This window comes from Bradyrhizobium barranii subsp. barranii (assembly GCF_017565645.3).
GTDB lineage: Bacteria > Pseudomonadota > Alphaproteobacteria > Rhizobiales > Xanthobacteraceae > Bradyrhizobium > Bradyrhizobium barranii.
Genome location: NZ_CP086136.1, coordinates 3097759 through 3155429 on the forward strand (window position 1 = coordinate 3097759; position 57671 = coordinate 3155429).

Annotated in this window: 43 protein-coding genes, 12 pseudogenes and 1 riboswitch; of the genes and pseudogenes, 38 read left to right on the plus strand and 17 right to left on the minus strand. The window is 61.8% G+C overall.

Annotated features, from left to right (window positions below; genetic code table 11):
* Positions 1 to 878: 878 nt before the first annotated feature.
* Positions 879 to 1130: pseudogene (locus J4G43_RS14955) on the minus strand (PLP-dependent transferase); the annotation flags it as partial.
* 580 nt (positions 1131 to 1710) lie between these two features.
* Between J4G43_RS14955 and J4G43_RS14960 the strand changes: the two are divergent.
* The 4 genes and pseudogenes from J4G43_RS14960 (at position 1711) to J4G43_RS14975 (ending at position 4333) form a co-directional block, all read left to right on the plus strand.
* Complete coding sequence (locus tag J4G43_RS14960; RefSeq protein WP_208084232.1) at positions 1711 to 3054, plus strand: IS1380-like element ISBdi2 family transposase; 1344 nt, start codon at positions 1711 to 1713, stop codon at positions 3052 to 3054.
* 184 nt (positions 3055 to 3238) lie between these two features.
* A complete protein-coding gene (gene tnpA / locus J4G43_RS14965; protein ID WP_166354078.1) occupies positions 3239 to 3712 on the plus strand; it encodes an IS66-like element accessory protein TnpA in 474 nt (157 codons plus the stop codon).
* Positions 3693 to 4044: pseudogene (tnpB, locus tag J4G43_RS14970) on the plus strand (IS66 family insertion sequence element accessory protein TnpB). The gene tnpA (J4G43_RS14965) and the pseudogene tnpB (J4G43_RS14970) overlap by 20 nt, the downstream one beginning before the upstream one ends.
* Before the next feature lie 52 nt (positions 4045 to 4096).
* On the plus strand, positions 4097 to 4333 hold the full coding sequence (locus J4G43_RS14975) for a hypothetical protein (protein WP_208089612.1): 237 nt from the start codon (positions 4097 to 4099) through the stop codon (positions 4331 to 4333).
* Between the two features lie 35 nt (positions 4334 to 4368).
* Here J4G43_RS14975 and J4G43_RS14980 read toward each other — a convergent pair.
* Positions 4369 to 5498, minus strand: a protein-coding gene (locus J4G43_RS14980) for an IS3-like element ISRj2 family transposase (protein ID WP_208089323.1) whose coding sequence is annotated in 2 segments (ribosomal slippage) — positions 4369 to 5246 and positions 5246 to 5498 — 1131 coding nt in all. Because the reading frame shifts where the segments join, the coding sequence is not laid out codon by codon here.
* Between the two features lie 422 nt (positions 5499 to 5920).
* Between J4G43_RS14980 and J4G43_RS14985 the strand changes: the two genes are divergently transcribed.
* Positions 5921 to 6985, plus strand: coding sequence for an IS630-like element ISRj1 family transposase (locus tag J4G43_RS14985; protein ID WP_026192128.1), 1065 nt, complete (start codon positions 5921 to 5923; stop codon positions 6983 to 6985).
* 563 nt (positions 6986 to 7548) lie between these two features.
* Here J4G43_RS14985 and istB read toward each other — a convergent pair.
* Together istB and istA are read right to left on the minus strand one after the other, a co-directional pair.
* Entirely contained in the window at positions 7549 to 8391 is an 843-nt protein-coding gene (gene istB / locus J4G43_RS14990) for an IS21-like element helper ATPase IstB (RefSeq protein ID WP_208085241.1), read from the minus strand.
* The gene (gene istA, locus J4G43_RS14995) at positions 8388 to 9920 is read right to left on the minus strand and encodes an IS21 family transposase (protein WP_429798384.1); all 1533 of its coding nucleotides are present in this window, start codon (positions 9918 to 9920) and stop codon (positions 8388 to 8390) included. The genes istB and istA overlap by 4 nt, the downstream gene beginning before the upstream one ends.
* A gap of 707 nt (positions 9921 to 10627) precedes the next feature.
* Here istA and J4G43_RS15000 point away from each other — a divergent pair.
* The 5 genes from J4G43_RS15000 to J4G43_RS15020 all read left to right on the plus strand — a co-directional run bounded on the left by J4G43_RS15000 (position 10628) and on the right by J4G43_RS15020 (position 14650).
* Positions 10628 to 10795, plus strand: coding sequence for a short-chain fatty acyl-CoA regulator family protein (locus J4G43_RS15000; RefSeq protein ID WP_225005699.1), 168 nt, complete (start codon positions 10628 to 10630; stop codon positions 10793 to 10795).
* A 145-nt stretch (positions 10796 to 10940) separates the two neighbouring features.
* On the plus strand, positions 10941 to 11519 hold the full coding sequence (locus J4G43_RS15005) for a hypothetical protein (RefSeq protein WP_208085242.1): 579 nt from the start codon (positions 10941 to 10943) through the stop codon (positions 11517 to 11519).
* A riboswitch (cobalamin riboswitch) is annotated at positions 11480 to 11691 on the plus strand. (Overlaps the previous gene by 40 nt.)
* Before the next feature lie 107 nt (positions 11692 to 11798).
* Entirely contained in the window at positions 11799 to 13835 is a 2037-nt protein-coding gene (locus tag J4G43_RS15010; RefSeq protein ID WP_208085243.1) for a ribonucleoside triphosphate reductase, read from the plus strand.
* 13 nt (positions 13836 to 13848) lie between these two features.
* The gene (nrdD, locus tag J4G43_RS15015; RefSeq protein WP_060913217.1) at positions 13849 to 14040 is read left to right on the plus strand and encodes an anaerobic ribonucleoside-triphosphate reductase; all 192 of its coding nucleotides are present in this window, start codon (positions 13849 to 13851) and stop codon (positions 14038 to 14040) included.
* Entirely contained in the window at positions 13997 to 14650 is a 654-nt protein-coding gene (locus tag J4G43_RS15020; RefSeq protein WP_208085244.1) for an anaerobic ribonucleoside-triphosphate reductase activating protein, read from the plus strand. The genes nrdD and J4G43_RS15020 overlap by 44 nt, the downstream gene beginning before the upstream one ends.
* 155 nt (positions 14651 to 14805) lie before the next feature.
* Here the strand turns inward: J4G43_RS15020 and J4G43_RS15025 are convergent, their stop codons facing one another.
* Entirely contained in the window at positions 14806 to 14943 is a 138-nt protein-coding gene (locus J4G43_RS15025) for a hypothetical protein (protein WP_171901125.1), read from the minus strand.
* A gap of 387 nt (positions 14944 to 15330) precedes the next feature.
* Here J4G43_RS15025 and ltrA point away from each other — a divergent pair, with 387 nt between their 5' ends.
* Entirely contained in the window at positions 15331 to 16653 is a 1323-nt protein-coding gene (gene ltrA, locus J4G43_RS15030; RefSeq protein WP_456298913.1) for a group II intron reverse transcriptase/maturase, read from the plus strand.
* Positions 16654 to 16735: 82 nt separating this feature from the next.
* Here ltrA and J4G43_RS15035 read toward each other — a convergent pair.
* Positions 16736 to 17181 (minus strand): annotated as a pseudogene (locus tag J4G43_RS15035) (transposase); the annotation flags it as partial.
* 74 nt (positions 17182 to 17255) lie between these two features.
* Between J4G43_RS15035 and J4G43_RS15040 the strand changes: the two are divergent.
* Both J4G43_RS15040 and J4G43_RS15045 read left to right on the plus strand, forming a co-directional pair.
* Positions 17256 to 17546 carry a transposase gene (locus J4G43_RS15040; RefSeq protein ID WP_208085245.1) on the plus strand — a complete coding sequence of 97 codons (291 nt, stop codon included), beginning with the start codon at positions 17256 to 17258 and terminating at the stop codon, positions 17544 to 17546.
* Between the two features lie 208 nt (positions 17547 to 17754).
* Positions 17755 to 18429: pseudogene (locus J4G43_RS15045) on the plus strand (IS256 family transposase); the annotation flags it as partial.
* Positions 18430 to 18502: 73 nt separating this feature from the next.
* On the opposite strand, the gene tnpA (J4G43_RS15050) reads toward J4G43_RS15045, so the two are convergent.
* On the minus strand, positions 18503 to 18886 hold the full coding sequence (gene tnpA / locus J4G43_RS15050; protein WP_100213570.1) for an IS66-like element accessory protein TnpA: 384 nt from the start codon (positions 18884 to 18886) through the stop codon (positions 18503 to 18505).
* Positions 18887 to 19856: 970 nt separating this feature from the next.
* Positions 19857 to 22676, minus strand: a pseudogene (locus J4G43_RS15055) (Ulp1 family isopeptidase); the annotation flags it as partial.
* An 85-nt stretch (positions 22677 to 22761) separates the two neighbouring features.
* Here J4G43_RS15055 and J4G43_RS15060 point away from each other — a divergent pair.
* A protein-coding gene (locus tag J4G43_RS15060; RefSeq protein ID WP_129557670.1) for an IS3-like element ISRj2 family transposase occupies positions 22762 to 23891 on the plus strand; the annotation gives its coding sequence in 2 pieces (ribosomal slippage) (positions 22762 to 23014 and positions 23014 to 23891; 1131 coding nt in all).
* 78 nt (positions 23892 to 23969) lie between these two features.
* On the opposite strand, the gene J4G43_RS15065 is transcribed toward J4G43_RS15060, so the two are convergent.
* Positions 23970 to 24566: a hypothetical protein gene (locus J4G43_RS15065; protein WP_225004912.1), complete on the minus strand. Its 597-nt coding sequence runs from the start codon at positions 24564 to 24566 to the stop codon at positions 23970 to 23972.
* 1 nt (position 24567) lies between these two features.
* On the opposite strand from J4G43_RS15065, the gene J4G43_RS15070 reads away from it, so the two are divergent.
* A protein-coding gene (locus J4G43_RS15070) for an IS3 family transposase (RefSeq protein WP_225004914.1) occupies positions 24568 to 25781 on the plus strand; the annotation gives its coding sequence in 2 pieces (ribosomal slippage) (positions 24568 to 24844 and positions 24844 to 25781; 1215 coding nt in all).
* Positions 25782 to 25833: 52 nt separating this feature from the next.
* Here the strand turns inward: J4G43_RS15070 and J4G43_RS55940 are convergent.
* The 3 genes and pseudogenes from J4G43_RS55940 to J4G43_RS15080 all read right to left on the minus strand — a co-directional run.
* Positions 25834 to 26025, minus strand: a pseudogene (locus J4G43_RS55940) (hypothetical protein); the annotation flags it as partial.
* Positions 26026 to 26256: 231 nt separating this feature from the next.
* Positions 26257 to 26601 (minus strand): annotated as a pseudogene (locus J4G43_RS15075) (transposase); the annotation flags it as partial.
* Positions 26602 to 26663: 62 nt separating this feature from the next.
* Positions 26664 to 26888 carry a UPF0149 family protein gene (locus tag J4G43_RS15080; RefSeq protein ID WP_208085246.1) on the minus strand — a complete coding sequence of 75 codons (225 nt, stop codon included), beginning with the start codon at positions 26886 to 26888 and terminating at the stop codon, positions 26664 to 26666.
* A gap of 491 nt (positions 26889 to 27379) precedes the next feature.
* Between J4G43_RS15080 and J4G43_RS15085 the strand changes: the two genes are divergently transcribed.
* Positions 27380 to 29419, plus strand: a complete 2040-nt coding sequence (locus tag J4G43_RS15085; protein ID WP_228411353.1) for a prolyl oligopeptidase family serine peptidase — start codon at positions 27380 to 27382, stop codon at positions 29417 to 29419.
* Between the two features lie 324 nt (positions 29420 to 29743).
* Here the strand turns inward: J4G43_RS15085 and J4G43_RS15090 are convergent, their stop codons facing one another.
* The 3 genes and pseudogenes from J4G43_RS15090 to J4G43_RS15100 all read right to left on the minus strand — a co-directional run.
* The gene (locus J4G43_RS15090; protein ID WP_208085248.1) at positions 29744 to 30256 is read right to left on the minus strand and encodes a hypothetical protein; all 513 of its coding nucleotides are present in this window, start codon (positions 30254 to 30256) and stop codon (positions 29744 to 29746) included.
* Entirely contained in the window at positions 30256 to 31188 is a 933-nt protein-coding gene (locus J4G43_RS15095) for a M35 family metallo-endopeptidase (RefSeq protein WP_208085249.1), read from the minus strand. Before J4G43_RS15095 ends, J4G43_RS15090 begins: the two co-directional genes overlap by 1 nt.
* Before the next feature lie 1623 nt (positions 31189 to 32811).
* Positions 32812 to 33338 (minus strand): annotated as a pseudogene (locus J4G43_RS15100) (IS6 family transposase); the annotation flags it as partial.
* Positions 33339 to 33358: 20 nt separating this feature from the next.
* Here J4G43_RS15100 and J4G43_RS15105 point away from each other — a divergent pair.
* From J4G43_RS15105 to J4G43_RS15130, 6 genes and pseudogenes are all read left to right on the plus strand, one after another.
* Positions 33359 to 33535, plus strand: a pseudogene (locus J4G43_RS15105) (nickel-dependent hydrogenase large subunit); the annotation flags it as partial.
* 225 nt (positions 33536 to 33760) lie between these two features.
* On the plus strand, positions 33761 to 34852 hold the full coding sequence (locus tag J4G43_RS15110; RefSeq protein WP_208085250.1) for a hydrogenase small subunit: 1092 nt from the start codon (positions 33761 to 33763) through the stop codon (positions 34850 to 34852).
* A gap of 21 nt (positions 34853 to 34873) precedes the next feature.
* A complete protein-coding gene (locus J4G43_RS15115) occupies positions 34874 to 36664 on the plus strand; it encodes a nickel-dependent hydrogenase large subunit (protein ID WP_208085251.1) in 1791 nt (596 codons plus the stop codon).
* Between the two features lie 15 nt (positions 36665 to 36679).
* Positions 36680 to 37423 (plus strand): Ni/Fe-hydrogenase, b-type cytochrome subunit, encoded by a 744-nt coding sequence (cybH, locus tag J4G43_RS15120; protein ID WP_208085252.1) that lies wholly within the window; start codon positions 36680 to 36682, stop codon positions 37421 to 37423.
* A gap of 16 nt (positions 37424 to 37439) precedes the next feature.
* The gene (locus tag J4G43_RS15125; protein ID WP_208085253.1) at positions 37440 to 38024 is read left to right on the plus strand and encodes a HyaD/HybD family hydrogenase maturation endopeptidase; all 585 of its coding nucleotides are present in this window, start codon (positions 37440 to 37442) and stop codon (positions 38022 to 38024) included.
* 28 nt (positions 38025 to 38052) lie between these two features.
* Positions 38053 to 38349 carry a HypC/HybG/HupF family hydrogenase formation chaperone gene (locus J4G43_RS15130; protein WP_208085254.1) on the plus strand — a complete coding sequence of 99 codons (297 nt, stop codon included), beginning with the start codon at positions 38053 to 38055 and terminating at the stop codon, positions 38347 to 38349.
* Between the two features lie 87 nt (positions 38350 to 38436).
* Here J4G43_RS15130 and J4G43_RS15135 read toward each other — a convergent pair whose 3' ends face one another.
* Positions 38437 to 38613 (minus strand): LexA family protein, encoded by a 177-nt coding sequence (locus J4G43_RS15135; RefSeq protein ID WP_249814786.1) that lies wholly within the window; start codon positions 38611 to 38613, stop codon positions 38437 to 38439.
* 278 nt (positions 38614 to 38891) lie between these two features.
* Between J4G43_RS15135 and J4G43_RS15140 the strand changes: the two genes are divergently transcribed.
* The 13 genes and pseudogenes from J4G43_RS15140 to tnpB (J4G43_RS15200) all read left to right on the plus strand — a co-directional run bounded on the left by J4G43_RS15140 (position 38892) and on the right by tnpB (J4G43_RS15200) (position 51761).
* Positions 38892 to 39752 (plus strand): tyrosine-type recombinase/integrase, encoded by an 861-nt coding sequence (locus tag J4G43_RS15140; protein WP_028153988.1) that lies wholly within the window; start codon positions 38892 to 38894, stop codon positions 39750 to 39752.
* Between the two features lie 20 nt (positions 39753 to 39772).
* Positions 39773 to 39994 (plus strand): annotated as a pseudogene (locus J4G43_RS15145) (transposase zinc-binding domain-containing protein); the annotation flags it as partial.
* 143 nt (positions 39995 to 40137) lie between these two features.
* The gene (locus J4G43_RS15150) at positions 40138 to 41367 is read left to right on the plus strand and encodes a tyrosine-type recombinase/integrase (protein WP_225004627.1); all 1230 of its coding nucleotides are present in this window, start codon (positions 40138 to 40140) and stop codon (positions 41365 to 41367) included.
* On the plus strand, positions 41367 to 42272 hold the full coding sequence (locus J4G43_RS15155) for a tyrosine-type recombinase/integrase (protein WP_028153991.1): 906 nt from the start codon (positions 41367 to 41369) through the stop codon (positions 42270 to 42272). The genes J4G43_RS15150 and J4G43_RS15155 overlap by 1 nt, the downstream gene beginning before the upstream one ends.
* Positions 42269 to 43258, plus strand: a complete 990-nt coding sequence (locus J4G43_RS15160) for a tyrosine-type recombinase/integrase (protein ID WP_028153990.1) — start codon at positions 42269 to 42271, stop codon at positions 43256 to 43258. Before J4G43_RS15155 ends, J4G43_RS15160 begins: the two co-directional genes overlap by 4 nt.
* Positions 43259 to 43362: 104 nt before the next feature.
* Positions 43363 to 44376 (plus strand): annotated as a pseudogene (locus tag J4G43_RS15165) (IS91 family transposase); the annotation flags it as partial.
* A gap of 409 nt (positions 44377 to 44785) precedes the next feature.
* On the plus strand, positions 44786 to 46132 hold the full coding sequence (locus tag J4G43_RS15170) for an IS5 family transposase (protein WP_208085256.1): 1347 nt from the start codon (positions 44786 to 44788) through the stop codon (positions 46130 to 46132).
* Positions 46133 to 46247: 115 nt separating this feature from the next.
* Positions 46248 to 47378, plus strand: coding sequence for an IS630 family transposase (locus J4G43_RS15175; protein ID WP_208085257.1), 1131 nt, complete (start codon positions 46248 to 46250; stop codon positions 47376 to 47378).
* Between the two features lie 298 nt (positions 47379 to 47676).
* The gene (locus tag J4G43_RS55945) at positions 47677 to 47880 is read left to right on the plus strand and encodes a hypothetical protein (RefSeq protein ID WP_208085258.1); all 204 of its coding nucleotides are present in this window, start codon (positions 47677 to 47679) and stop codon (positions 47878 to 47880) included.
* Positions 47881 to 48045: 165 nt separating this feature from the next.
* Positions 48046 to 50247 (plus strand): SF1B family DNA helicase RecD2, encoded by a 2202-nt coding sequence (gene recD2 / locus J4G43_RS15185; RefSeq protein ID WP_208085259.1) that lies wholly within the window; start codon positions 48046 to 48048, stop codon positions 50245 to 50247.
* A gap of 9 nt (positions 50248 to 50256) precedes the next feature.
* Positions 50257 to 50634: a hypothetical protein gene (locus J4G43_RS15190; RefSeq protein ID WP_208085260.1), complete on the plus strand. Its 378-nt coding sequence runs from the start codon at positions 50257 to 50259 to the stop codon at positions 50632 to 50634.
* Between the two features lie 423 nt (positions 50635 to 51057).
* Positions 51058 to 51456 (plus strand): transposase, encoded by a 399-nt coding sequence (locus J4G43_RS15195; protein WP_026192391.1) that lies wholly within the window; start codon positions 51058 to 51060, stop codon positions 51454 to 51456.
* A complete protein-coding gene (tnpB, locus tag J4G43_RS15200) occupies positions 51453 to 51761 on the plus strand; it encodes an IS66 family insertion sequence element accessory protein TnpB (protein ID WP_060907863.1) in 309 nt (102 codons plus the stop codon). The genes J4G43_RS15195 and tnpB (J4G43_RS15200) overlap by 4 nt, the downstream gene beginning before the upstream one ends.
* Here tnpB (J4G43_RS15200) and J4G43_RS15205 read toward each other — a convergent pair.
* Complete coding sequence (locus J4G43_RS15205) at positions 51749 to 53836, minus strand: recombinase family protein (RefSeq protein ID WP_049810452.1); 2088 nt, start codon at positions 53834 to 53836, stop codon at positions 51749 to 51751. The genes tnpB (J4G43_RS15200) and J4G43_RS15205 overlap by 13 nt on opposite strands.
* Before the next feature lie 588 nt (positions 53837 to 54424).
* Between J4G43_RS15205 and tnpC the strand changes: the two genes are divergently transcribed.
* The 3 genes and pseudogenes from tnpC (at position 54425) to J4G43_RS15220 (ending at position 57378) form a co-directional block, all read left to right on the plus strand.
* A complete protein-coding gene (gene tnpC / locus J4G43_RS15210) occupies positions 54425 to 55969 on the plus strand; it encodes an IS66 family transposase (RefSeq protein WP_225005702.1) in 1545 nt (514 codons plus the stop codon).
* Between the two features lie 181 nt (positions 55970 to 56150).
* Positions 56151 to 56606 (plus strand): hypothetical protein, encoded by a 456-nt coding sequence (locus J4G43_RS15215; protein ID WP_225004916.1) that lies wholly within the window; start codon positions 56151 to 56153, stop codon positions 56604 to 56606.
* A 9-nt stretch (positions 56607 to 56615) separates the two neighbouring features.
* Positions 56616 to 57378 (plus strand): annotated as a pseudogene (locus tag J4G43_RS15220) (IS6 family transposase).
* Positions 57379 to 57671 lie beyond the last annotated feature (293 nt).

Genomic DNA, 57671 nt, shown 5'->3' on the forward strand with positions numbered 1-57671 from the left:
GGCGGTGTCGTAGGCCGAGCAATTGGCGTGCCACGCTTTGCGAGCCGCGCGTCGAGAGCGAAACTAGTTTCTTCGTGACGCGATCCTGAAATCGCGGCCGTTTGTGGCAGCTTGCCGCCAAACGTCTTAAGTCCGACGCGCATAAACGCGACAACATGAACATCTTGCGCGTGGCGGCGATTGGCCTAACTGCATTCTCGAGGGGGGGTATGCGCCCCACATGACGGAGTTGGACATCCCAGAAAACCGCCGAGTTCTGGCTCGATGCCTTTCGATGGCCTTGACCAATTCACCAGACCGTCGGCGGCAATCGCAGGTGCCGCCGAGCTAGTCTAGAAAAGGATACCTGCAACATTTCTCTGCACAGCAAGCATGACGAGTAGACCAACGACCAGAAATGGTCCGAACGGGTTCGACGTTCGTGCGGTGACGCCTTGCCCGACAACATGGCGGCAGAGTACTGTGGATCGGCGCGGCTTTTTGACCCCCGACCGGGGCCCAACATTGACCCCGCCTAAAATGCGGTAAGCGCCCGGATGCATTTCGAATTGGAGCAGTGAGCCGAGGTCAATGTTGGGAGCCGAAAGGGGTCAATATTCGGAGCCGCGTCACAAAGCAGGAGCACCGTGATCGCGGTCCGGCACGGGATCGGGCGGCAATTGCGAGTTGGTTTCGTTCGTTGGCCCACCGGTCGCGCCGTCTCCGAATGGCTCGAAATCGAGTGAGATTGACGGCCTGCCGGCGATTCCCTGCTGAACGCATCCAGCAAGGGCTATTACGTCTGCGTCGTGCGGCAGCTCTCGGGCGCGCAGAGCAACGAGGCCGCCGCGGCGATCATGGCAGCGTGCCGCGCGTCCAATCCGCTTTGATCCCCTCGCTCAAGCCGCGTTCAGCGCCTGCGCGAGGTCCGCGATCAGATCCGACGGGTTCTCGATCCCGATCGACAGCCGGATGGTGGAATCGAGCACGCCGATCTTTTGGCGAATGTCGGCGGGAACGCCGGAATGGGTCATGGTCGCGGGCAGGCTCGCAAGCGACTCGGTGCCGCCGAGGCTCACCGCCAGCTTGAGAATTTGCAGCGCATTGAGAAATTTCACCGCCGCCTCCTTGCCGCCGACAATGTCGAATGCGTGTTTCGGCAATTACCGGACACGGATTCCGGTAATTCGCGGACAGCAATTTCAGTGTAAGCGCGAATTTCCCCGCACCTTTTGCGGTTGAGTGCTGTGATGCATGAGGTGTCCACCAAATTAGCCCGTCTTATTCGCGAGAGGGCGCCTGAGAGGCTGGCGAGCGTGGTGTAAAGCGCTGATGCGGCGTAGGATTCGGTTGCGAAGCCACCCCATCACCTTCAACCGCGAACGCCACGCCCGCCATGACCGATGATACGATTTCAGACCACTATCGAGAAGCAAGAATTCAACACAAATAAAACCTCTGCCTCGCGCTCGATCTCTTCATGCTTGATAGTCTCGTTTCGGAGGCTGATCACCTACCGCGTCTAATAGGCCGCTCGCGCCGGTTTCTTTGGACGCGGCACGACCGCGACTCCACGTTTCGGCACAGAAATGATCGGGAGTCACTCAATCTTTCTTCAACTTAACCCGTCTTATTCGTAAGAGTGCGCCTGAGGGGTAAAGCGCTGATGCGGCGTAGGATTCGGTTGCGAAGCCAACCCCATCACCTCCAACCGCGAACGCCACGCCCGCCATGACCGACGATACGATTCCGCCCTTCTCGTTTCCAGCCGTTCACGCCAAGAAAGTCACAGCTGCCTTCGATGGTGGGCGCCTAACCTCGAACGGGGGCGTGATGCTTCTGGCGATGGCCGAGCGGCGTCTCGGTTTGGCCAACAATCTGGCCCGGGTGTTCCCGGATCGGCGCGATCCGACGCGGGTCGTGCACAGCCTGGTCGATATGCTCCGCGCTCGCATGTTCGCGATCTGCTGCGGCTACGAGGACGCCGACGACCTCGATCATCTGAGGTCCGATCCGGCATTCAAACTGGCCTGCGGACGGCTGCCGGACACGGGCCGGGATTTGTGTTCCCAGCCGACGCTGTCGCGGCTGGAGAATGCTCCGCGCCTGCGCGACGTGATCCGGCTGACCTACATTTTGGTCGACGCATGGATGGATAGCTACCCGCGCGAGCCGGCATCCGTCACGCTCGACATCGATGATACCTGCGACGTCGTCCACGGCCATCAGCAGCTCTCGCTGTTCAACGCTCATTATGACGAACGCTGCTTCCTGCCGATCCACGTCTACGACACGGAGAAGAGCCGGCCCGTGGCCGTCGTGCTGCGGCCCGGCAAGACGCCGGGCGGCGTCGAGGTGCGTGCCCATCTGCGCCGCCTGGTACGGCATATCCGGACGCGATGGCACAACACGCAAATTACGTTCCGTGGCGACGGGCACTATGCCCGGCCGGAGGCCATGGCGTGGTGCGAGACCAACGGCATCGACTACATCTTCGGTCTGTCCGGCACCAAGCCTCTCGCCAGAAAAGTCGACGAGGTCGCCGACGACATCCGCACGCGACGCGCCATCGAGAACCTGCCGGTTCTGCGTGGCTATACCGAGACGCGCCACAAGGCAAAGTCCTGGGATCGCGAACGGCGCACTGTCGCCCGTATTGAGGCGACGATGCTCGGCCTCGACATCCGCTTCGTCGTCACCAGCCTCGATGTCGGCTCGGCCGAGTGGATCTACGACAGCCTGTATTGCGCGCGCGGCCAAGCCGAGAATCTGATCAAGCTGCATAAGACGCAGCTCGCCTCCGATCGCACCAGCTGCCGTTCGGCGCTCGCCAACCAGGTCCGTCTCGTGCTCCATACGGCCGCTTATTGGCTGATGCTGACCGTGCGCGACGCCATTCCCAAAGCCCGGGAATTGGCCGCTGCCGAGTTCGCGACGCTGCGTCTTCGGCTCTTGAAAATCGCCGCCCGTGTCGTCGAGACCACGAGCCGCATTCGCCTTGCGTTTGCCGCGGCATGTCCCGAAGCCGACCTGATCTGCGGCTTGCCCGGCGCGCTGCTGCCGCTCGGTCCTTGACCGGCGGGGCGTCCGCCCCCGTTCGCCCAACCCATCCCTCAAGCGCGTTGCAAAGTACCGGTCGTCAGGCGGCGAAAAGCCGAAGGCAATCCTGTGCGCCTCGTCAGACAAGATGTGCGGCCGCATCAATCGGGCCCAAAAGCCGCACTCTCACGAATAGGACGGGTTAGGTGGACACCTTGGGATGGCAGACGATGATCAGAAACTGCGGGTCAGGCTTGTTGGCCGGAATGGGCGCCGGCGATACGACCCCGCATCGAAGGACCGTCTTGTCGCGGCCTGCCTTGAACGTGGGGTTTCGGTATCGAGGCTTGCGCTCGAACATGGGGTCAATGCGAACCTTCTTCGGAAGTGGATCAAGAAGTGGACGGCGACCAGGTCGCTGCCGCCGTCTTCACCACCGGCGTTCATCCCGGTTCAGCTTGAGAGGACTGCCGATCGGGCCCTGTCGCGGCAGAGCAGCGTGGCGACGGTGGATTTGCCGGCTACTTGCGATGAAGTGCGTGATTCGGAATCCAAAAGGACTGCAGTTTTTTGCTCTCCGGCCAAAGTGAGCGCGTCCCTGCCGAACGGCGTGAAGCTCGGGCTGGAATGCGGCGATGTAGATGCATTGACGGCGATCATCGGAGCACTGAGCCATGTTCAGGCTGGGCGGTGACCTGCAGGTCTATCTGCACCGTGAGCCGATCGACTTCCGGGCTGGCATCAACAGCCTTGCGGTCCTAGTCCAGGAGACGATGGCGCTCGATCCATTCACTCCGGCGGTTTTTGCGTTCTGCAATCGCCGTTGCGACCGGATGAAGTTGCTGTTCTTCGACCGGTCCGGCTGTGCTGGTCCTGAAGCGGCTGACCGAGGACAAGTTCCGATGGCCGCGCCGCCAGGAGGCGGGCGTCACGCTGACGACCGAGCAATTGCACTGGATCCTTGACGGCATCGATATCGATGCGATGGTCCGCCATCCGGTGCGGCAATATCAGGTTGCCGGCTGAGCTCTCGAGTTGAGCGGTTGACGCGTCGGTACGGTTCAGATTCAAGAATCCGATGAATCGAACCGGCGATCCGAGTGTTGAAGTGCTGTTGGCGCGCATTGCTGCGCTGCAGGCGGAGAACCATCAACTCGCCGACCGCGTCGTCAAACTCGAGGAAGAACTGGCGCTGGCACGCCTGAGAGCTGGCCCCGGTTGTTTGGACAGCGCCCCGCTGGATTTAAGTGGATTCCTGCCGGGTTATGCTGAACGCGGGGCTTTACGGTTTTGTCGTTGCGTCGGGAGGGCGTAGCCCGACCAGAGGGACGACAAAACCGTCGGCGACGGTCATGCGGCCATCACCATAGCTTGCGTGCCGAAGTAAGCCTCGTCGGGCGTGCGCCCGTCAAGGCTCGAGTGAGGGCGTCCCTGATTGTAGAAGGCCAGATACTTGGCAATTGACGCTCGCGCCTCGGACACGCTGTCGTAGGCGCGGAGATAAGCTTCTTCGTATTTGACCGTGCGCCAGAGCCGCTCGACAAACACGTTGTCGCGCCAGGCGCCCTTGCCGTCCATGCTGATGGCGATCTTCGCGTCCAGCAGCACATCGGTGAACTCGAGGCTGGTGAACTGGCTGCCCTGATCCGTGTTGAAAATCTCGGGCCTGCCGTGCTTCGCCAACGCCTCCTGGACCGCTTCGACGCAGAAGGCCGCCTCCATTGTGATCGAGACGCGATGGGCCAGGACCCGTCGGCTGAACACATCGACGACCGCCGCGAGATAGACGAAGCCACGCCGCATCGGAATGTAGGTGATGTCCATTGCCCACGCATGGTCGGGCCGCTCGATCTTCAATCCGCGCAACAGGTACGGGTAGATCTTGTGACCCGGAGCCGGCTTGCTCGTGTTCGGGCGACGATAGACCGCCTCGATCCCCATGCGCTTCATCAGCGTCGCGATGTGGCGGCGACCGGCGTATACGCCCTCCCGCCGCAGCAACGATCGCAGCATACGCGCTCCCGCGAAGGGATAATCGAGATGCAGCTCATCGAGCCGACGCATCAAGGCAAGGTCCTCGGCCGAAACTGGCCGAGGTTCATAGTAGACCGTGCTGCGAGCCAGCTTCAGGACCTTCGCCTGGCGCACGATAGAAAGATCATGATCGCGGTCGATCATCGCTTTGCGCTCAGCAGGCCCGCCTTGGTGAGCGCGCCGGACAAAAAATCGTTTTCCAACGCCAGCTCGCCGATCTTGGCATGTAACGCCTTCAAATCGACCGGCGTCTCGGCCGATGTCTTGTCATGCCCAAACACGCCGGCGGCGCCTTCCAGGAGCTGGTTTTTCCAGATCGTGATCTGGTTCGGATGAACATCAAACAGTTGCGCCAGCTCCGCCAGTGTCTTGTCGCCTTTGACCGCAGCCAAAGCAACCTTCGCCTTGAATGCCGGAGAATGCGTCCGGCGGCTCTTCTTCGTCATCTTCGCTCCTGATTCGCAGCAAGAATCCTCGCCGCTGTCAGGCAGAAAATCCACTCAAGCTACTGTCCGAATTTGCGGGGCCAGCTCTAGGCTCCGCATCTCACCTAAGCGACGCACGTGAGCGTGTGCTCACCAGGTGCCCGCTTGACAAGCGTATCCTTCGGCTGGAATGGTCCGCGCGCCTGAGCTTCCCTAAGGACCTCAAGGCGGTGAGCTTTGCGTGGTCGCATCCGCAACGATGATGGGCGCCATGTCCGACGCCGCTGAATAGCTGGATCAGAAGGTTTTCGAGAAGGCCGCGCCGGCAAAGTGCGGCCTTCTTGCGTTGCAGGCATTTTCTAGCGGAAGCCAACGAGGGCGCGATTTAGCTCGTGCGCTAGTACCCACTTTTCTTGGAACGTGAGTCGTGATTCAAGGTCGGGATGATACCCGAAGCAAGAGAAGTCCACCTTTCGAGGAAAGATCGCAAGGTGCTTGAGGCGTGCTGTCGCTCACCGGTGACGTTGCAGCGCGATTTGAAGCGGGCGCGGATAGTTCTGTTGGCGGCGGATGGGCGCAGCACCCGGTCGATCGCCAAGGAAGTTGGGGTCCAGCCGCGGATTGTCAGCCTTTGGCGGCATCGCTATGCCGACCATGGCCTTGAAGGGCTGCAAGACAAGCCGCGGCCTGGCAAGCAGCCGATCTATACGAAGACGACCGACAAGCGGATTCTGAAGCTGCTGGATAAGCCGCCACCGCAAGGGTTTGCGCGCTGGACCGGCCCCCTGCTGGCCGAGGCGCTGGGCGATGTCGATGTCCAATATGTCTGGCGGTTCCTGCGCAGCCACAAGATTGACCTGGTGGCTCGCAAGTCCTGGTGCGAGAGCAACGACCCGAACTTTACGGCCAAAGCCGCCGATGTTGTCGGCCTCTATGTCGCGCCGCCGGCGAAGGCCATTGTGCTGTGCGTGGACGAGAAGCCCTCGATCCAGGCTTTGGAGCGAGCGCAGGGTTATCTGAAGTTGCCCAATGGCCGCGCCTTGACCGGCCAAAGCCACGATTACAAGCGGCATGGCACCACAACATTGTTTGCGGCGCTCGAAGTCGCCACCGGAAAGATCATCGCGACCCATTCAAAACGCCGGCGCCGCGTCGAGTTTCTCGATTTCATGAACAGCGTCACCGCGGCTTTTCCGAACCGCAAGCTTCACGTCATCCTCGACAACCTCAACACCCATAAAAAGAACGAGGACTGGCTCAAGGCCCACCCCAACGTGCAATTTCATTTCACGCCGACAAGTGCGTCATGGCTCAATCAGGTCGAAGTATGGTTTTCCATCTTGCAGGGGCAGTCGCTCAGCGGCACCTCCTTCACGAGCCTCAAGCAGCTTCAGGAACACATCGATGCCTACGTCAACGCATACAACGACAGAGCCGAACCCTTCGTCTGGACCAAGAAAAAGGTCCGTCAACGCCGTTTCAAAGGCCGCCGTATCACTCAGCTCTGATTCCGGGTACTAGTATGGCAGTCTGTAGCGTATCCGCCCGGCGTAGCCGCAGACGAAGTGGTTAGCGCTTAAGCAGTCGAGGGTTTTCCTTGGGGGATGTCCGCTCGATGTTGAAGCTGGCAGAGCCGAAGTTCCCGATAATACCACGGAGGGCGGTCTCCGTGCGAGCTATAAAGAGGAGCTGATCGACTCCCCCTACCAATTACAGCGTCATGCGGGCGTGGGCCTGATTCGGCATGCAAGAGAACGATGGGGCGAAGGCACGGTCTGCGATAGCGGCAGGCCGACCACGTTTAGCGAACGAACAGGCTGGGCGGTGCGAGTGCCGCTCAGCTACGGGGCCGCGGCCTCGTCAGCTTCTCGAAAGCAGGTGAAACCAGCAATGGACTGCAGGGCAGGGGTAGCGCGTGCATAAGGCCGAAAAGCCTCGAAAGGACCAATGATATAGCGCGACAATCAGGATGAGAGCGGCGCGTCAATCAAGATGAGACGAGGCGGCCGAGTCAGGAGATAATTGACGCTGGCCGTCGACTTGGCAAGCGTTGATTGACGCTGCGCGACAATCAAGCGGCGCTGCCAGCGTCAATCAAAGTCTTGTCGAGTTCGTTTGGGGTAGTGTGAACAGGCGGCCGGCCTGGACCGCGCTTGCGATCGAGGGCAACTTTTCGACGGTAACTTTCGACGTTCATCTCGAGGATCGTGGCGTGGTGGACCAAACGATCGATGGCAGCCAACGTCATTGCTTGGTCCGGGAAGATACGCCCCCATTCGCCAAATGGCTGATTGGCCGTGATCAGCAGCGAGCGTCGTTCGTAGCGGGCGGCGATCAACTCGAACAACACACTGGTTTCCGCCTGATCCTTGCTTACATATGTGATGTCGTCGAGGATCAGGAGGTCATAGCGATCGAGTTTGGTGATCGCGGACTCCAGCGCCAACTCGCGCCGCGCGACCTGCAGCCGTTGCACCAGATCAGTGGTGCGCGCGAAGAGAACGCGCCAACCGTTCTCGACGAGAGCCAAGCCGATCGCCGCGCCGAGATGGGTCTTGCCGCCGCCCGGTGGACCGAACAACAGCAAATTGGCGCCGGCCTTCAACCAGGCGTCGCCGGCGGCGAGCGCCATCGCTTGTGCCTTTGATAGCATCGGCACGCTTTCGAAGTCGAAGGTTGCGAGCGTCTTGCCGGCGGGCAAACGCGCTTCCACCATGTGTCGCTCGATCCGACGGCGGGTGCGATCGGCGGCCTCGTGCTCGGCAAGGGCGGCGAGGAAGCGGGCGGCAGGCCACCCTTCCTTGTCCGACTGTGCGGCGAGCTTCGGCCAGATCGCCTTGACGCCCGGCAGGCGGAGCTCATTGAGAAGCAGCTCGACACGGGCAGCATCGACGGAGGTAGCGATACCGGTCATGCTGCCTCTCCCAGGTTCGAGCGGCCCGACATGACGCTGACGGAGGCGAGTTCATCGTAGACGTCGAGCGGCGCCAGCTTGACGGCGACACGCGGGATCGAGGCCGCCTCGGGCCGGAAGCGGTCGCGCAGCGCGGCAAGATCGGGTAACTGCCCGGCGTCCAGATTCATCGCGATCGCCTCGGCGAGTTCTGCTTCGCAGGCGCGCTCGTGAGCCAGCGCCAGAAGCTCGACCGTCACCTTGCAGGCGCGCCGGTCATCACCATGCTCCCGCAAGGTCTCGAACAGACGTTTGTAAGCTGCTCGCGGGAAGAGTTGGTCGCGATAAACGAGATTGAGGAGCGCCATCGGCTTGCGCCGCAGGGCATGGATGACGTGCCGGTAATCCACGACATGACCGCCGTGGCTCTCGGACACAGGCCGACCGCGCCGCAGCGTTACGACCGGTGTGACGCCAAGGAAGCATTCGAGCCGGTCGTCGAAGATGCGCACACGCAGGCGATGGCCGATCAATCTTGAAGGCACGGTGTAGAACACGCGCCGCAGGATGAAGCCGCCTGACGACGTCACCGGGATCACTTTCTCCTCGAAGTCGGTCGTGCGGCCTTTTGGCAGCGGCGCCAATGCCTCCTTCTCGAGCGCGATCGGCTTGGCGAGGTTGGCGTTGCGCCGGCCGACAATCTCGTCGACAAAAGCCCGGTACGCATCGAGACTGGCGAAGTCGCGCGTCCCCCGCAGCAACAGCGCATCTTCCAGTGCCCGCTTGAGATGGCCGTGCGCGCTCTCGATCGAGCCGTTCTCATGTGCGATGCCCGCATTGTTGCGCGTTGGCGCCATGCCATAGTGGCCCATCAGCCCGGCGTAGCGCTGCGTCAGATCCTCCCGTGCGTCGGCGGCCAGATTGCGGAACGCTGCCGACAGGCTGTCGCTGCGATGCTCCCGCGGCACGCCGCCAAGCGCCCACAGCGCGTTCTGCAAGCCCTCTGCCAGGGCGACGAAGCTTTCGCCGCCGAGCACGACATGGGCATGCTCGAAGCCGGAGAACGCCAACCGGAAGTGATAGAGCCGGTGATCGAGCGGCTCACCCGCGATGGTAATACCGAGCGCGCTCACGTCGGTGAAGTCGGACAGACCCAGGCGGCCGGGCTCGTGCTGCTGGCGGAAGATCACGTCCTGTTCGGGGCCGTTGAGCGCCCGCCAGGCGTTGATGCGCCGCTCCAGCGTGCGGCGGATGTTCGGGTTCAGGTCATGATGCCGTCGGCGCAACTCGTCCAGCACGCCGATCACGCGGATGCCGGGCGCAGCCTTCAGGATCGGAACGATCTCGGCCTCCCAATACTGCGCGAGCGGATCGGACCGGCGCCGGCCCCTCGGCGTCTTCTTCTGCGATGGCGGGCGACAATCGCCCTCGATTCGATACGCGCTTGCCTTCGAGAACCCCGCCTTGGCCGCGGCGGCTTCGGGGGACAGTGTCTGTCGGTAGGTCATGTACAGCCTCATCTGGTGGTCGGTGATGTGGAAGCCAGGCAAGGCATCGATTCCCTCTTGTCGAGACGAATCAACAGCTTGCACCAGCCGCACCCGGCCGCCAGACGGGTCCGCAAACGCGCGACGCCGATGGGGACGGTCCTCCGGTCGGGCTACGCCCTCCCTTCGGTCCGCCCCCATCGGCGCAGTCTCACCTTGATTGTCGCTGGAGTCTCACCCTGATCGCCGCCGCGCACAATGATGTCGATTAGGGTATTTGGTGTGATTGATCGCCACTTTCGGAAAACTCCTTTCGCTCCGCCCAGTATGTTCGCGGTTCGCGATCGGCGAATAACTGGAACCCGACGCCGGCCAAGCGTCAGCCGTTAGATCAGGGCGAAGCCCTCGCTACCCACAAACGGAATGACCGCAGATTGCTCTGCGGCCCACCGGATCAAAATATGCTTGTCGGTACTGAAATGGGCAGACCGGCTCTGCCCGCCAGCATTAGCACCGAAGTGGCCCTTCTTCTCCCCGGGCAATTACGGATGGTCACGGGAGGCTCCGTGTCCGGAAAGACATTCGCTGGAGAGAAATTCCTTTCCGATGCTAACGGCAAACCGCGAGCGGCGGCGGGATAGCTCTCCCGGTAGTGCGAAGCGCTCGCACCCAAGGCGGCCGAAGCACAAGAACCAGCAACCCGAACGGCCGGCGGAGTGAGGAGGTCTGGCTTTTCCAGGGCGAAGGCCTCGCTATCCATGCGGCAGGAAATGCTCTTTTGCGGACCGCGGCGCTCGGCTGAACCTCCGCGAAAGACCTTTGTTATCGCACTCGGGTGCGACCTCCAGCACGCCGGTCGATTGGTCTATTCGGACGGCCTGGACCTCAGTAACCCCGCTGCGGTGACTCCGATCGGAGACGGCTGCCGGATCTGCTAACGACCTGCCTGCGCAGCGGGCATTCCCCTCAGCCGGACGTGCCCTGCAGGTTGACGAAAACCGCAGCGCCTGCGCCATACGCTGTGAGTTGACCGCAGCAATGTGCCGCGGGAGACTGTGAACGTCTCCGGAAGCCTTTGTTACAATGACGTCGAGCGATTCCAATCCGTATAGCCGCTATCTCGCAGTTTTGCATTCTTCAAACGGCGTCTCATTGACGTTCGGGCCCACGGCAGAGCTGACCCTCGGATCGCGGCGAAGAGCGATCGAGGCGCGGTGGCGTGTGGCCGGTTTGCTTCGGCGCCGCCGGTTCAAGACGTCGACCCAAGGCGAAGCGATCTGCACGACCATCGCGCCGCAGGACATCGACGAGCTTTCCGATCTTCTTGCGGTCGATGCTGCGCTCGATGCCTTTCGACAGGAACGGCTGCGTCCGCGTGTCGTTGAAGAAATCCTTGGGATTACATCGCGAGAGCGCCGCCGCTGGACCAAGGACGGACGGCTTCCTCAATCCGGGTCCGGATCGTTTCGCCGTGGCCGGCGCTCCATCCGGCCACAAAAATCGCGGCGCTGGCTAGGCAGCCCGAGACAATCGACGCGTGCCGCAACGAAGACGAGAACCCATGACAGGCTCTATACTTCCGCTGCAATAAACTACCTGTTGACACAGTATCGAATACGGCGGCTAGATGTAGTTGTCACGGTCTCTCGAATCACAAGATAGAGAGCTAAGAGGGAAGCCGGTACGGCCGAAAGCCAAAGCCGGCGCTGCCCCCGCAACTGTAAGCGGCGAGCCGCTGTCGATAGGGTCACTGGCGCAAAATCTCCGCGTCGGGAAGGCCAGACAGCGGCAATAACCCGCGAGCCAGGAGACCTGCCGCGACAACAACAGAGTCCTCGGGCGGGGTGTCCCGGTGGTCGCTTGCCGGCAGTCGGCCGCCGAGGGCGGCTCGTTTTCCGCATGCGCCTACCTCGGCCTTGCCCCAACCCATATGGGATGCCGATGTCTGGTCTGGGTCAAAGCAATTCTTTGCAAGCCGCATTGCCGCGCTCGATCGTCAAACGCGATGGCGGCACGGTTGTGTTCGATGCCGGCAAGATCCGTTCTGCGATCGCCCGCGCGGGACGGGCGACCGGCGAGTTCGACGACGAGGCGGCCGGCAGGCTCGCGGGAGAGACTATCAAGGTCATCGCGCACCGCTTCGCCGGCGCAACGCCGCAAATTGAAGAGGTGCAGGATATTGTCGAGCAGGTGCTGATCGCGGCCGACTATTTCGCCACTGCGCGAGCCTATATCGTCTATCGCGAGAAACGCGGACAGGCGCGCCAGGACCACAAGGCGATGGTTGATGTCGCCGCTTCCATCAACGAGTATCTCGAACGTACCGACTGGCGCGTGAATGCCAACGCCAACCAGGGCTATTCGCTGGGCGGCCTTATCCTGAACCTCTCGGGCAAGGTCGTCGCCAACTACTGGCTGTCGCACATCTACCCGCCGGAGATCGGCCGCGCCCATCGTGAAGGCGACATCCATATCCATGACCTCGACATGCTCGCCGGTTATTGCGCCGGCTGGTCGCTGCGCACGCTCTTGACCGAGGGACTGAACGGCGTGCCCGGCAAGGTCGAGGCCGGCCCGCCGAAGCATCTGTCGAGTGCGGTCGGGCAGATCGTCAATTTCCTCGGCACGTTGCAGAACGAGTGGGCGGGCGCGCAAGCCTTCAGTTCGTTCGACACCTACATGGCGCCGTTCATCCGGAGGGACGGCTTGAGCTACGGCGACGTACTGCAATCGATCCAGGAGCTCATCTACAACCTCAATGTCCCCTCGCGCTGGGGTACGCAGACGCCTTTCACCAATCTCACCTTCGACTGGACCTGCCCGGAGGACCTGCGCGATCAGGTGCCGGTGATCGGCGGAGAGGAGATGGATTTCACCTATGGCGACCTGCAGTCCGAAATGGACATGATCAACCGCGCCTATATGGAGGTGATGACGAAAGGTGACGCCAAGGGCCGTGTATTCACCTTTCCAATCCCGACCTACAACATCGCTGCGGATTTCCCGTGGGAGAGCGAGAACGCTGATCGCCTGTTCGAGATGACGGCGAAATACGGCCTGCCCTACTTCCAGAACTTCATCAATTCCGAGCTCAAGCCGAACATGATCCGCTCGATGTGCTGCCGGCTACAGCTCGATCTCACCGAGCTGCTCAAGCGCGGTAACGGCCTGTTCGGCAGCGCTGAGCAGACCGGCTCTATCGGTGTGGTTACCATTAATTGCGCTCGCCTCGGCTATCTGCATCGCGGCGACGAAGCGGGCCTATTCCATCGCCTCGATGCGCTGCTGGAAATCGGTCGCAACAGCCTGGAAATCAAGCGCAAGGTCGTGCAACGCTACATGGACGACGGACTTTTTCCCTATAGCAAGCGCTATCTCGGCACGCTGCGCAACCATTTCTCTACGCTCGGCGTCAATGGCGTCAACGAGATGATCCGCAACCTCACCGCCGATTGCGAGAACATCAGCACACCCTGGGGCCATGCCTTTGCGGTACGGCTGCTCGACCACGTGCGCGCGCGCATCGCCGCGTTCCAGACCGAAACCGGCATCCTGTTCAACCTCGAAGCCACGCCCGCGGAGGGCACGACCTACCGCTTCGCGAAGGAAGACCGCAAGCGCTACCCCGGAATCTTGCAGGCCGGCACCGACGATCTCCCCTATTACACCAATTCGAGCCAGCTTCCGGTCGGCCTCACCGACGATCCGTTCGAGGCCCTTGAGCGCCAAGACGAGCTGCAACGCAAATACACTGGCGGTACGGTGCTCCATCTCTACATGGGCTCACGCTTGTCCTCGGGCGCAGCGTGCAAGAAGCTCGTGCGGCGGGCGCTCTCAAATTTCCGCCTGCCCTACGTCACCGTCACGCCGACATTCTCGATCTGTCCGACGCATGGCTATCTCGAAGGCGAGCATGCCTTCTGCCCGAAATGCGACGCCGAACGGCTCGCAGCCAAGCGGCATGCCGCCGCGCACTGAAAGGAGACCACAGATGAACGAATCCACTGCCCGTGCGACCAGCACCGATTCCGCGGTGACGCTCAGCGACGACGAGCGCCAGCCCTGTGAGGTCTGGACCCGCGTGATGGGTTATCACCGGCCGGTGTCGTCGTTCAATCGCGGCAAGAAAGGCGAGCACAATGAGCGCAGGTTCTTCGCTGAAGCGCGCGTCGCGCTCGGCTGAATTGCGGATTGGCGGGCTCGCCCGGCTGTCCACCTGCGACTGGCCGGGCGAGCTCGTGGCAACGGTGTTCTGCCAGGGCTGCCCTTGGTCGTGCGGCTATTGCCACAACCCGCATCTGATTCCGCCGAGGGGAGAGTCGGAAATCGCGTGGCCGGACGTGCTGTCTTTTCTCGACAGCCGTCGCAGCCTGCTCGACGGCGTGGTGTTCTCTGGCGGCGAACCCACCCTCCAGGCGGCGCTGCCGGACGCGATGCGTGCTGTGCGACGCGAACTCGGCTTCCGCGTCGGATTGCACACCGCAGGGCCCTATCCCACACGGCTGTCCGCCGTACTGCCGCTCGTCGACTGGATTGGCTTCGACGTCAAGGCTGCGTTCGATGATTACGCGCGGATCACTGGCGTCATTGGGAGCGGCATTAAGGCCAAGGCCAGCCTCGTGCGTCTGCTCGAAAGCGGCGTCGCGTGCGACATCCGCACGACGGTTCATGATGCCTTGCTGGATCGCTCCGACCTGGCGCGTCTGGCGTCCGACCTTGTCGCGCTTGGCGTTCCTGCCCATCGGCTTCAGCCGTTCCGCGCGGCCGGATGCACGACCGCGAGCCTGCTTTAGTCCCCGTGAGCCGCTGCAGTCCGGGGTGCCGGCTGCAGCACCTATCCTTCCGCACTCATTCCACCCGAGTTGCGGTCCGCCAGACACCAGGCCATTTGCGATTCCCGGACCGAAGATACCGAGACCCAACAACGAGAGCGCTGCGAGTACTAGCACTACTTTGGGTGCGCCGGGAGACCGGCAAGGAATAGATGGTGGAAGTCCATTGCGATGAAGGTGTAGCGAACCACATCGGCCCCGAGCCGTGCGCAGGCGTCCGCGAGGGTGTCGGCGAAGCGTCGGTAGGGGAGCATGCAGGCCAGCCATTGAGCCGCGAAACAGTGTTATCTCGGGAGCCGACGCTGTCCAAAGAGCGGAAGGCAATATGGGCGAGTGCGCAAACGCGAGCACCCGTCCAACCCGGCGTGGTCGTAGACCCTGGCATGTATGGAAGCTCCTTGTACGGGAACCGGGATATCTCCGGGTCGGCCATCTTCCTTCTCGGAGGAGATGGTCCGCAGCGGGAAGGCGAGGAGCTGTAGCCGCTGATGCACGACACGGAGAAGTCTGACTCTGGCATAGTAGCTGAGAAGCCAACGAACAAAGCCGGATTACTGGCGGCGGAGTGGGCGGAGCCAAGGCCGGGGACCAAGGGAAACGCGGAACAGCAGCGCATGCACCGGACACAGGGCCGGGCTCGCATGACTCAGTCGCTGGACCGCGTACGGACAGCCGCAAGGCTGAGGAAGAAGGACCGGTTCACCGCGCTCTTTCACCACATCAATGTCGATACACTGCGGGCGGCGTTCTTTGCGCTCAGGCGTAAGGCTGCTCCCGGAGTGGATGGCATGACGTGGGAGGACTACGAGGAAGATCTCGAGCCCCGGCTCGCCGATCTGCACAAACGGGTCCAACGAGGAGCGTATCGCCCGCAACCGTCTCGCCGGACGTACATACCAAAGGCAGACGGCAAGCAGCGCCCGTTAGCGATCGCGGCTCTCGAAGACAAAATCGTCCAGGGCGCCACCGTCATCGTGCTCAACGCCATCTACGAAGGAGACTTCTGTGGCTTTTCCTACGGGTTTCGGCCCGGCAGAGGACCACATGATGCGTTGGACGCGCTCTGCACAGCGATCGAGACGCGGAACGTGAACTGGATCATTGACGCCGACATCCAAAACTTCTTTGGCGCAGTCAGTCAACCTTGGCTGGTTCGCTTCTTGGAACATAGGATCGGCGACAAGCGCATCATCCGCCTCATTCAGAAATGGCTGAAGGCGGGTGTTCTCGAAGACGGCGTCGTAGCCGCTGATGACAGGGGAACGGGTCAAGGTTCGGTGATTTCACCGCTTCTCGGCAACATCTACCTGCACTACGCTCTCGACCTGTGGGCCAAACGCTGGCGACAGCGCGAGGTCTCCGGCGGCATGATCATCGTGCGTTACGCGGACGATGTAGTAGTCGGCTTTGAGCGCGAGGATGACGCACGTCGTTTCCTTGACGCGATGCGCGCGAGACTGGAGGAGTTCGAGCTGACGCTCCACCCGGCCAAGACCCGCCTGATTGAGTTTGGTCGCCATGCGGCGGCTCAACGCAAGCAGCGCGGACTCGGAAAGCCGGAAACCTTTGCGTTCATGGGGTTCACGTTTATCTGCGGCAAATCACGCCAAGGGCGCTTCCAGCTTCAACGGAAGACCCGTAGCGACCGCTTGCGAACCAAACTCCGCGAAATCAAGGAGGAGCTAAGGCGCCGAATGCACTGGCCGATCCCTGCACAAGGGAAATGGCTGAGGCAGGTCTTGACCGGCCACTTTGCGTACTTTGCTGTCCCGACGAATGGCCGAGCGCTCAATGCGTTTCGGTTCTATCTGACCGATCTCTGGAGGCGGACGCTTCGGCGGCGCAGTCAGCGGACCTGTCTGACCTGGGATCGCATAACGCAGATCACCGATGACTGGCTCCCCAAGGCTCGCATCCTTCATCCATGGCCGAAGCTGCGCTTCGCCGTCAAACACCCGAGGTAGGAGCCCGGTGCCTTAATTGGGCTCGCCGGGATCTGCGCGGGGGGCGCCCAGTGATGGGTGTCCCTACCGCGAACAGATTTATTCACGCCGCTGCTGTTCGCCGATTTGTTTTCTGCAGTGCGGATATCGCTGACGTGGTAGCCGAAGAATCAGAGCGACGATGGCGTTGCGCACGGCCGGCAGGCTTGGCTGAGGTGGAGGCCCGTTGATTCGTTTTTTCCGTCCCGCTTTGGCGATGCGGCGGTGCTGTAGGAAGGCGTAAGCAATCATCGTCATGAGGGTGTGACGGTGAAGCCCGTGCCAGGACCGCCCCTCGAAGTGATCGAGACCGAGCTCCTCTTTTAGCTGCTGATGCGCTTGCTCGCAGATCCATCGTGCCTTGACGGTTGCAGCCAACTGTCGCAGGTCCATCTTGGCTGGCAGATTTGCCAGATAATACTTCTTCTCCCCCGAGCTGCGGTGTTCGCCGATCAGCCACGCCTCCTCGCCGGGAAGATGCTGTTGACCCTTGTCCTTGATCCGTTGCGGGGTGAATGGACCCCGATTTTGGGACCACGTGCTTAGTTGGAAGGGGCTGCTCCGTTTGATAGACGGAGCGCATGATGACGACGAAGACGAGACGCAAGATCGACGCGGCACTGAAGGCAAAGAGAGCGCTGGAAGCCGTGCGGGAGCAGGCGACGGTGGCCGATCTGGCCCAGCGCTACGAGGTTCACCCGAACCAGATCTATGCCTGGAAGAAGCAACTGCTGGACCAGGCGGCCCGCGCCTTTGACGCGGGTGTCGGGCGGGAGAGCGAGGACGCTCGCGAACGCGAGATCGAGAAGCTGCACGCCAAGATTGGACAACTGACAGTCGAGCGCGATTTTTTAGCGCGGAGGTCCGGAAGATGAGCACGCCGGACCGTCGAGGAATGCTCGATCGCGCCGACCAGGCGCTGTCGATCCGCCGGCAATGCATGTTGCTTGGTATGGCGCGCTCTGGGGTCTACCGGCCGCCACGGCCGGCCACGACAACGACCTTGCCCTGATGCGGCGCCTCGACGAGCTGTTCACCGCCTGTGCCGTTCCTGGGCTCGCGGCGAATGACCGCGATGCTGAAGTCGGCGCGACGCCGGAAGGCAAGAAGGAACTCATCGGCTTCCAGGTCGGCGTGCGCGAGAGCGCGCAGAGCTGGCACGAACTGCTCGTCGAGGCGAAAACCCGTGGGCTGAAGATCGCCCCGGAAATCGCCGTCGGTGACGGCGCGCTCGGCTTCTGGAAGGCGCTCGACGAGGTCTTTCCCGCCACGCGACATCAGCGCTGCTGGGTGCACAAAACCGCGAATATCTTGAACAAAGTCGCGGTGTCGGTGCAGGCCAGCATGAAGAAGGATCTGCGCGAGGTCTATTTGGCGCCCAACCGAGCTTCGGCCGAAGTGGCGATCGAGGTCTTTGCTGAGAAATACGGAGCGAAGTACGACAAGGCGATCGAGTGCCTGACGAAAGATCGCGACGCAATGCTTGCGTTTTACGACTTTCCCGCCGAGCATTGGGACCACTTGCGGACGACGAATCCCACCGAAAGCGTGTTCGCGACGGTCCGGCACAGAACGGTGCGCACGAAAGGTTCGTTATCGTCAACGACTGCCAAGTTGATGGTGTTCAAGCTGCTCTGCGCCGCATCAAAGACCTGGCGGCGGCTGAAAGGCACAAATCAGTTGCCGAAGCTCATCGCAGGTGTCAGTTTCGAAAACGGCATCCAGGTCATCCAACTGCCGGCAAACCACGCCGCCTGATCGCCTCGTCACCCAAAATCCCGCATAGCTCTCAGCATGAACGTGTCCGGCGCAACGCCAAAAAATACCTCACTCAGCACGCGGCAAGCCCAGGCGTTCCGCGCACCTCCACTCGTGCACCCAGGAACTCAACCGTAACAATGGCGGCTTCCGGCGATCCAGAGCGCTCCCCAGCCGCCGGTAGCGACGATTCCGATACCAAAGGCACGAATGATTGTGTGTCCGCCGAAGCCGGCAGCATCAATTGACCTAATCGCGCCCGGCGCCGCCAGTCATGCACCTGCTGGGGCCGGCAGCCATGGCGACGTGCGATATCTGTTACAATCGCGCCTGGCTCCAGGCTTTCAGCGACAATCTGGGCCTTCAAATCATCCGGCCACTGCTTTCGGCCTACTCCAGCATACACTTCGATACGCGGAGACAGCGGTCGTCTTATGTCGTCCGAATGGTCGTCCATTGTGAGCACCCTTGCAGAAGATGACTCTTCTAGCGGCACTCACAAGACTGCGCACAAACAATCTGAAGGGCCTCAGCACCACGCTTACGGTGAACCGAAGGCGGGCTGACGCGGAAATACTCCTGCATGTCGGTTTCGGCCGGGGGCTTGCGATGCAGCCGGGTTGGATAAAAGCGAGATACTGCCCCTGCGTGGGTGTGAAGGGTTTTGTCGAAGGACTCACGCCGGCCACGCGCAGCGACATCGGCGAAGTTCGTCCAGTTCAACGCGCAGACGGCGCAGCTCGGCTTCGCTATCGAGCGAGGTTTCGAGCATTGGCGAGCATGGCATCATAGCTGGCGTCAGAGGCCGGCGACAGACCGGCGGCCGCCATCGCGGTCGTCAGTCGCTCGGCAGCGGCCGCCGCGTCGCTCTCAGCGGCACGAATATCCCGTTCGGCGGTCAGGGTCCTTTCCTCCGCCGGCATTACCCGGCTTCAACGGTCGTACGACCCTGTCCGACTCCCGCACGGTCCGCTGCCAGGAGCAGCGTCGAAGCCGCGACCTCCGACCGGGCGGGTCTCCCCCGATTACGCGCATCACCCTTCCAACGTGCCGTGTCCATTACCCCGGTGGACCGGACAGGTGCATGTGTCGATTGCTTCCCGCGCGGCCTTCCCCAAATTTGGGGTGGGTCTGCATCCACATTACTTCTTTCGAGGCCTGCTTAGACTTTACTCGCGTTACGGCCCACTGGATCGCTCAACCGTCCAAAGACGGCCTTTGTCACGAGGCTCCGATCGTCAGTTGCCCTCCGAACCGCTCGTCAGCTACCAGATCAATCGACAACTCTCTGGGTGGAATCTCCCTCCACTGATAATGTTCCCCTTCGGGGCGCACCCCCGTTTCCCGCATAGCTCAGGTCACCGCACACAGTCCGACTGGTGTCGGGCGAGAGCGGCTCCAGCCAACTCTATCCGCCCACGGCGACATCATCCCCTGAGTCGGCTTTGCAGTGCCTGCCGATCGACGACGAGCTGGTCCAGGTGGACTGTCTGCCCTCCTTGCTCCAATTGCCTAACCAGCGCCCGCGTCCCGTCCACGACAAAGACGCCGCAATCATAACTATTCCGCTGCTGGGCCATGCCGGCTGGCTCCAGGCGGAGGTCCAGCCTACCTGCGAGATGTTCTGCATCCTTGTTGTTGAGTCCGTAGGAATCGTAGTGATAGGCGACCGGCCGCCCCCGGTCGCTGCGATCAACGAACAGCAGCGACCAATGGTTGCCGAGGCTATTAGGATCTTCAGGATCGGCATTAATCACGGGCAGGAACAGGAAGTCGGCTGTATCATTACCATTATCATCATGGACGATGCGCTGGAATTCGGTTAGCACGACGCCATCGTCGTTAGAGCGCAGATAATTTAGGACGATGAGGGGATTCACGAACCGCGTCCGGGCGGCGAGATTTGGATAGTACCTCTGCAAATCCTGCTCCTGGAGCCGGTAATCCCTGTCAATATGCTCGTCGCCCAGCCATTCCGTGTCCTCGAGCACCAGCCCATGGCCGTGAGACGAGACTGTCGGATCTAAAGCCCCGATCTGAGCATTAGCGGAGGTGCTCTGAAACGGCCGTACAGAATTAGCATCGTCGCGTGATTCGGACGACGTGGGCGCAGTCAGATCAACCAATGGAAAACCGCGGTAGGTGCCTGAGCGAGCCCCGGCAGCGGGCGCCGGCGCAAAGTGAGCATCGTCGCGCAATTCGGACGGCGTGGGCGCATCCAGATGCACCAATGACTCAAGACCGCCGTAGATGTCTGACGGAGCCCTGCCGGTTGATGGTGAGGCCGGTTCTTGCATCTGCCGCCGCGCCAGCTCCTCGCGCAACCACGCCAAAGCTTCATCATCCGAGAAGGCTGGCGCCGGAGAAAGCCCCTGCGGCGAGCCGGGCTGTCGAGCGCCCTGATACCCCGGTACCGGCCCGGCAAACAGCGGCGGAAAGTCAGGCGCCGGGGCCCAAGCATTGTCACGCAACTCAAATGGTGTGGGCGGATTCGGATTAACCGCTGCCTCAAGACCGGCGTAGGTGTCTGAGCGAGCCCTGGCAGGATGCGCTGGCGCAAAATGAGCATCGTCGCGCAACTCGGACGGCGTCGGCGCATTCAGATCAACAAATGGCTCAAGACCAGCGTAGGTGTCTGAACGAGCCCTGGCAGGATGCGCTGGCGCAAAATCAGCATCGTCGCGCAATTCGGACGGTGTCGGCGCATTCAGATCAACAAATGGCTCAAGACCAGCGTAGGTGTCTGAACGAGCCCTGGCAGGATGCGCTGGCGCAAAATCAGCATCGTCGCGCAACTCGGACGGCGTCGGCGCATTCAGATCAACAAAAGACTCTAGGCCGCTGTAGGTGCCTGAACGAGCCCTGGCAGGATGCGCTGGCGCAAAATGAGCATCGTCGCGCAACTCGGACGACGTCGGCGCATTCAGATCAACAAATGGCTCAAGACCAGCGTAGGTGTCTGAACGAGCTCCGGCAGGGAGCGCTGGCGCAAAATTAGCATCGTCGCGCAACTCGGACGGCGTCGGCGCGTTCAGGTCAACAAAGGGCTCAAGACCGGCGTAGGTGTCTGAGCGAACCCCGGCAGGATGCGCTGGCGCAAAGTGAGCATCGTCGCGCAATTCGGACGGCGTCGGCGCATTCAGATCGACAAATGGCTCGAGACCAGCGTAGGTGTCTGAATGAGCCCTGGCAGGATGCGCTGGCGCAAAGTGAGTATCGTCGCGCAATTCGGATCGCGTCGGCGCAATCAGATCAACAGATGGCTCAAGCCTGCCCTTAGCATGTGACGGGGGCCTGGACGGTGATGCTGGTTCTTGCAGCTGTTCACCCAACCAAACCCAAGCTCCGGCGCTCGGGCTGGCCGGCGTTGAGGGAAGATCCTGCGCCGAGCCGGAATGCCGATCGCGCTGCGCGGCCGGCGAGCTCGGCTGCTCAGGGCCTTGCAGCCCCAGCTCTCGGTTCGCCTCGATGAGTTTCAAGTAGCTGCGAAGATGCGACAAATCGGGACCGTATACTCTGCCTCCAGTCCGTTGGAATGCTACCACGTCATTGTCGAGCGATAACTGCTCCCTGCTGGAGCCGTCTAGTCGCCCGATGATGCTCCCTTTGCGATCCCCTCTAAGCCACGCACTCAGCGCACGAAGACGTGTCGCCCGCTTTTGCGCAGACCCCTTCTGCTTTGCAGTTTTAAGATTTTTCAGAGCTTGGCTCAGCGCGCCCTCGATGAGGGGCGCATCTTCTAGATGAGGAACCAGGCGACGTGGGGCACCGAGGACGCGGGGTTCGGGAGCTTCGGCTTCTTCACCCCCACGCAAGAGCCGCCGGAGAACATCCAGAGCCGATGTAATGCGGTGCTGGGGGTCACGGCCCAAGCTCCGGTACGCCGCAATTTCCTCATCCAGCGGTGCACCTTTTCGTAGCCGAGAAGCTACGGACCCCCCATGACTTGCGTTGACCCAGCGAACAAATGTCCCAAGTCCGGAAACACTGTTCTTGATGGACCCTGGGGTGAGCTTGCGCCGCTCGGCGTCAACACGAAACCTCGCCAAGAGCTCCGCGTCTTCGGCCGAAAGCTGCTCGCCGATCAGCTCGTCCGGCGGCGGCATCGGAGCTTGCCTCTGCGATGGTGACGCCGCCAGTTGATGGGATGGCGTCTGCATCAGCTGCCGCTCAACGGCGACGCCCTGCGGATTGCTTAGCGTCTTCTGCCTCTTCGCTGATCTCAACTCCCCTATATCATGCTCAGAGCTGGCCCCGCAAATTCGGACAGTAGCTTGAGTGGATTTTCTGCCTGACAGCGGCGAGGATTCTTGCTGCGAATCAGGAGCGAAGATGACGAAGAAGAGCCGCCGGACGCATTCTCCGGCATTCAAGGCGAAGGTTGCTTTGGCTGCGGTCAAAGGCGACAAGACACTGGCGGAGCTGGCGCAACTGTTTGATGTTCATCCGAACCAGATCACGATCTGGAAAAACCAGCTCCTGGAAGGCGCCGCCGGCGTGTTTGGGCATGACAAGACATCGGCCGAGACGCCGGTCGATTTGAAGGCGTTACATGCCAAGATCGGCGAGCTGGCGTTGGAAAACGATTTTTTGTCCGGCGCGCTCACCAAGGCGGGCCTGCTGAGCGCAAAGCGATGATCGACCGCGATCATGATCTTTCTATCGTGCGCCAGGCGAAGGTCCTGAAGCTGGCTCGCAGCACGGTCTACTATGAACCTCGGCCAGTTTCGGCCGAGGACCTTGCCTTGATGCGTCGGCTCGATGAGCTGCATCTCGATTATCCCTTCGCGGGAGCGCGTATGCTGCGATCGTTGCTGCGGCGGGAGGGCGTATACGCCGGTCGCCGCCACATCGCGACGCTGATGAAGCGCATGGGGATCGAGGCGGTCTATCGTCGCCCGAACACGAGCAAGCCGGCTCCGGGTCACAAGATCTACCCGTACCTGTTGCGCGGATTGAAGATCGAGCGGCCCGACCATGCGTGGGCAATGGACATCACCTACATTCCGATGCGGCGTGGCTTCGTCTATCTCGCGGCGGTCGTCGATGTGTTCAGCCGACGGGTCCTGGCCCATCGCGTCTCGATCACAATGGAGGCGGCCTTCTGCGTCGAAGCGGTCCAGGAGGCGTTGGCGAAGCACGGCAGGCCCGAGATTTTCAACACGGATCAGGGCAGCCAGTTCACCAGCCTCGAGTTCACCGATGTGCTGCTGGACGCGAAGATCGCCATCAGCATGGACGGCAAGGGCGCCTGGCGCGACAACGTGTTTGTCGAGCGGCTCTGGCGCACGGTCAAATACGAAGAAGTATATCTCCGCGCCTACGACAGCGTGTCCGAGGCGCGAGCGTCAATTGCCAAGTATCTGGCCTTCTACAATCAGGGACGCCCTCACTCGAGCCTTGACGGGCGCACGCCCGACGAGGCTTACTTCGGCACGCAAGCTATGGTGATGGCCGCATGACCGTCGCCGACGGTTTTGTCGTCGCTCTGGTCGGGCTACGCCCTCCCGACGCAACGACAAAACCGTAAAGCCCCGCGTTCAGCATAACCCGGCAGGAATCCACTTAAATCCAGCGGGGCGCTGTCCAAACAACCGGGGCCAGCTCTCCTTTTCGGCCTCGTCACCGCCCCAGCCGGCGTCCGCGACCGATGTGTCCATCAGCTCGCCGCGCAACAGCGCGAGCGGCGATTTGTAGTACAGCGCGACGTTGTGGAGGGGATCCGTCAGGACTTTGAAGACCCATACCAGCCCGGTCTGGCCGTCACGGGTGACGAAGAGCTGGATCATCCGAAAGAGGCCGCCGCCAATGCCTATAACGAGCCATACCGTGCCGACTTGCCGGATGAAGTCAAGCCGCCCGACAGGCGGATCGAACATGCCAAACAGCGGGAAGACGTACAGTGCGAACGGCGCCAGGCCCCAGATTATCAAGAGCACAATCTTGCGCGTCTGGTTGTAGCCGACCTTGACCGCCTCCTTGTACTCGTTGCTGACTTTGTTCACGTTATCGTAGCCGTTCGGCTCGAAGAAGAAATGTCCGGTCTGCCGCGTCAGCATCGCAATGAAATGGACCCCGGTTTTGGGACCAGAGGCTAAGTTGGAAAAGGGCCGCTCCGTTTGATAGACGGAGGGCATGATGACGAAGAAGACACGACGGAAGATCGACGCGGCGTTGAAGGCAAAGATCGCGCTGGAAGCGGTGCGGGAGCAGGCGACGGTGGCCGATCTGGCCCAGCGCTATGAGGTTCACCCGAACCAGATCTATGCCTGGAAGAAGCAGCTGCTGGACCAGGCGGCCCGGGCTTTTGACGCGGGTGTCGGGCGCGAGAGCGAGGAAACGCGCGAACGCGAGATCGAGAAGCTGCACGCCAAGATTGGACAACTGACAGTCGAGCGCGATTTTTTAGCGCGGAGGTCCGGAAGATGAGCACGCCGGACCGTCGAGGAATGCTCGATCGCGCCGACCAGGCGCTGTCGATCCGCCGGCAATGCATGTTGCTTGGCATCGCCCGTTCTGGGGTCTACCGGCCGCCACAGCCGGCCAACGACAACGACCTTGCCCTGATGCAGCGGATCGACGAGCTGTTCACCGCCTGGCCATTCCTGGGCTCGCGGCGAATGACCGCGATGCTGAAGGCTGAGGGGCTTCAGGTCAATCGCAAGCGCGTGCAGCGGTTGATGCGCAAGATGGGCATCGCGGCGCTGGGACCGAAGCCGAACACGACAAAGCCGGCGCCGGGCCACAAGATCTATCCCTATCTGCTGCGCAACATGACGATCGACCGGCCGAACCAGGTGTGGGCGGCCGACATCACGTATCTGCCCATCGGCCGCGGCTTTCTCTATCTCGTCGCCATCATCGACTGGGCGAGCCGTGCGGTTCTGGCGTGGCGGTTGTCGAATACGATGGACGTCTCGTTCTGCGTGGCGGCTCTGGAAGAGGCGCTGGCGACCTACGGCACGCCGGAGATTTTCAACACCGACCAGGGCAGCCAGTTCACCAGCGCGGCCTTCACCGGCGCGTTGGTGGGCGCAGGGATCAAGATCTCCATGGATGGCCGCGGTCGTTGGATGGACAATGTCTTCATCGAGCGGCTGTGGCGGTCGCTCAAGCATGAGGACATCTATCTCAAGGGCTATGCCGACGGCCGCGAGGCCAAGGCAGGGATCGCGAGCTGGATCGCCTTCTACAACGATCGTCGCCTTCATCAGTCCCTCGGCTATCGCACGCCGATGGCGGTCTGGCGCGAACGGATGCAGGCCGCGCAGGCTGTGGACATGGTGGACAACGCTGACGCGTTGACCACATGCCCACAGCAACTCCAGCAGACAGAGTCTCTGGCTGCGTGATAGAAAGGGATCAGGAGCGATCCGTTTCCAACTAACAAACCGGTTCAACCGGTCCCGCTCCGCGGGTCCATTTCACAAGCCAGCCAACGAGGCCGGCCATTGCCGGGTCCTTGAACAAGAGCGCATAACAACCGAGGAAGATGAAAGCGCTGATCAAATGCAGCATCTGATTAATTCTGCTCTGGTGATAGTAACGGTAGTCATCCCACCGCAGGCTTCGCAGCATGTCTGACAAAGGGCTCATGATCAATCCTCGATCATTTGACAGTGTTGAAGCATAGGTTGCGTCCGTGACAGATGCGTGAATGCATTATGATGTCGCATTGCAGGTTAATGAGGTGGCAAAGCCGAGCGCCAGACGCACGCGAAAAGTCGGATGTTCGCTTTTCGGCTTGATATTGGTGACCAGGGCAGCCCAGTCGACCACGATCTCCTTTAACCGAATCAGCCCCCCTTGCAGACGGGGCGGGGCCATACGTTTTTTGAGCAGACGGTTCTCCAGGGTCAGATCGGCTACGGCCTCCTTCAGGGCGGCGGCCTCCCGGCGGAGATCCTTCACCTCGCCGGAGGTCGCAGCTCGCGCCGTCTCGCCCGCCAGGCGGCGCTTGCCGGCCTCGAGGAACTCCTTGGACCAGCCGTAATACATCGAGGCGGCAATGCCCTCGCGCCGGCAGAGCTCGGAGATATTCTCCTCGCCCCGCAGTCCTTCCAGCACGATACGGATCTTCTCTTCCGCCGAATACTGCCGGCGCGTCTGGCGCCGAATGTCCTTTAGCACTTGTTCTGCCGGCGCTTTGCCCGGTCCGGATTTCTGCTTCATCTGCGCTCCTGGTGGCTACGATGAACCAGAATTCCTCCCTCCGCAAAATCCTTCAATTTGTCTCACATGCGCTGACGGCGAACAGTATGGTCGAGATTCTCGAAGACCGGCTGGTCCGTGCTGTCCTCATGCCACACGACTGGAAGCCAATCGCTGGGCGTGATCTGCTCCGGGCAGGCCAGCAAACCGGCGATAAAGCCGTCAAGCTCTTCGAGCAGCATCGTTTCCTCGCCGAGGGCGAGCAATTCCTCGTCAAGCTGCTTGAGTCGGCGCGACAGACCGGACATGGGCACTCCAATTCCATGGCAGCACGGCCTTGCCAAAGCCCATTGCCTTCCAACGCCTCGCATGAGACTCGACAGATGATATCGAAATTCCGCCCAGACCAACAAGGGTCGCCTTCTCATGCTTAGCGCAAAAGGCGGCTTCCTGCTGCGCAACGTACTGTCGTTGCTCATAGCGCGATTGTCAGCTTTGAGACCAACGTCCCCAAGTTAACGCTGACACAAAGTAGCAAGCGACAGGAGAACCTCCAATTTTCAAGCGGCACGCTGCTTGCTTCGTTCGGGGCACCAGCGGGCGCGGTTCCCCGCATATCCGCTCTTCGAGACCAAATGCACATATTCCGTCTGCTTCCGCCCACCTCGCAAGACGCGGCGAGCCCGGCCCGCCGACCCAGTCCAGGACAACTCCCATGAAAAAGTCGCTGCTCCTCGCCGCGTCGCTCTCCATGACCTGTTTGATGTCCGCGGCACTGCCCCAGAAGCTGCCGGCTGCGATGCAGGCGGCCGATCCTTTCCTTTGGCTCGAGGAGATCGAAGGGCCGCGCGCATTGGCTTGGGCTCGCGCCGAGAACGACAAGACGCTCGGCGCGCTCCAATCGGATCCCCGCTATCAGCGCTTCTATCAAGAGGCGCTCACCATCCTCCAGGCCAAGGATCGGATTCCGTACGTTTCCTTCGGACGGCGCGGTCTCGACAATTTCTGGCAGGACGAGAATCACGTGCGCGGCGTCTGGCGACGTACCACGTTTGAGAGCTATCGCGCCCAGGACCCGCGATGGGACACCATCCTCGACTTGGACGCGCTGGCCGCTGCGGAGAAGAAGAACTGGGTCTTTGAAGGGGGTAGCTGCCTGCCGCCCGAAGAGCGCCTGTGCCTGCTCAAATTTTCCGAGGGCGGCAAGGACGCCGTGTTCGTGCGCGAGTTCGACGCGGACGCCCAAGCCTTCGTCACGACCGGCTTCGACCTTCCGGAGGGAAAGCAGGGCGTCAGCTGGATCGACGGCGACACGATCCTGATTGCACGCGATTGGGGCGAAGGGACCACGACGCAGGCCGGCTACCCTTTCGTCGTGAAGGAGCTCAAGCGCGCTCAGCCGCTCGTTGAAGCGCGCGAGGTCTTTCGCGGCGAACCGACCGATGACGGGACGGTCCCATTCGCGCTGCGCGACAGTGAAGGCACGGTCCATGCGACCGGCGCGGTGCGCACTATCAGCACGTTCGAGTATGAGTATGTGCTCTTCGGGCCCAAGGGGCCGATCAAGCTCAACCTGCCAAAGAAGGCGACCATCGGCGGCATCGCCAGTGGCCGCCTGCTCGTGACGCTCGACGAGGAGTGGACGCCGTCCGGCGGCACCCGGTTCGCAGCCGGCTCGATCATCTCGTATGACCTGGCCGAATGGAAGCAGGATCCGCTGCGTGCCAGACCGTCGCTCGTCTTCCAGCCCGGGCCTCGGCAGGCGCTCAGCGGGTTCAGCGCCACCAGGAACTTGTTGATCCTGACGACCCTCGACAAGGTTCAGAGCAAGGCGTTCGTCTACAAGTATGATCAGGGCGCCTGGCGGGCCACGCCGATCCCGCTTCCGGAGAATGCGAGTGTCGGTCTACCTGCCGCATCGAATGAAACGGACGAGGTGATGTTCACCGTCTCCAGCTTTCTCAGGCCGACGTCGCTCTGGTACTTCGACGCCGCGACCGAACGCCTCGAGATACTGAAGTCGGTACCTCCTAGGTTCAATGCGTCTAGACTTGTCGTGGAGCAGTTCGAGGCAACTTCGCGAGACGGCACCCGCATTCCTTACTTTGTGGTGCGGCCCAAGAGCGCGAGGTTTGACGGATCGACTCCAACCATTCTTTATGGCTATGGCGGGTTTCAGATTCCGCTCCTGCCGTCTTATGCGGGGGTTATGGGACGGCTCTGGCTCGAGCAGGGCAATGCATATGTCGTGGCGAACCTGCGCGGCGGCGGCGAGTACGGGCCGCGATGGCACGAGGCCGCCCAGGGGGCAACAAAGCAGCGCACATGGGATGATTTTATCGCCGTTGCGGAGGACCTGATCCGACGGAAGATCACCTCTCCGCGCCGCCTGGGCGTAGCCGGCGGCAGCCAAGGAGGCCTGCTGGTGGGGACCGCATTCACCCAACGACCCGACCTCTTCAATGCCGCCATGGTGGAGGTGCCGCTGTTCGACATGGTTCGGTTCACCAAGCTGGCCGCCGGGGCCTCTTGGACCGGCGAGTATGGCGATCCCGCCATTCCCGAACAGCGCGAGTGGCTCGAGGCCTACTCGCCCTATCAGAAGTTGGTGCCGGCCAAGACCTACCCGACTCCCTTCATTCTCACCTCCACCAAGGACGACCGCGTGCATCCGGCCCACGGCCGTAAGGCAGCCGCAAGGCTCGCTGAGCTAGGCCAGCCCTATTTTTACTATGAGAACCTCGACGGGGGACATAGTGCCGCCGCCAATCTCATTGAAGATGCACGCCGGGTGGCCCTCGAATATACCTATGCATCCCGGCGGCTTGTCGATGAGTGATGTCGAGAAAACAAAATCTCACTTCACATGATCGACCTTGGCGGCGACGTCATCGGCAGCGGCGTCAGCAAGCTCGTGTTTACTATATTCTCCGCAGACCGTGGTATCGCCCCGGATTAGAGCGGCAGGGTAGCGCTGTCGGTCATCATCACGGGCTTACTTGAAGCTGCCGGCGGCAGGGACATGGACGTTCTCGACCTGCCGCTATCTCGCGCGGGTCGTTCGATGCACCCGACTATCCGATGTGGGTAAGATAGCCTTGAACTTTCGCGGAATGAGGCGGACTGTGCCGTCGTTTTTGCGGCCGCCTGTGATGTGAGAAGATCAATCGGCTAGCGACGCTGTGGGGTGCGACGCGGGAACAGCAGAGGCCTGCAGATTCACGCTGAAGGTCCAGTGAATCTCGACGGTGGGGGTATGGGCACCGCCGATAAACGGATCTGTGAAATGAGCATCGACACGAATATCGGCGCGGCGGCGATGCAGCAATAGAGTGAGAAAGTCTCTGCCCCATCTTGCCTCGATGCGGCCGGTTGCGGTAATTGAAGCGAAGAACAGGGCCAGATTGCCGTTCTGGATGCCGAGCTTCGTCCAGCCCAATTCTGCCCAATAGTCGGTCGGAGCTGGAAGCTCGGGGAGCTCGATGAAGAGTGTTTCGATCTGGGCGGTGTCATAGGCGAAGGGCCGCCCTCCCTTCTTGCGCCACGCGATCAGCACATGGTTCGTCCCAGGCTCCAGAGCGAGCGCCGCTCGTTCAGACGGATCGACCGGATTGAGGCGGAAACCGGAGTACAAGTCGGATCGAATGTTGCCGCCGGCTTTCCAGAGCAGGCTCATCAGCGGCTGACCACTTCAGCGAACTGGCTGTAACTATCGGCGTTTGTCATGTGTTGGGTTGTCGATAGGCGATCGAATCTTGGCTCGTGCTTATAGGCATGGTCGTCAGTGCCCAAAACCAGATGTGTTGCCTCATGCACGACGGTTGAGGACCGGAAGCGGTCGGCGTAGGCGAAGTGCCATTCACGCAGATTGATCCCGCTCTCCGAAGTCAAGCGCCGGAGCTGATTCACCCCATAGGACCCGCCGACCACTCCCACGGCAAGTACGCCGAACAACAGCGCGCCTAGCGCCACGGCATGCTCTACGCGCCGTTCCTCAACTAACTCACCGCTCATGAGCGTCACGCCATCCCTGTAGGCCGTCGCTCCCGCCAGAAACAGGCCCAAACCCGACCATCCCGAGCTGACCGGACGGGACCGCAGTGACCTCGGAACGATACGCCAGTCTGGCCAGGATGCGGGGCCGCCCCTGACGTAAGCAAGTGCGCGGTCATTCGATCTCGGCCGGATTCGGTACAGAGGAACGTCGACGAACCACGTTCTAAAGCGCTGCCCTCGCGTTACTGGCTCGTCGCGATTGAGATAGGTGGCCACCTTTCGGTAGTTCGCGAGGATTTCCCGGATGTCGGCGAGGTCCTGCTTGCGAGTGCCCGCGATACCAAAATATTGGCTCAAGGCCGGTGTCACCTGTTGCTCGACGTCTGCTCGCATGCGGGGATCCAGGCAGGCTTTCAGCTTCTGGATTGTGACGCGGACGAAGCCCTTCGCCCGTTCATGGTCTCTTGCTACAATGGCTTCGTAGTTGTGCAATTGTCGATGCGTGCCGAGTACCTCGACCCTGTTGGCGCCCGAGGGATCGATCCGCGAAGACGGATAATCATTGACATAGCTCGGGTCGATGATGTGGGCGTCGTCGGGATAAGGATGCATTTTCCGGCGCCCCATCAGGCGGGGCCCGGGGCCAACCGTTTGGAGTTCCTGCCCATCAGACGTTAGCCTCCGGAGATGAGGCAGTGCCGGCTTGAGAGTGTCATGAGCGTCCCCGCCGAGTGCAATGTACTCCTCCATGTGATGGGCCTGTGACCCTTGGGCACCGTTAGACAGCTGGGTAGCCATCGGATCCCTGTTCTCTGCTGGGAGCCAACGATCACGTCCGCTAAGAACCCCGAAATTTGCGTCACGTTCGGTTGGGCGGACAATGATGTCGTCTGGCCTGCCTATTAGCCGGAAGGCCGTGTAGTTGACGTGGCCGATCCTGAAACTAGTTTCTGGCTGAGACGCATTCGGCAGTACTCCATTGGAGAGCATTGCTGCCCGGAGTTCGGGTGTCGCGAGTTGGTCGCCGTGCTGCCAACCTCGAACGTACATTGCTAGATTCGGAGCCGCAGACGCGTATACACTTTGCTCGGGCCAATAGGTGGGCCACGGCCTCCCCCGGAGAGGGCTGCGTATGTTGCCTGGCAGCTGGCTGACTAGGTCCACTCCCAACCGAAACTCCGTCGAAAGCGGCAACGTCGCGGGTTCATCAGCCACTCCCAAAACTCCTCTTCCTGTCGCCGGCCTCGACGCCTGAGATCGAAGCCAACCTCACGACATGAACGAACCGTATCAAACCCGTTCATTGTCCGTGCGTCCTGCGACCGCAATGGTTCGGCGCGAGCCGCGCAAGGACGCATCATCGAGTGAAGCAAGCGCTATGCCAAGGGACCCGGGATGATCCGCGGATTTGCGAAGACCCTGAGCATAATTGTCGAGGATCCATGTGCCGGAATTACTGAAATCCCTGTCCCCGAATTCCGAAATGCGCACGCGGCGTTGAAGCTCTCGCAATCAAGAATGCCGCCCTGCGCTGACGACGCCCGGTCGAATGGACCTCCGCGATGGGCCAGTTTGCCGTCCGGTTCGCCGAGCGTTTTTCTGGAACGACGCGATCAACGATCATGATGGCTCGGCACGCCCCTTCGCCGTCAAGTCCCGCGCCTGCGGCGCGCCGCTCCGCGGCTTCGGGACTTGACCGCTCGGTGCGGCCAAGCAAACTCGTCCACCATGCCGCTGATGCCTTGTTCTTCAGCCGGGAAATTCAACCCGCACAGAAACCCATAACTTCTGACAATCCCCGGTGGTTTGCTGTGCGGCTTTGCTAGCCAGTGTGTGAAATTGGCGCTCACCCTCAAGGGCGAGAGCCTGTGCAAGGCCGCCGCCAAGAGCTATGCGGGATTTTGGGGTGCGCCCCGAAGGCGCGTATCAACAGTGGAGGAAGATTCCACCCAGAGAGTTGTCGATTGATCTGGTAGTTGACGAGCGGTTCGGAGGGCAACTGACGGATCGGAGCCTCGTGACAAAAGTCGTCTTTGGACGGCTGAGCGATCCAACGGGCCGTAACGCGAGTAAAGTCTGAGCAGGCCTCGAAAGAAGCGATGTGTGGATGCCGACCCACCCCCAATTTGGGGAAGGCCGCGCGGACAGGGAAGCAATCGACACATGCACCTGTCCGGTTCACCGGGGTAATGGACACAGCACGTTGGAAGGGTGATGCGTGTAATCGGGGGAGACCCGCTCGGTCGGAGGTCGCGGCTTCGACGCTGCTCCTGGCAGTGGACCGTGCGGGAGTCGGACAGGGTCGTACGAACGGAGCTTGTCCGTGATCATCACGCGCGGCGGCGTGCCGGCGGATTTCAAGAGCTTCTTCATGAGCCGCTGGGCAGCGCGCGAGTCTCTTCGGCGCTGGATCAAGACGTCGAGAACGAAGCCATTCTGGTCGACAGCGCGCCAGAGCCAATGTTGTTCGCCCGCGATCAAGATAACGACTCGTCCAGATGCCATTTGTCACCGCGAGCGGGTGCGCGCTGGCGGATCCGATCGGAGAACGGCTTGCCGAATTTCCGTCCCCACTGGCGCACGGTTTCATAGGTCACGCCAATGCCACGCGCCGCCAGCATTTCCTCGACCATGCGCAAGCTTAAGGGAACCCGGAAATACAACCAAACGGCATAGCTGATCACTTCCGGTGGGAAGCGATAGCGGAGATAAAGAGCCGGGCGGTCGGCATGCCGGTCGTCTACCCCATCGGCCGCTCCAATTCGTTAACTTGACGGTACCGTACCAGATCATAGCACCGACGACCTGGAATTTCTCGCCGCGCGATTCCTTCAATGTCGGTGGCCCGCTGGAGCGGGCGCTGGTCGGCACCGACGTGGGCGCCGCCGGCGCCCACGCCGTTGCTATCCAGCACATCGTGCGCTCCTTTGACCCCTGCATGGTCTGCACCGCGCATTAGGCAAGATAGTTCCGACAGTGATGGCCGGAAACCTCGTTGCCGCCTGCGAATCGAATTGTTTCCGCTTTCCGCTTGTCCAGCCCTGTCGCGCGCTGCCAGCTGAGCGATTCAAATTCGCAAGAGATTGGAATCCTTCCACTTTCAAAAAATGCGAACTGTTGGCCTGCTTCTTGCTGTCCTTGGCCCATCGATAACTCAAAGCGATAAATCTGGATGGGAGGGCTCATGGGCGCGGCGACGGAAACTTTCTACAGCGTGATCAGGCGTCAGGGCATCACGCGTCGAAGCTTTCACAAATTCTGCAGCCTGACCGCGACGAGTCTCGGGCTCGGGCCGCTGGCAGCAAGCCGCATTGCAAATGCGCTCGAGACCAAGCCGCGCGTGCCGGTGATCTGGATGCACGGGCTCGAATGCACCTGCTGCTCGGAGAGCTTCATCCGCTCCGCGCATCCCTTGGTGAAGGATGCGGTGCTGTCGATGATCTCGCTCGACTATGACGACACCATCATGGCGGCCGCGGGACATCAGGCGGAAGCGATCCTCGAAGAGACCCGCACCAAGTACAAGGGCCAGTACATTCTCGCGGTCGAAGGCAATCCGCCGCTGAACGAGGGCGGCATGTTCTGCATCGATGGCGGTAAGCCGTTCGTCGAGAAGCTCAAGATGATGGCCGAGGACGCAATGGCGATCATCGCCTGGGGTGCCTGCGCGTCCTGGGGCTGCGTGCAGGCGGCCAAGCCCAATGCGACGCAGGCCACTCCGATCGACAAGGTCATCACCAACAAGCCGATCATCAAGGTGCCGGGCTGCCCGCCGATCGCAGAAGTGATGACGGGCGTCGTCACCTTTATCACCACTTTCGGCAAGCTGCCCGAGCTCGACCGGCAGGGCCGGCCAAAGATGTTCTATTCACAGCGCATCCACGACAAATGCTACCGGCGTCCGCATTTTGATGCCGGCCAGTTCGTCGAGGAGTGGGACGACGAGGCGGCGCGCAAGGGTTATTGCCTCTACAAGATGGGCTGTAAGGGCCCGACCACCTACAACGCCTGCTCGACGGTGCGCTGGAACGGCGGCGTCTCCTTCCCCATCCAGTCGGGCCATGGCTGCATCGGCTGCTCGGAGGACGGCTTCTGGGACAAGGGCTCGTTCTACGACCGCCTCACCAACATCAAGCAGTTCGGCATCGAGAAGAACGCCGACCAGATCGGCATGGCGGCAGCCGGTGCCGTTGGAGCTGCGGTGGCGGCGCATGCGGCGGTGACGGCGGTGAAGCGCCTCGCCAGCAAGCGCGACGACGCCAAGCAAGATCACTAATCGGTTTCAGGGAAGGTAGCGATGGGCATCCAGACACCCAATGGGTTCAAGCTCGACAACTCCGGCAAGCGCATCGTCGTCGATCCGCTGACCCGGATCGAAGGTCACATGCGGGTCGAGGTCAACGTCGACGCCGACAATGTGATCCGCAACGCGGTCTCCACCGGCACGATGTGGCGGGGCATCGAAACCATCCTGAAGGGCCGCGATCCGCGCGATGCCTGGGCTTTCACCGAGCGGATATGCGGCGTCTGCACCGGTACGCACGCGCTCACCTCGGTGCGCGCTGTGGAGAATGCACTCGGCATCGCCATCCCCGACAATGCCAACTCGATCCGCAACATCATGCAGCTCTGCCTGCAGGTGCACGACCACCTCGTGCATTTCTATCACCTGCACGCGCTCGACTGGGTTGACATCGTCTCGGCATTGAAGGCCGATCCCAAGGCAACCTCTGCGCTCGCGCAATCGGTGTCGTCTTGGCCATTGTCCTCGCCGGGCTATTTCAAGGACCTGCAGATTCGGCTGACGAAGTTCGTCGGGTCCGGTCAGCTTGGTCCGTTCAAGAACGGCTATTGGGGTCATACTGCCTACAAGCTGCCGCCTGAAGCAAACCTCATGGCGGTCGCGCATTACCTCGAGGCGCTCGATTTCCAGAAGGACATCGTCAAGATCCACACCATCTACGGTGGCAAGAATCCGCATCCGAACTGGCTAGTCGGCGGCGTGCCCTGCGCCATCAATGTCGACGGTACCGGGGCGGTTGGCGCCATCAACATGGAGCGGCTCAACCTCGTTTCCTCGATCATCGACCGCTGCATCGAGTTCACCGAAAAGGTCTATCTGCCCGACATCATCGCGATCGGCTCGTTCTACAAGGACTGGCTCTATGGCGGCGGCCTCTCAGGCAAGAGCGTGATGTCCTACGGCGACATCCCGGAGAATGCCAACGATTATTCCGCCAGGAACCTGAAGCTGCCGCGCGGCGTGATCATCAACGGCAACCTCAACGAGGTGCTGCCGATCGACCATGCGGATCCCGAGCAGATCCAGGAATTCGTCACCCATTCCTGGTACAAGTACGCCGACGAGTCCAAGGGACTGCATCCCTGGGACGGTGTCACGGAGCCGAACTACGTGCTCGGTCCGAATGCCAAGGGCACCAAAACCGACATCAAGGAACTCGACGAGGGCGGCAAGTATTCCTGGATCAAGGCGCCGCGCTGGCGCGGCAATGCCGTCGAGGTCGGGCCGCTCGCCCGCTACATCGTCGGCTACGCGCAGAACAAGCCCGAGTTCAAGGAGCCGACCGAGAAGCTGCTCAAGACTCTCGGTCTCCCGGTGTCTGCGTTGTTCTCCACGCTCGGCCGCACTGCCGCACGCGCGCTGGAATGCGAATGGGCGGCAAACCAGATGCGCTACTTCCAGGACAAGCTGGTCGCGCGCATCAAGGCCGGTGGCTCCTCGACCGCCAATGTCGAGAAGTGGAAGCCGGAAAGCTGGCCGAAGGAAGCCAAGGGCTTTGGCTTCACCGAGGCGCCGCGCGGCGCGCTCGCGCACTGGATCAAGATCAGGGACACCAAGATCGACAACTACCAGTGCGTGGTGCCGACCACCTGGAACGGGTCGCCGCGGGATCCCAAGGGCAACATCGGCGCCTTTGAAGCGTCGCTAATGGATACGCCGATGGCGAACCCGGAACAGCCCCTGGAGATTCTGCGGACCATCCACTCCTTCGATCCCTGCCTGGCCTGTTCGACCCACGTGATGTCGCCGGACGGCCAGGAGATGGCGACCGTCAAGGTCAGGTAGAAGAGGGGAAACACCATGATGGACGCAATTGCACCCCCGGCGGAAGTCAAGCCGGGCCTTGCCGCGATCGCGGCCGATGCCGCCGGCGAACATGCCGTCGGCCGTCCGACCGTCTACGTCTATGAAGCGCCGGTGCGGATCTGCCACTGGGTAAACGCGTTCTCGGTCGTCGTGCTGATGGTGACCGGCTACCTGATCGGGACGCCGCTGCCGACGGTCGCAGGCGAGGCGTCCGACAATTTCGTAATGGGCTATATCCGCTTTACCCATTTCGCAGCGGGGCAGGTGCTCGCGGTGTTCTTCCTCGCGCGCATCCTGTGGGCCTTCGTCGGCAACCACCACTCCCGGCAGATCTTCTATCTGCCGGTGCATCGCAAGCAGTTCTGGAAGGAAGTGCTGCATGAAATCCGCTGGTACGCGTTCCTGGAGCGCGAGCCGAAGATGTATGTCGGCCACAATCCCTTGGCACAGACCGCGATGTTCACGGGCTTCACGCTGTTCGTGGCCTTCATGATCGTCACCGGCTTCGCGCTCTATTCGGAGGGCACCGGCATCGATAGCTGGCAGCACAAGCTGTTCGGCTGGGTGTTCGCGATCTGGCCGAACGGCCAGGATGTGCACACCTGGCATCATCTCGGCATGTGGGCGCTGGTGACGTTCGTCATGGTGCACATCTACGCCGCGATCCGCGAAGACATCATGTCGCGTCAGAGCATCATCTCCTCGATGGTCTCCGGCGAACGGCAGTTCCGCGACTGACATTGGGACGAAGACGATGCCGACATCCTCGCAAGCAAACCGCGTCCTGGTGCTCGGCATCGGCAATATCCTGTGGGCCGACGAAGGCTTTGGCGTGCGCGCGGTGGAGGAATTCCACCGCCGCTACGTTGTGCCCGACAATGTCACCATCCTCGACGGGGGTACGCAGGGGCTCTATCTCGTGAACTATCTGGAAGACGCCGATTGCCTGATCGTGTTCGACGCGATCGACTACGGACTGACGCCGGGTCAGTTGAAGCTCGTGCGCGACGACGAAGTGCCGCGCTTCACCGGCGCCAAGAAGATGAGCCTGCACCAGACCGGATTCCAGGAGGTGATCAGCGCGGCCGACCTGCTCGGCCGCTGCCCGAAACATCTCGTGCTGATCGGTTGCCAGCCGCTCGATCTCGAAGACTGGGGCGGACCGCTTACGCAGCCGGTGCGCGATCAGATCGCGCCGGCTATCAAGCTCGCCTGTGAGATCCTGGCCGAGTGGGGCGCGAGCGCGAGCTCGCGCACGACGCCGTTAGCGGAATCCGAGCGGCTGCTGGCCAACGATATCGATCACCTTCACTACGAGATGGGGGCGCGGCCGGCCTGACCGGCGCGCGGATGCTGAGGGAAGCGGGATGTGCCTTGGCCTGCCGATGACGATCGTCGAGACCGACGGGATCTCTGCGCTCTGCGAGTTTCACGGCGAACAACGGCGGGTATCCATGCTGCTGCTGTCCAATCCGCCGGTCGGCGCCAAGGTGCTGGTCTCTATCGACAGCGCGATCCGGCTTCTCGACGATGATGAGGCGCGTCTGATCGGGGATGCAATCCTGGGCTTGGGCGCAGCGCTCAACGGCGAGGATTGCAATCGCTTCTTCGCCGACCTGATTGATCGCGAGCGGCAACTGCCCGAGCATCTCCGGCTCGACTAGACCGCCCAGCGACTTCCAGCGTTGTGAGCTTTACTGCACCGCGGGTTGCATCGGCCCTGCGGGAACCCACGCTCTACTAGTAGCTCGTCACAGTGATTTTGACGGTTTGATACAGAGCCAGCTTAGGATCGGCAAGTTTTCTGGCGGTACGAGGATTTCGATGCTTCTGGCGGCGCCGGCTTGACGGCGAATGAGGCCGTTACGTTCGAGCGTGACGATCATCTGATGGACTGAGGGCGGGCTGACGCCGAAGTGGCGCTGCATGTCGGTTTCGGCGGGGGGCCGTCCGAACATGTGCGAGTAGGTAGTTGTCCGTGAAGAAGCTGTAAGGCCCTGAGCGGGGTTCGAGTTTTCAGGTGAAGGCGGTTTTGAGATTGCAAGGTTCCGGGGCCGAAAGCCCCGGAAGCTTGCAATTTCGTTTTTTGGATTTGGATTGAACGAAGCCGCTGCCGCGGCGTGAGAGGCAAGGTGGCGTAGATCGCCTCCTGGCTGAGAGGATGTGGGTGTTGGAGCCCATCCCCCCCTCAGACAGGAGTATCGAGATGGCCGATTTGAGCCCTCTTCGCCGCCGCATGATCGAAGACATGACCGTCCGCAACCTGTCGCCGGCGACGCAACGATCCTACATCAGCGCGGTTTCGAAGTTCAGCCGCTATTTTGGCCGATCGCCTGACCGGTTAGAGCTGGAAGACGTCCGCGCCTTCCAGGTGCATCTGGTCTCGACCGGCATCTCATGGCCGGCGCTGAACCAGATCGTCTGTGCGCTACGGTTTTTCTACGGCGTCACGCTCGGCGAGGCACTCATCCCGGAGCGCATTCCCTATGCGCGAGAACCGCGCAAGCTGCCGGTCGTTCTCAGCGCCGACGAAGTGGTTCAGTTCCTCGAGGCCGTGTCCAGCCTGAAGAGCCGCGCCGCGCTCACCACGGCCTATGCGGCCGGACTCAGGGCCTCCGAAGTCGCGGGACTGCGGATCGAAGACATCGACAGCGCCCGCGGCGTCATCCAGGTGCGCCACGGCAAGGGCGCGAAGGATCGCAACGTGATGCTGTCGCCCCAGCTGCTGGGCATCCTGCGCACCTACTGGCGGCTCGCCCGGCCGCGGCTTTATCTGTTCCCTGGTCGTGACGAAGATCATCCGATCGATCAGACCGTGTTGCACGCCGCCTGTCGGTCGGCGGTGAAGGCTGCGGGCCTGACCAAGCGCGTCACGCTCCACACGCTGCGCCACAGCTTCGCGACGCATCTTCTCGAGAACGGAACCGATATCCGGATCATCCAGGTCTTGCTCGGGCACAATAATTTGTCGTCGACAGCGCGCTACACGCAGGTCGCCACCGATACGATCCGGGCGACGCAGAGCCCGCTCGATCGCCTGTCGCTGGAGGTGACGCCACCTAGATGATCCGCGGCGGGATGCGGGTGATGATCCGCCCCGACAGCCGCGGCAACAGGCCCGCCATCGAGATTGCCGATATTCTGCGCCGGCATGGCGACGCCTATCGCCGTGTACATGCCGGTCATCTGGGGCGGGTCGAGCGGCGCGTGATGAGCGCGATCGTTGCGTGCCGGACCGAGGCGCTCGGCGGCCACATGGAGGCTTGCGACGACTGCGGCACGACACGCGTTGCCTATAATTCCTGCCGTATGGGCAAAGCCAGTAATGGGGAGCTGCCAATCGCGATCACCGTATTTTCTTGTGGATTGCCGCTCTCGAGCTCTCCATTACAAGTCGCTCGTGCGGCCCCGTTGGGTCGGCCACTGATGGCCGGTCACATACGGAGACGGACATGTTGGAGACGTACTTCTCGGCAGCGAAGATGCTGGGGCATCTGCGCAGTGGGCCGAGCGGGCCTTACCTTGACGGGTTTGCAGCGGCGCTGGAGCGGCAGGGCTATGGCCCCGAGACAGCGGTACGCTATTTGCGAGCGGCGGCTCACATCGGTCATGTTATGGCCGAGCAAGGCGCGGGCCTGACGGACGTTGATCTCGCCGCGTTCGGCGAGCACCTGCGCACTTGCCGGTGTCCACGCGCCAAAGGCGGCCGGCGCAACCACCACACCATCTACGGTGCCAGGCTCTTTCGTCGGCACCTCGTCGAGCTCGGCCTTTGCCGGTCCGCGGTGGCGGCAGCACCCGCCGAGCCGCAGCTGGTCGCCGACTTCAAAACGTGGCTGCGCAAGCATCGCGGCGCATCCGATGCCACCATCAGGCTCTACGCCCGCGACGCCGCGGGCCTGATGATGCATCTTCGATCTGACCCGGACGGCTGGAGGCCGAACGATGTCCGCAGTTACTTCCTGGAGCGGGCGAGCAATAGCGGGAGTGGCACGATCGAGAAGATGACAACGAGCCTGCGGGCCTTCCTGCGGTATCTCGCAGTCGCAGGCCGTTGTCAGGCAGGTCTCGACGGCGCCGTTCCAGCCTACGCTCATTGGCAGCTTGCCGACATGCCCCGGTATCTGTCGACCGAGCAGGTCGACCGGCTGATCGCTGTCTGTGACGGCGACGTCGGTGGGCGCCGGCGTGATCGTGCGATCGTACTTTTGTTGGTGCGCCTCGGCCTGCGGGCCGGTGACGTGGCGCAACTGCGTCTCGCGGATATTGAGTGGCAAACGGGATCGCTACGGGTCTGCGGCAAGTCGCGCTACGAGGTCCGGCTGCCGCTACCGCAAGACGTCGGGGATGCGATCGCCGCCTACCTCGAATGCCGGCCGTCTACCGGCCGGAACGATGTCTTGTTCCTGCGCACGATCGCGCCGAGCCGGCCATTCCGACGAGGCGACGGCATCTCGTCGGTGGTCAAGCGTATCATGAAGCGGGCCGACATTGTGGCGCCGGTCAAAGGGGCCCACACTCTGCGGCACACCGCGGCGACCGAGATGCTGCGCCATGGCGTGCCGCTCGACAAGATCGGCCTCGTCCTTCGGCATCGCGGCATCGACACGACGGCCTATTACGCAAAGGCCGACGTCGCGCTGCTGAAGCAGGTTGCTCAGCCTTGGCCGGAGGCGCTCTGATGCTCGACGCCATCGAGACCTATCTCGCGCTCCGCCGCACCACGGGCTTCGCGATGTCGACCGCGGAGCACCTGCTGAAGAGCTTTGCCGCCTTCGCGGCCGAGCGCGGACAAACGTACGTCGAGACAAAAACAGCGATCGACTGGGCCGCGCTCGGACCATCCGTCGCGCAACGCGATGCACGGCTCAGAGCCGTCTGTCGCTTCGTACGCCATGTCCGGGTGGAGGAAGTCGGGCACGAGCTGCCGCCGGCAAATCACTTCGGCGCCCGCAAGAAGCGTCGCACGCCGCACATCTACACGACAGACGAGATTAGTCGGCTGGTCGAAGCTGCGCTGCGGCTTCGGCCAACGCGCGGCTTGCGCCCGCACACGCAAGCGACCTTGATCGCGCTGCTCTCATCCACCGGGCTCAGGATCTCCGAAGCCCTGAAGCTGACGATCGCGGACGTGACCCGCGACGGTCTGCTGATCCGCGAGACCAAGTTCCGCAAGACCCGACTGGTGCCGCTGCACGACACGGCGGTTGCCGGCTTGCAGCGATACCTGGCACGTCGCGGGCTCGGCTCAGACGATGATCCGGTCTTCATCGACAAGCCCGGTCGGCCGCTACGCTACATTGCCGTCAAGGAGACCTTCGACAGGCTGGTCGACAAGGTTGGCATCAGATCGACGTCGGCTCGCCGTCCTCGCCTGCACGATCTACGGCACACGTTTGCGGTGCGCGCGCTGCAAGGCAGCCCTACCGGCCGGGGCCGGTGCGGGGCGCACATGGCGGCACTCGCGACCTACATGGGTCACGTCAACATCTATGCGACCTACTGGTATCTCGAGGCCACGCCCGACCTCTTGCGCGATGTCGCCATGGCCGGCGAAGCGTTCATCTCCGAAGGGAGGTCAGCATGACGCCGATCGCTCCCCTCATCGAGACGTTCCTGCGCGACACACTCGCTTGCCAGCGGGGCGCCAGCCAGCACACGAGGGACTCCTATGCCTCGAGCTTCCAGCTGCTGTTCGTGTTCGCCGCCGACCGGCTCAAGGTCAAACCTTCGGCGCTGACGCTCGAACAGATCGATGCCGGGCTCGTCAGCGCCTTCCTTGAGCATCTTGAGGACGAGCGCAAAAACGCGGCCGTGACGCGCAACGTTCGCCTGGCGGCGATCAAGTCGTTCTTCCGCTTCCTCGAGTACCGGCAGCCGGCGGCGCTCGAGCAGATCCGCCGTGTACTGGCGATCCCGTTCAAGAAAACTGACACGCGCCTGGTACCCTACCTTCTGCGCGAAGAGCTCAAAGCCGTGCTCGACGCTCCCGATCCGGCGACACGCGATGGCATCCGCGATCGCGCAATGCTGCACGTGGCCGTCTGCGCAGGGCTGCGCGTCTCCGAACTGACGGGCCTCAAGGTCGATGACATCGACCTGCCTTCGATGAGCATCTGCGTGCTCGGCAAGGGACGCCGGGAGCGGACGCTGCCGTTGTGGAAGCCGGCGGCTGCTGCACTGCGTGCCTGGCTGGCCATCCGCGGGCAGGTCGCGACACCCGAGGTGTTCGTCAACGCCCGTGGTGAGCCGCTGAGCCGATGGGGCTTTGCCTATCTGCTCAGGCAGCACGCCGCGACTGCGGCTCGCAAGCAGCCCGGTCTCGCCAAGAAACGCGTCTCGCCCCACGTGCTCAGGCACACCTGCGCGATGGTCGTTCTGCAAGCGACCCGGGACATCCGGAAGGTGTCGCTGTGGCTGGGCCACGCTACGCTGACGACCACCGAGGTCTACACGCGCGGCGATCCAACCGAGAAGCTCGATGCGATGGAGGCGATCGTGCCGCCCCACCTGCGGCGCGGCGTCTTCCAGCCCACCGACCAGCTGATCGAACTCCTCAGGCGTACCTCGTAATGGAGAGCGGGGTTGGCGGTGATTGGTGCAGGAGCGCGATCAAATTGCCGCCAGCTCCCCATTACTGGCTTTGCCCATAAGGCAGGTAATGGGCATCACCCATTACCTGCCGCAACCGGCACTGTCCGAAGTGTCAGGGGAGAGCCCGAGCCGCGTGGCTCGCCGCGCGTCAAGCTGACCTGCTTCCGGTTCCCTATTTCCACGTCGTCTTTACACTTCCCGCTCCGATCGCCGCGATCGCCTTTCAGAACAAGGCCATCGTTTATGCGATCCTGTTCAATGCCGCCGCCGAGGCAATGTCGACGCTCGCCGCCAATCCACGCCGGCTCGGCGCCGGGATCGGCGTCGTCGCCGTCCTCCACACCTGGGGGCAGGCGCTGACGCACCATCCCCACGTCCACTGCGTCGTGCCGGGCGGCGGCCTCTCGCCCGATAGCGCGCACTGGATCGCCAGCCGACCAAACTTCTTCCTGGCCGTCAAACCGCTCGCCCGGCTGTTCAGACGCCTGTTCCTCGAACGTCTGACCGCCGCCTTCGACGCCGGCACCCTGAACTTCTTCGGCGATCTCGCATCCCTGGCCGAGCCTGCTGCCTTCGCAGCTCACCTCGTCGCTATGCGGCGCATTAGCTGGGTCGTCTACGCCAAACGGCCGTTCGGCGGCCCCGCGCAGGTGCTGGCCTATCTCGGCCGCTATACCCATCGCGTTGCAATCGCCAACAGCCGGCTCGTAGCCCTCGACGAGGATCACGTCGCCTTTACCTGGAAGGACTACCGCCAGAACGGCGCGACAAAGATCATGAAGCTCGAGGCCGACGAGTTCATCCGCCGCTTCCTTCTTCACACGCTGCCCGATGGCTTCCATCGCATCCGCCACTTCGGCTTCATGGCCAACGGCCATCGCGCTGCCAAACTCGCCCTTTGCCGCAAACTTCTCGATCGTGAGCGGACACCGCCAAACGATGGCAAGCCGTCGCCTGTGGATTCGGACGCTCTGACGTGGGCCAAGGTTCCCGCCTGTCCTGATTGTGGTGGCGTCATGCGCATCATCGAGCGCTTTCGACACAGCTTCAGTCGTTCCGGCGCTCCAACCCAATCGTTCCGGTGCGACACATCGTGAGCCAATTCATGCCGTGCACGAAGATCGTCATTCGTCATTATGATCCCATCGTCTCGATCATCGCAGACGCTGCCGAATCCGTGCGGCCAAACAGCGCGCCGGAAACTATTCGATGCAGCGGGCCATCGATCGCTACAGCCGGTAAAATGCTCTCTGTCTCAAGTTGCCGCCATTGCGCAACCAAAACGTCGCCGCGTCAGCTCCGCAGTCTGCCGATAGCAACCCGCGATCTCAAACTATCCCCATAGCCGCACCACCGTGCATATTCTCCCGCGCCTTCGTTCAATCCGGCTTCAATGAGGTCGCGTTATAAGCGCTTGCCGCGCCCTCGCGTGAGCGCGACCTCACAGAACCCTCCAGATTCCGTCGAATCGCCAGTCATGATTCCGTCGTCGCATCGGAGGTAGCGATGCGACCGAAGAAGCACAGGACGACGGGATCTGGCGATCTGTTCCGGGCCAGGCTGGACCAGATCATCAATATGAAGCACGAACTGGTTCAGCTCGCCGGCAAGGTCGATTGGGACTGGATCGACGGCGAGATCGCGCCGCTTTATAGCGAGAACGGTCGACCGGGGATTGCGACCCGCTTCATGATCGGGCTGCTGCTGCTCAAGCACATTTACGGGCTGTCCGATGAGGGGGTGTGCGAGCGTTGGGTCCACGACCCGTATTTCCAGTTCTTCACCGGCGAAGAGTTCTTCCAGCACGTCTTCCCGCACGAGCGCTCGGACCTGAGCCATTGGCGCAAGCGGCTCGGCGACAAGCTGGACCTGCTGCTGGCCGAGAGCCTGCGGGTGGCACACGAGGCCGGTGCGTTACGTGGCCAGGACCTCAAGCGGGTCACGGTCGACACCACGGTGCAGCCAAAGGCCATCAGCTTTCCGACCGACGCCAAGCTGCTGCATGCGGCCATCAAGGGGCTCAACCGCCTGGCGCGGAAGCACAGCGTCAGGCTGCGGCAATCCTATGCGCGCGTGGCCAAGGCCGCGGCGATGATGGCCGGCCGCTACGCCCATGCCAAACAGTTCAAGCGGCATCAGCGGCAGTTGCGCATCCTGCGCTCCAGGCTGGGCCGGATCATCCGCGTCATCGGCCGCAAGATCGAAGGTCAGGCCGCGCTCGAGGAGGCGTTCGCCCTCCCGCTGAGCCGAGCCACCCAGATCCGCTCGCAGCAGCAGCGCCAACGCGGCTGGAAGCTTTATTCCTTCCATGCCCCAGAGGTGGAGTGCATCGGCAAGGGCAAGGCCAGCGCACCTTACGAGTTCGGCGTGAAGGCCTCCATCGTCACCAACAATCGCCGGGCTCCCGGTGGCCTGTTCGTGCTGCACGCCAGGGCGCTACCCGATAACCCGTACGATGGTCACACCTTGCGCGATGTCATCGCGGGCACCGAGACGCTCACCGGCTGTTCGATCGAGCGGGCCTATGTCGACAAGGGATACCGCGGCCACGACGCACCAAATCCCCGTCGCGTCTTCATTTCCGGCCAGAAGCGCGGTGTCTTCGGTGTCATCAAGCGCGAGCTGCGCCGCCGCTCCGCCATCGAACCCATCATCGGACACCTGAAGATCGATGGTCACCTCGGCCGTTGCTACCTCAAAGGCCGCGCAGGAGACGCCGCAAACGTCGTCCTCTCAGCCGTCGGCCACAACTTCCGCCGCATCCTCGCCTGGCTGAGGATCTGGTTGCGCTTAATCCTGGCCGCCTTGTGGGCCCCGTTCGCACTCCAAATGGCGATCAAATCGGCTTCTTAACGGACGACTAGGTATAGATGAAAGCCAGATAGTGGCCCTGCTTCTCGGTGAAGCGCGCGCCTGATTTTTGACTCATGGATCGATTCGTCCGGAGCCTCCGACAGGGAGGCGAACGATGAATGTACGGTACCGGGTCGAATTGAGCCAAGCCGAGCGAGAGGAACTAACGGCGATGCTGCGCGGCGGCAAGCATGCCGCTCGCAAACTCAAGCGGGCCCAGATTTTGCTGGCGGCCGATATCGGCAGCCGCGACGAGGAGATTGCCCGGACCGTCAGAGTAAGCACCTCCACCATCTATCGGACCAAACGCCGCTTCGTGGAGGGCAATCTCGATCGGGCCTTGAGTGAGGAGCTGCGTCCCGGTGCAGAGCGCAAGCTGACCGGCAAGGAAGAAGCCCTGCTGGTGGCGACTGCATGTGCCAAGCCGCCTGCCGGCCGGAGGCGCTGGACGCTGGCGCTGCTGGCCGACGCGATGGTCAAGCTCACCGATCATGACAGCTTGTCGGGCGAGACTGTGCGCCGCCGGCTGGCCGATAATGATCTCAAGCCGTGGCGCAGGGACATGTGGTGCATTCCCCATGTCGATGGCGAATACGTCGCCCGCATGGAAGATGTGCTCGATCTCTACGCTGAAGCGCCCGATCCCGAGCGACCGCTGGTCTGCTTCGACGAAACCCCCGTCCAGCTCATCGGCGAGGTGCGCCAGCCGATCCCGTCCGAGCCGGGAAAGCGCGAGCGCTACGATTACGAGTACCGTCGCAACGGCACCGTCAATCTCTTCGTCGCCCTCGACCCGCATCGGGCCTGGCGCAAGGTCAAAGTCACCGAACGGCGCACCGCCGTGGACTATGCTCACTGCATGCGCGAACTCGTCGATGTCCATTACCCCAAGGCCGCCTGCATCCGTGTTGTTCAGGACAACCTGTCGATCCATGCCCCCGGCGCCCTCTACCAGGCCTTTGCCCCTACCGAGGCCCGCCGCATCCTGCGCCGCCTCGAGTTCCACTACACCCCGAAACACGCCAGTTGGCTCAACATGGTCGAGATCGAGATCGGCGTCCTCCAAGGGCAGTGTCTCGGCCGCCGGATCGACGATCCAAAATGCCTTAAAAATGAGATCGCAGCATGGGAGCGGCAGCGAAACAAAGCTCGCGCCCGGATCAACTGGATGTTCACAACAAACAAAGCACGCGCCAAACTTGGCCGCGCCTATCCAGGCACCCCCAAAGAGTCAAAATCACTGTGACGAGCTACTAGTCTCGTTCATGGCGTATCGCTCTCCTTGAGAGGTTCTGGCAGGCTCGACACCCGCCTCGATACGCCGCCTATCTCAGTCCGTCATCACCCAGCTTCCCGCATAGCTCTTGTGAATCGACGCTGAACATTGACCCCGCACGCGCGAAGTCAGTCAAGCACTTGCGACGCCGATCGGCGTCCGGACCCCACGCAGATCACACTGGTGGCGCTATGGGAGGCCTCGGATCGGATCTGCGGCAAGCGGCTCAGGGTAATGATTCCGACGTTGCTGCCTTCGCTGGAGCGGCATGGCCGGCTCAAGCTCGGACCAGGCCGATCGAGCACTGGTGCTCGGCGTCAGCGCAGCCACGATTGATCGGCTGCTGGTCGAGACCAAGATTGCCGCGGCCGGCGGTAAGCGCAAAGCGAAATCACGACTGGCTGGTCTCCTTTACAGTTCGATTCTTGCACCGCACGGCGGCTACCGACACATATCGCCGGACGCCCATTGATCGGCCATGCAGTCACGCTATGCATGCCAACTCGGTGGGCTCCGAAGGGGGGTGACCACCGTGGTGGCTTGCCAACGACGATCCAACTGAGCAAATTGGGTTCGGGGAAGAGAGCTGTCCGCAAATGGTGCTCTCGGCGACGGAACAGATGATGCGACGATCCGCATGAAACCGCAGCCGGAACCATCAAGTCGGGAAGTTCTTGCTGGCCTTGTTGAGCGCGTCACATACCACAACGACGGGAATGGCTACTGCGTTTTGCGGATCAAGGCGCGCGGCCACCGCGAACTGGTCACTGTAGTCGGGCACGCAGCGGTGATCTCCGCTGGCGAGTGGATTACCGCATCGGGCGAATGGGTCAATGACCGCACCCATGGCCAACAGTACAGAGCGAAGTTCTTAAAGACCTCGGAACCGACATCACTCGATGGCATCGAGAAATACCTCGGCTCCGGGATGATCCGCGGCATCGGGCCAGTCTATGCCAAGAAGCTGGTGCGCGCCTTCGGTGAGAAGGTGTTCGATACCATCGAGGCGGAGCCCGAACGCCTGCGCGAGGTAACGGGCATCGGCCCGGTTCGGGCCAACCGGATCACGGCCGCCTGGGCCGAACAGAAGATCGTTCGCGAAATCATGGTCTTCCTGCACAGCAATGGCGTCGGCACAGCGCGGGCGGTGCGCATCTATAAGACCTATGGCGCGGACGCCGTACAGGTCATGACCGAGAACCCCTACCGCCTCGCGCGTGACATTCGCGGCATCGGCTTCAAGACTGCCGACGCAATCGCGATGAAACTCGGCATCGAAAAGACCGCAATGATCCGGGTTCGGGCCGGGATCTCCTATGGGCTGACCGAGGCGATGGACGAAGGGCACTGCGGTTTGCCGACGGATGAACTGGTGCCGCTTGCCGAGAAGCTGCTTGAGGTCCCGGTGGAACTGGTGCGCATTGCGCTTGATCTCGAACGGACAGCAGGCACAGTCATCGCGGACAGCGTAGGCGAAACGTCATGCGTATTTCTGGCGGGCCTGCATCGGGCGGAGCGTTCGATTGCCGAGCGACTGATCCGGCTTGCGAATGGCACACTGCCCTGGCCATGGATCAATCCAGACAAGGCACTGCCTTGGGTCGAGCAACGGATCGGGCTTACCCTTGCCGAAAGCCAGGTCGCTGCGATCCGGCTCGCATTGATGTCCAAAGCGTTGGTCATGACCGGCGGTCCTGGTGTCGGCAAGACCACCATCGTCAAAGGTATTCTCCGCATTCTCGCAGCAAAGGGCGTGAGGCTCCTGCTATGCGCGCCGACCGGCCGCGCCGCCAAGCGCATGACCGAGGCGACCGGTTTTGAGGCTAGGACGATCCACCGGCTGCTGGAGGTTGACCCCAAGGGCGGCGGCTTCAAGCGCGGCGAAGACAATCCGCTCGACTGCGACCTGCTTGTTGTCGACGAAGCCTCAATGGTAGACGTCATGCTGATGCAGTCACTCATCAAGGCCGTGCCAGACAAGTCTGCCCTTTTGATCGTCGGCGACATCGACCAGCTTCCTTCGGTTGGGCCAGGCCAAGTGCTGGCCGACGTCATCTCATCCGGTGCTGTGCCGGTGGTGCGTCTCACCGAGGTGTTCCGGCAGGCCGCGCAAAGCCGCATCATCATCAGCGCACATCGCATCAATCAGGGGGCCATCCCCGATCTCAGCCTGCCCGGCACGGATAGCGATTTCTACTTCGTGCAAGCGAGCGATCCAGAAACCGCCGTACAGCGTATCATCGAGTTGGTGAAGACACGGATCCCCAATCGCTTCGGCCTCGACCCAATTCGGGACATTCAGGTTCTGTGTCCAATGAACCGGGGCGGCGTCGGTGCGCGCTCGCTAAACATTGAACTGCAGGCGGCTCTGAACCCCGCCGGCGAGCGCAAGGTCGAACGCTTCGGTTGGACGTTCGCGTCCGGCGACAAAGTGATGCAGATCGAAAACGATTACGACAAGGAGGTCTATAACGGTGACATCGGTTATATCGACGATGTCAGTTCCGAAGACAGCGAACTCACCGCAAGCTTCGACGGCCGCTCGGTCATTTATGAGTTTGGCGAGCTCGACACGCTGGTGCCGGCTTACGCAGCAACTATCCATAAGAGCCAGGGTTCGGAATACCCTGCCGTAGTGATCCCGGTGATGACGCAGCACTACACCATGCTGCAACGAAACCTGCTCTATACCGGCGTCACCCGGGGCAAACAACTGGTCGTTCTGGTCGGTCAGAAGAAAGCCGTTGCCATCGCGGTTCGCAACGTTTCGGGGCGGCGAAGGTGGTCGAAATTGAACGAGTGGCTGGCGTCAAGAATAGCATCGATGCCGACAAGATGAGGGCCGACTATGAATGTGCGCAAAGCGCATAAGATTTGGATCGAACAGTGCGAAGCGGCTCAAACGATCAAGGCGCGATTCGGGCTCACGGCGGCCTTCGACTACCTTGTCGGTGAGAAGTTGATGAGCTTTACCAGTACTGCCTCCAGACATCCCGACTTCGCGCGGGAACTGCCGCGGTTTGTTTCCGAGGTGAGACGCATGTTCGCGCCGGATGAGATCGGCACACAGTTGGCGCAAATCGAGCGTTCGCAAAACGAAAGGAATGTCGATGTTTTGGAGGAGGATGATCGTCTCCCGGAGAGTCCGGCCGCAGTCGCGGAGTGCGTTCAGCAGTTCATGCGGGTCAAGGAGTTGCTGACCGCGCCCATGTTCGGTACTTCGTGACAGAATGGCGAATTACATCTCGATGTGGCGCGCGGCTCCCCCCAAAATCGCGGACATCCCCGGTGGGATCATAAGGTCTCACCGTCATGATGACGCTGGAACCCGTTCTTACCCCGCATGGTTTGCTGACACTGCGACAAACGGCGCAAGCTCCTGCGTTGGAGCCCAATCAGGGCTTGCGGCTGGAGAAAGCATTTTTACGTGGCTCAGGGCACGGATTGTTGTGGCTCGGCGCCGACGAAGTCGCGACGGTTCTCCCACCGGTGTTGTCGTATTGGCGAGCGCTTGGAATGCGCTACATGACTGCGCTGTGCGCGCTTCCTTGGTAAGCGGAGCTTTTCTCCCATTTGATTGACTGGTTTCGCTTCGGCTTTCGCTCTGCGATCCTTGGCTTGTCAGAGAGCCGAGAGGAGACTGAAGGCGATGGAACAATCGGGGGAGGAAGCCGAAGCTGATGGCTTTGTGGGGAAGCTTACGCGCCGGACGCGTTCTGGAGGCCGGTTATGGTCTGCGGAGATCAAGGGGCGCGCTGTTTTCGAGAGCATGAAGCCCGACGCCCGGGTATGTGATGTCGCACGGCGTTATGGTGTGAAGGCCCAGCAGTTGACGACGTGGCGCAGATTGGCGCGTGCTGGCCGGCTCGCATTGGTCACGGACGACGCGGCGGATTTCGTGTCGATCGAGCTGAGCGATCCAGTGGCGTCAGGCAAGAGCGAGGGGCCCGTCGAGATTACGATTGGCAAGGTTTCGGTCCGCCTGGATGCGGACGTGTCGGCGGTGCGGATCGCGGAGATCGTGACTGCGATCGAGCGCGGCGCATGATCATTCCGGCGCAGGGACTGCGGATTGTGCTTGCTGTGCGTCCTGTTGACTTCCGGTGCGGGCACGACGCGCTGGCCGGTCTTGTGCAAAACACGCTTGGGCTCGATCCGCATTCGGGCCTGATCGTGGTTTTTCGTTCGAAGCGCGCCGACCGGCTGAAGATTTTGCTATGGGACGGCACGGGCCTCGTTTTGGTCTACAAGCGCCTTGGCCGCGATGGTCGTTTCGAGTGGCCGCAGATCAGCGACGGCGTCATGCATCTGACGCGCGTGCAGTTCGAAGCGCTGTTCGATCACCCATGTTGATGCCCCTCCTTGTTAGGCTGACAGATTCTTAGATCAAGTTGCGCGATGACGTGGTTTCGAAGGTCTCCGATGGCGTGAAGAACGGATGGTGTATTCGGGAAGAGATAGGCGCCGCTGGGCTGGCGATCAATTAGCAAACGCTTGGTTCGGATCTGAACATAGAGCCAGTTTACTGGAATCTCGAGCCTTCGGGCCAGTTCGGGCGGGCTGAGGTATGAGTCGTCATGCTCCCATCGGCTGCGCTGGGCAGTTACCTTGATGGCGGCGGCACGACGGAGCCGCCCAACGGTGATAGGCAGCACCTTATCGGCGCAACGGGGAGAGCGGTGACCTTCCCGAGTAAGGATTGTGGCGATCTTGTCGTCTGGGACGCCGTCGCGAGCGAGCGTCAGAAGGCGTTCCCGCATCTCTGTGCCTCGCGTCAATCTGGTGACGGAGTTGACGCTCATCTTCACTTCGAGCTCCGTCACGGCGCCTCCCCGCCAGACGATCCTAGCCAGGGCCAAGTCGCGCTCACCGCGGTCGAGAACGACCTTTTCGATGAGACATCGCAACAACGCCTTGCGATGCGCATCCGAGATAGTCTCGTCACCCCATATCTGCGGGAGGCGGCCGGTGAGGCTGATGACCTTGTCGTTGAGCTCCTTGCTTATGGCCACTTGTGTGATGGCTTTGGGCGGCGTCTGTCGGGCAAGCGCCTCTTCGGCGGCGCGCACGTCGTTTAGCGCCGCTTCCCATCGACGCTCGAGTTCCGAGGCGACCAACCGATTATCTGGATCAGCTCGGTTGAACTGCCGTTCGGCGAGCGCCGCCGTGTATCGCTTGCGCTCGAGCTCTCGTTCTGCACTGGAGCGTAGCGCATTGTTCGTCTGCTGCTGCACCCGGCGGGAGCGCGACAAGGCATCGAGTTCGGCCGGCGCTAGTGCGGTTAGGAATGCGTCGCCAACGGCTGCATCGATATGGGCGGCGCGGATGTGTTGGCAGGTTGGCTGACCTTCCTGGGTACGCAGGTGATTGCATACATATTCGCCGCCGCCCTTGTAGCGGACGTACATCTTATGGCCACATCGTGCGCACCAGGCAATGCCGTGGAGCAGGAGCTCGCCATTGCGAGGCGCGCCGCGGGTTTTGATGCGCATGTATTCGGCTCGGTTATCTCTGATGACGGATCGGATTTTTTCATAAATTGGCCAGTCGATATAGGCTGGATATCGATCTTTAACGACGATCCGCCACTCCTCCATCGGCCGCGGAGCCTTTTGTGGCAGGGCCCCCTCCCGCTTCGGCGGCCGGAAGCGGGTTCGTCCATAGACAAAGGCGCCCGCGTATGCGGGGTTCTTCAAGATCGCCGCGACGGCAGCCAGCGTCGCGCGCGTCCAGCACAAATCGCCATATCGATCACGACGCGGCAGTTCCAGGTCACGCTCGTTCAACGCTCGCATGACCTTGGCAACGCTGCGCAGCTGCAGGAATAACTGGAAGACGAGACCGAGCCGCCCTTGCACGGCCATGTCGGGATCCTTAACGACCACACCGCTCGGGTCCCGCATCAGCCCGATTGGCAGCATAACCGCAAGTTCGCCGCGTTCGGCTTTGGCCAGCAGGCCGGCGGTCAGCCGGCTGCGGATCGTATGTAGCTCAAGCTCGGAGATCGAACCCTTCAGCCCGAGAAGCAACCGTCCGTTGGGAGTGCCCGGATCATAGACACCATCGCGGTCGGCGATCAGGCAGCCACGTAGACCACAGATATCCAGGAGCGGATACCAGTCGGTACAATTACGCGCCAAGCGGGTCACGTCGATCGACAGGATGAGTCCCACTTCACTCAGGCCAACACGGCCAACGAGTTCCTTGAAGCCGTTACGCTGTGCTATAGACGCGCCGCTCAACCCGAGATCGGCATCAATCACGTCGATGGCCGCCTCACGCCATCCGAGTTCGCGGGCGCGCTGGCGAAGCGCGTATTGAAGGCGCAGGCTCTCCTGATTGCTTACGACCTGATGGGGCGTCGACTGCCGGATGTAGACTACGGCTTTGCGCGCCAAGTGGCTTGGTGTGACCAGCTCGGACTTCATGAGGGATCTCCGCCAAAATTGCGGCGACGTCTTCGACGATCTGGCGTCGGAGCGCGGGCGTCAGCGTCGACCAAAGATCGGCTGGATCCATGCTCATGTGCGTCGGGACAATCCGCTGTCGATAAAAGCTCGAGTAGAGCCTCCATACTCAGCTTAATCTGATTTGCCTCTTGCTCATAATATTCGATTGCGGTTGCTTGAATCAGAAGACTGCTTCCTGCGCGATACTCAACTTCATACGAAGCGGGAATGCCTCGGCCTCGCTGACCGATCTTCCTAATCACTCGATATGAGCGCCCCCACAAAGGATGGTGGGGGTCCCCAACCTCGACCACCTCCGGAAATGATTCGTCAGACTCACTATCAGGGACATTCCTCAATCCCCTCGTTTGAAGGGCTGAACTGGAAGCGAGTGGGCGAACGGATTGTCGCGACGCCAGCTGCGGCGAACTGACTCAGACCCGACAACCTGTTTCGCGCGGGGCTTTGGGATGATAGCTTGCGGATGTGCCGCCGTCCCCCATTGATCCCGCCCGTCTTGCAGCGCTGCCCGCCGATGTGCGCGCGCTCTTCCGCGCGCAGGAAGCGATGATTGAAGCCGAGCGTCGTCGCGCAGACGATGAATGCTCGGCGCGCCTTCATGTCGAGAGTGAACTGGCTGCGTCCAAAGAGAGCGTCGAACGCCTCGAACTGCTCGTGAAGGAGTACGAGCGCGCACGTTTCGGTAAACGCTCGGAGAAGTTCAATCCCGATCAGATGCAACTGGTTCTCGAGGACATCGAGATTGCCATCGCCGAAGTCCAGGAACGCCAGGACGATCGTGCGCGCCGCGCCGGCACGGCGCCGTCCAGCCGCCGGACCAGGCGCGCTGCCCGTGCCTTTCCCGCGCACCTGCCGCGCATCGAGCAGGTGATCGAACCCGAGAACCTCGAGTGTCCCTGCGGCTGCGGCCGGATGGTCCAGATCGGCGAGGATCGCTCCCGCCGTCTCGATGTCATGGCCGCCCAGTATCGTGTGATCGAGACGGTGCGACCGCGCTACGCCTGCGCAAAGGGCTGCACCGGTGTTGCTCAGGCGCCGGCGCCCGCCCATCTCGTGGAGGGTGGCATCCCCACCGAGGCGCTGCTGGCGCAGGTGGCGGTCGCCAAGTTCAGCGAGCACATGCCACTCTATCGTCAGTCGCAGGTTCTGGCCCGGCATGGCATCTTCATCGATCGCGCCGTTCTGGCAGACTGGATGGGAACGGTCGCCTTCCACCTCGCGCCGCTGGTCGAGCGCATGAGCGTCGTGATGAAGCAATCGGGCCGCTTGTTCATGGACGAGACCAGGGCGCCTGTGCTCGATCCGGGCCGGGGCCGAACGAAGACCGGCTATCTGTGGGCTGTCCTGCGCGACGATCGCGGCCACGGCGGCGCTGATCCACCAATCGTGGTCTACCACTACGCGCCAGGACGCGGTGGTGACCATGCTGAGCGCATCCTCGAGGGCTTCGACGGCATCCTTCAGGTCGACGGATACCAGGGCTATCATCGGCTCGCACGGCCCAAGCGCAAAGGCGGCGTGCCGCTGCGGCTGGCCGCATGTTGGTCCCACTCAAGGCGCAAGATCATCGCAGCGACTCCGAAAGCCGGCTCACCCATCGCCGAAGCCGTTCTCGCGCGCATCGCCGCACTCTATGCGATCGAGAAGGAGATCCGTGGCGCCGACGCCCCGGCTCGGCAAACGACCCGTAACGAGCGATCACGGCCGCTCGTCGCTGAACTCGAGAGGTTTCTGCGCGAGCAAGCCGCTCGCCTGTCGCCGGGCAGCGAGATGGGCAAGGCGATCGCCTATCTCCTGAACCATTGGGATGGCCTCACCTTGTTTCTCGACGATGGTTGCGTTGAGATGGACACCAATCCCGTCGAAAATCAAATCAGGCCGCTGACTCTGACGCGTAAAAATAGTTTATTTGCTGGTCACGACGAAGGTGGTCGTTCATGGGCGCGCATAGCTTCGCTCATCGCCACCTGCAAAATCAACAGCGTGGAGCCCTACGTCTGGATGAAAGCGACGCTCAAAGCGATCGCAACCGGTCACCCGCAGTCCCGGATCGACGAGCTCCTGCCCTGGTCGTTCGGCCGCACCTCGTAATTCTCCGTCGTTGCCGCCTCCATACCCCCCGCCAACGATTTGCAAACACGTTGATCAACAGACTGCAATCCCCACGCCAAACCTTTGCGAGTGGGACGCGAACGTCGCTTACCTTCCTTGTGTTGGAGACGGCCGTACCAAGCCGCCTGTGCCGATCCCCGCCGATGGCGAGTTGGACACGATGGCAGCGGCTGTTCCGCCGATGACCGGCGCGGAATACCTGACGACGTCTGTCCTGGCCAATCTTTGGCAAGGTATGGATGCGGCCTTTGATGCCGAGTTGGTGCAAGCCAAGCTCTCCCTGCAGGAGTTCCTCAAGAGCCGTCATCCGGCTTGGAATTTGGTTGGGCGCGTTCATTTCAACCTCGCGGAGAACCGGAAGGACGATGAAGCCCCGTTCGCGTTTCTTGCGACCTACACGACCCGACTCTCTGCTGAGGCCAAGGCCCAGCATCTGCCGCTTGGCAAAGCCTTGCAGGAGTATTCCGGTGCGAGGAACCGCCAACGCCTGCTCTCGCTGCTGATGCCCGTCCAGCGCGCCGCCGAGAGCAGCCCTTGGTTGAAGACGTTGGTCAATGCCGGCGATATCTTTCACCGGTACCGTCAAGTTAACGAATTGGAACGGCGGAGGGGGTAGACGAGCGGCATGCGGACTGCCAAGGACCCTCTTTATCGCCGCCATCGCTTCCCACCGGAAGTGATCAGCTATGCCGTTTGGTTGTATTTCCGGTTTCCCTTAAGCTTGCGCATGGTCGAGGAAATGCTGGCGGCGCGTGGCATTGGCGTGACCTATGAAACCGTGCGCCAGTGGGGACGGAAATTCGGCAAGCCGTTCTCCGATCGGATCCGCCAGCGTGCACCCGCTCGCGGTGACAAATGGCATCTGGACGAAGTCGTTATCTCGATCGCGGGCGAACAACATTGGCTCTGGCGCGCTGTCGACCAGAATGGCTTCGTTCTCGACGTCTTGATCCAGCGCCGAAGAGACTCGCGCGCTGCCCAGCGGCTCATGAAGAAGCTCTTGAAATCCGCCGGCACGCCGCCGCGCGTGATGATCACGGACAAGCTCCGTTCGTACGGCGCTGCGAGGGCGAAGATGGGCTTTCACGTCGAACATCGCCAGCACAAAGCTCTCAACAATCGGGCCGAGAATTCTCATCAGCCGACGCGGCGACGCGAGCGGATCATGAAGCGTTTCAAATCGTCCCATCAGGCTCAACGGTTTCTGTCAGTTCACGATCAGGTCGCGAACCTTTTCCACATCCCCTATCCCGGAGCCGCCACCGCCGACTTCCGTCGTGCTTCGCGCGAGCGAGCCTTTGCGACTTGGCGCGAGATCTCCACAACAAGCGCCATCGCGAGCTCTCGAACCTTTGAGAAGCGCCTCCTTCGGCTCGGCGGTCGATTAAGTTGACGATGCCATGGCCACTGATGCTATCTCGGGTTTCTGATGCCCAAGCCTACGGCTGCATACAACCTAGACATTTGCAGCAGTCATTTTCTACTCAGGGCGCGACGAAACCGCGCGCTCTCGTAAAGCGGTTGCAAGGCTCGACGCTGACGGAAGACACGGTGAATCGGCGTGGGATCCGGACGCCGATCGGCGTCCCAAGTGCTTGTCGGCGTCCCAAGTGCTTGATTGACTTCGCGCGTGCGGGGTCAATTCAGCGTCGATTCACAAACAGGCAGAGCGCTTGTCGTC

Bases quoted from the DNA above. Each gene is read 5' to 3' on its own strand.
- J4G43_RS14960 (WP_208084232.1), top strand. From the start codon at position 1,711: ATGACCGACGATACGATTCCGCCCTTCTCGTTTCCAGCCGTTCACGCC.
- tnpA (WP_166354078.1), top strand. From the start codon at position 3,239: ATGGCAGACGATGATCAGAAACTGCGGGTCAGGCTTGTTGGCCGGAAT.
- J4G43_RS14975 (WP_208089612.1), top strand. From the start codon at position 4,097: ATGAATCGAACCGGCGATCCGAGTGTTGAAGTGCTGTTGGCGCGCATT.
- J4G43_RS14985 (WP_026192128.1), top strand. From the start codon at position 5,921: ATGATACCCGAAGCAAGAGAAGTCCACCTTTCGAGGAAAGATCGCAAG.
- istB (WP_208085241.1), bottom strand. From the start codon at position 8,391: ATGACCGGTATCGCTACCTCCGTCGATGCTGCCCGTGTCGAGCTGCTT.
- J4G43_RS15000 (WP_225005699.1), top strand. From the start codon at position 10,628: ATGCTCTTTTGCGGACCGCGGCGCTCGGCTGAACCTCCGCGAAAGACC.
- J4G43_RS15005 (WP_208085242.1), top strand. From the start codon at position 10,941: ATGACGTCGAGCGATTCCAATCCGTATAGCCGCTATCTCGCAGTTTTG.
- J4G43_RS15010 (WP_208085243.1), top strand. From the start codon at position 11,799: ATGTCTGGTCTGGGTCAAAGCAATTCTTTGCAAGCCGCATTGCCGCGC.
- nrdD (WP_060913217.1), top strand. From the start codon at position 13,849: ATGAACGAATCCACTGCCCGTGCGACCAGCACCGATTCCGCGGTGACG.
- J4G43_RS15020 (WP_208085244.1), top strand. From the start codon at position 13,997: ATGAGCGCAGGTTCTTCGCTGAAGCGCGCGTCGCGCTCGGCTGAATTG.
- J4G43_RS15025 (WP_171901125.1), bottom strand. From the start codon at position 14,943: ATGCTCCCCTACCGACGCTTCGCCGACACCCTCGCGGACGCCTGCGCA.
- ltrA (WP_456298913.1), top strand. From the start codon at position 15,331: ATGACTCAGTCGCTGGACCGCGTACGGACAGCCGCAAGGCTGAGGAAG.
- J4G43_RS15040 (WP_208085245.1), top strand. From the start codon at position 17,256: ATGACGACGAAGACGAGACGCAAGATCGACGCGGCACTGAAGGCAAAG.
- tnpA (WP_100213570.1), bottom strand. From the start codon at position 18,886: ATGGACGACCATTCGGACGACATAAGACGACCGCTGTCTCCGCGTATC.
- J4G43_RS15065 (WP_225004912.1), bottom strand. From the start codon at position 24,566: ATGCCCTCCGTCTATCAAACGGAGCGGCCCTTTTCCAACTTAGCCTCT.
- J4G43_RS15080 (WP_208085246.1), bottom strand. From the start codon at position 26,888: ATGTCCGGTCTGTCGCGCCGACTCAAGCAGCTTGACGAGGAATTGCTC.
- J4G43_RS15085 (WP_228411353.1), top strand. From the start codon at position 27,380: ATGCAGGCGGCCGATCCTTTCCTTTGGCTCGAGGAGATCGAAGGGCCG.
- J4G43_RS15090 (WP_208085248.1), bottom strand. From the start codon at position 30,256: ATGAGCCTGCTCTGGAAAGCCGGCGGCAACATTCGATCCGACTTGTAC.
- J4G43_RS15095 (WP_208085249.1), bottom strand. From the start codon at position 31,188: ATGCATCCTTATCCCGACGACGCCCACATCATCGACCCGAGCTATGTC.
- J4G43_RS15110 (WP_208085250.1), top strand. From the start codon at position 33,761: ATGGGCGCGGCGACGGAAACTTTCTACAGCGTGATCAGGCGTCAGGGC.
- J4G43_RS15115 (WP_208085251.1), top strand. From the start codon at position 34,874: ATGGGCATCCAGACACCCAATGGGTTCAAGCTCGACAACTCCGGCAAG.
- cybH (WP_208085252.1), top strand. From the start codon at position 36,680: ATGATGGACGCAATTGCACCCCCGGCGGAAGTCAAGCCGGGCCTTGCC.
- J4G43_RS15125 (WP_208085253.1), top strand. From the start codon at position 37,440: ATGCCGACATCCTCGCAAGCAAACCGCGTCCTGGTGCTCGGCATCGGC.
- J4G43_RS15130 (WP_208085254.1), top strand. From the start codon at position 38,053: ATGTGCCTTGGCCTGCCGATGACGATCGTCGAGACCGACGGGATCTCT.
- J4G43_RS15135 (WP_249814786.1), bottom strand. From the start codon at position 38,613: ATGCAGCGCCACTTCGGCGTCAGCCCGCCCTCAGTCCATCAGATGATC.
- J4G43_RS15140 (WP_028153988.1), top strand. From the start codon at position 38,892: ATGGCCGATTTGAGCCCTCTTCGCCGCCGCATGATCGAAGACATGACC.
- J4G43_RS15150 (WP_225004627.1), top strand. From the start codon at position 40,138: ATGTTGGAGACGTACTTCTCGGCAGCGAAGATGCTGGGGCATCTGCGC.
- J4G43_RS15155 (WP_028153991.1), top strand. From the start codon at position 41,367: ATGCTCGACGCCATCGAGACCTATCTCGCGCTCCGCCGCACCACGGGC.
- J4G43_RS15160 (WP_028153990.1), top strand. From the start codon at position 42,269: ATGACGCCGATCGCTCCCCTCATCGAGACGTTCCTGCGCGACACACTC.
- J4G43_RS15170 (WP_208085256.1), top strand. From the start codon at position 44,786: ATGCGACCGAAGAAGCACAGGACGACGGGATCTGGCGATCTGTTCCGG.
- J4G43_RS15175 (WP_208085257.1), top strand. From the start codon at position 46,248: ATGAATGTACGGTACCGGGTCGAATTGAGCCAAGCCGAGCGAGAGGAA.
- J4G43_RS55945 (WP_208085258.1), top strand. From the start codon at position 47,677: ATGGCCGGCTCAAGCTCGGACCAGGCCGATCGAGCACTGGTGCTCGGC.
- recD2 (WP_208085259.1), top strand. From the start codon at position 48,046: ATGAAACCGCAGCCGGAACCATCAAGTCGGGAAGTTCTTGCTGGCCTT.
- J4G43_RS15190 (WP_208085260.1), top strand. From the start codon at position 50,257: ATGAATGTGCGCAAAGCGCATAAGATTTGGATCGAACAGTGCGAAGCG.
- J4G43_RS15195 (WP_026192391.1), top strand. From the start codon at position 51,058: ATGGAACAATCGGGGGAGGAAGCCGAAGCTGATGGCTTTGTGGGGAAG.
- tnpB (WP_060907863.1), top strand. From the start codon at position 51,453: ATGATCATTCCGGCGCAGGGACTGCGGATTGTGCTTGCTGTGCGTCCT.
- J4G43_RS15205 (WP_049810452.1), bottom strand. From the start codon at position 53,836: ATGAAGTCCGAGCTGGTCACACCAAGCCACTTGGCGCGCAAAGCCGTA.
- tnpC (WP_225005702.1), top strand. From the start codon at position 54,425: ATGATTGAAGCCGAGCGTCGTCGCGCAGACGATGAATGCTCGGCGCGC.
- J4G43_RS15215 (WP_225004916.1), top strand. From the start codon at position 56,151: ATGGCAGCGGCTGTTCCGCCGATGACCGGCGCGGAATACCTGACGACG.